The following is a 57,671-nucleotide window of genomic DNA, read 5'->3' as shown; positions in this document are numbered from 1 at the left end:
ATCCTTACTATAAGCGGAGGGCTTAAGAGATGTCTCATATTATTGATTCTGAATTTTATAAAAATGGTTGGGGAACAGAAGAAGCACGAGCTGTTTTTGATGATAGAAAAAGATACCAGAGATGGTTGGATATCGAATCTGCTTTAGCTAAAGTTCAAGGGAAACTTGGAGTTATTCCTGAAGAAGCAGCTGAGGAAATTCAGAAAAAAGCTCATATGGAGCTTCTTGATATAGACGCTATCAAAAAAGGTATAGCTGAAACTGGACATTCCTTTGTTCCTCTTATTAAAGCTGTTCAGAATATCTGCGAGGGTAATGCTGGAGAATACATCCATTATGGCCCCACAACGCAAGATATTGAAGACACTGGAATGGTTATGGAAATCCGCGATGCATATCACATCATTTTCAGAGATCTTTGCCGTATGGAAGAGATATTGATTCCACTTGCTGAAAAATATAAAGATTTCCCCATGGCAGGCCGTACTCACAACCAACAGGGACTTCCTATTACATTAGGCTTGAAATTTGCAGGGTGGATTGCTGAAGTTCGTAGAGATATTGAGCGAATGAAACATATGAAAGAGACTCTTTTCGTAGGAATGCTTCATGGCGGCACAGGTACTATGGCTGGCCTTGGTGAAAAGGCTCTTGAAACAATAGATGGTGTAATGAAAGAATTAGACTTGGGAGTTCCCGCAACAGGCTGGGGAAGCTCTCGTGATACATTCGCAGAATATCTTTCCGTACTGGGAATGATTGCAGGAACCATAGGAAGAATCGCAAACGAGATATTCCAGTTAAGCCGAACAGAAATTCTCGAACTTCAAGAGCCTCTGGGAGAACATTATGTTGGTAGCAGCACTATGCCTCATAAGAGAAATGCCGAAACATCTGAATTTGTTGTTGCAATGGCTCGAATCGTTATTTCTAATGCAAATCTTGGACTTCAGGGTATGATTTCTGAACACGAGCGAGATACAAGAAGCTGGCGTCTAGACTGGCATTCTATGCCGGAAAGCAGTATTATGACAGCGAAGATGCTTGAGGCGTGTAACGCTGTCTTAGCTGGTTTGGATATCAATGAAAAAAGAATTTCCCAAAATTTAGATATGCTCCATGGAATGCTTTTCTCTGAAGCTCTCATGTTCTATATAGGTAAAAAAGTAGGAAAACAAACAGCCCACCATCTCATTCGTGATGCCGTAATGCAAGCACAAAACAACAATATGAAGTTCCGAGACATTTTGATGAATGACCCTGAAATAAAGAAACATGTGTCATCAGCTGAGCTTGATGCTGTTATGGATTATTCAAAACACATAGGAAAATCTGTTGAATTAACAGAGCAAGTTATTGCTCGTTCAAAAGAGTTGTCTGCTTCAGATAAAGAATATTTAGCCTAGCACAATATAAAGGGGGAAGAAATATGTTTACAGTGAAAGAGTTTTTGCACTCTGAAGTAAAACCCGCACTTGGGTGTACTGAGCCCGGTGCGGTAGCGTTGGCTGTCGCCCGGGCGTGGGAAGAGGCCGGCCGTGAGAAAGTTAGAAATGTAGAAGCAACGGTTAGCAGCAGTATCTATAAGAATGGAATTGCAGTCGGCATCCCAGGCACAAATGGCTTAAAAGGAAATGTTATCGCTGCCGCTCTGGCGGTCATTTGTGGTCATGCTGATTACGGCCTTGAAGTATTGCGAGATTGTACTGATAACGCTGTAACGCAGGCAGAGAGCCTCATAGAACAGAATTGCGTTAAAGTTTTACCCGACATGAATAAACATGGTGTATATGTGCGGGCTATAGTGACGACAGAACATCACACCGCTGAATGTGTCATTGAAGGAAGCCACACTAATATTGTTAAAGTTACTCTTGATGGCAAATCAACATATGCCCTTCAAGGAATTTCTCAGAATGCAAATAAAAACGATGAAAAAAGTATTCCTGACCAGATCAAAGCAATGTCCTATCGTGACCTCGTAAGCATCATGGATAATATGGACGAAGAGGATATTGATTATGTTATGGAAGGCGTACGAATGAATATGGAAATTGCCGAACTTGGGCTTGATCCTAAGAGAAAATTAGGGCTCGGTGTAGGTAAATCCATGATGAAATATGTTGAAGATGGGGATACCCGAACCCTTGGTAATAAAATAAAAGCTATTTCTGCCGCTGCTTCAGATGCACGAATGGGCGGAGCTCCCCTTCCTGTTATGAGCAGTGCTGGAAGCGGAAATCACGGAATAACAGCGATTTTGCCCGTATATATTGTGGCAGAGCATTATCATAAAAATAAAGAAGAAATGGCAAAAGCTATTACACTCAGCCACCTTACCACGAGCTTTCTTAAAAGCAGAATGGGACGGTTAAGCCCTGTATGTGGGTGCAGCGTTGCCGCTGGAGCTGGTGCAGCAGCTGGTATAACATTCCTTCTTTCAAAAGATTTGCATAAAGTAGAAAAGGCTGTTGAGATTCTTGTCAGTAACCTCGTTGGTATGCTTTGTGATGGAGCAAAAGATACATGTGCTCTCAAGGTTGGAACGGGAGCATACGAGGCTTATTGTGCAGCTATGATTGTGCTTGATGGAAACGAACTCGATGGGCCTCAAGGCGTTGTTGATGAAACGATAGAAAAAACTGTTGCCAATGCTGCAGCAATTAATATCGAAGGTATGACAAACGTAGATAATATCATTATTGATTTCGTCTCTCGACGATATGCAGAGGAGGACCCATCTGAGCATGCAGTGTCATAAGTGTAAAGCCCACCCTTGTAGAGAGGGAAATCCATGTGTTACTAAAGACAGCTTGGCTCTCTATGAGGAAAATTCTCTCGATAGACGGCTTGTTACCGTTTCAGCAGAGATCGAAGCTCTCTTTTATGGAGAAGCCTGTCGAGTTGATGAAACACTGGAATTTGCGCGGCGAATGGGATTTAAAAAGTTGGGGCTCGCTTTTTGTGTTGGTTTTGCCGAAGAAGCTGCCATTTTGGGGGATATCATCTCCAAGGAGTTTGAACTCAATTCTGTCTGTTGCAAAGTTGGCGGCATGACAAAAGAAAGCCTTGGAATGGAAAGACGCCCCTGGCTGGGAAGTGCCTCATGCAATCCTGCCGAGCAGGCCAGAGTTTTAAACGAGGCGGGATGTGAGTTCAATATCCTTTTAGGCTTATGCGTAGGTCATGATTCTGTTTTCTACCGTCACTCGAAAGCACCAGTGACGACATTAGTTGTAAAAGATCGGAAACTTGGACATAATCCTGTAGCAGCTCTTTATTGTCCATACATTAGAAAAAACTTGGGCAAGCCCTTAAAAGAGAGAACGGAATAAAAGAGTAAAAAGGAGCGGAACCTTCATAAACAGAGGTTCCGCTCTTTTTATCTATCGTTATTTTTCAATACACGCAACAGCGCGTGCAATTCTTTCGAGCCCCTCTTTGATAACGGTTCGAGGTGCAGCAATATTAATACGCATAAAGCCCTCGCCGCCCTTACCGAACCAGGCTCCGTTGTTCATAGCTACACGAGCCTTATTGACGAACAGATCAAGAAGTTCGTCGCCAGAAAGGCCGAGTTCACGGCAGTCAATGAAAGGAACATATGTTCCTTCCGGTCGAATCAGCTTTATTGAGGAAATGTTCTCTTTCAGGAATTCCTCGATAAAATTTACGTTTCCTTCAAGGTATTCAATTAACTCTTCAAGCCAAGGTTCTCCCTTTCGATATGCAGCTTCCAATGCAAATGTTCCGAAGATGTTTCCACTGTCGATATGAAGAAATTTTAGGATTGAAGTGTACTGAGCTCGAAGATCTTCATCAGGAATAATAATGGCAGACGTTGAGAGCCCTGCAATATTGAAAGTTTTGCTTGGAGCAATACACGTAATAGTTCTCGCTGCTATTTCATCAGAAAGAGATGCAATTGGAATATGGCGGAATCCCTTATAGATAATATCTGAGTGAATCTCATCAGACACAATAATAAGGTTGTGACGAACACAAATTTCGCCAATCTTTCGCAATTCTTCTTCTGTCCAGACCCTACCAGTCGGATTATGAGGATTGCAAAGGAAGAGCATTTTTACCGACGGATCTATTTTCTTCTCAAGGTCATCAAAATCAATTTCAAAATGGCCATCACGAAGCACAAGAGGGTTCTCTACAATATGACGTCCCTGACCGCTTGCTGAACTATAAAAGGGAGGGTATACAGGTGTTTGTAAAATAATACCATCGCCAGGCTGAGTTAAAGCGAGAACAGCCATGGAGAGCGCAGGAACTACACCAGGGGAATGGCATATCCACTCAGGCTTAATTTTCCAGTCATGTCTCTTGTCAACCCACTGTACAATTGACTCGAAATAGCTTTCTGTTTTTCCTGTGTAGCCAAAAATCCCGTGGTCAACTCGTTCTTTAAGCACTTCAATAACTTCTGGAGGGGCTGTAAAATCCATATCAGCAACCCACATGGCAAGCAAGTCGTCACGCCCAAATTTTTGTTTTAGAAAATCCCATTTTTCACACGAAGTATGATGTCGATCAATAATAGTATCGAAATTATATGTACTCACTACTTTTCCTCCTCCGCAGAAGTTTATGCTTTTTTACATGCAGCATTATGATATCATGTTACACCCTGGGTAGTATTGTAATAAATGTCCCAAGAAAAAAAGAGTATTTACGACCATATAATGAGAAAAAATTTTGTGCTAAATTTATAATTAGCGTTTTTACTTTTCATAAGCCCCATATATAGGGCAATTTTATAAAGAGAGGTCGAGAGATATGATGAAACATTTTCAAGAACGCTTTAATAGACAGATCGACCTGAGCGTGCTTGAGCACCCTTCAACTCCTCGTTTGTCAGAAAATGCCATGTGGCTTCTTACCCAGCGTTATTTTATTGATCGTTACGATGAGGAAATAGGTGCGGTACGTCAGGAGCGTTCTTTTGAGGAATTTGCACGCCGTGTGGCGCGTATTATCGCCAGTGCCGAGACCCTCTATCTCGACAAAAATGATTCTCACGCTCTTTCTTGGCTTCAAACCCTAGAAAAGAACATCTTTAACGATATTCTAAACCGGAGGTTTTTGTTTAATTCCCCATGCCTTTTCGGGGCCGGAGCGGGAATGACCATCGAGCCAGAACTTGCGTCGATGATCTATAAATCACCTGACGACATGACCTTCGATGACTACGAAAAGCTACTTGCATCGAAAACAAAAAACCAGCAGCTTTTTGCGTGTTTTGTTATTGACATTCCCGACAGCATAGAAGGAATTTTCGATTCCGTCAAAGACGCCAGCATCATCAGTAAATTCGGCGGCGGCGTTGGTGGCAATTTTGGATGGCTAAGAGAAAAAGGGGCAGGAATTAACGGTGGAACAGGTGGACAGGCTAGTGGCCCAATCTCCTTTATGGAGACATGGAATACCATGGGCTCTGTTGTTGTTCAGGGAGGACGTCGTCGTGCTGCTCTCATGGGAATGCTTTTCGACAATCATCCCGATATTATGGATTTTATTGATGCCAAAGTCGAAGAAGGAAAACTTTCGTACTTCAATATATCTGTATGCGTTTCAGATGCCTTGATTGAAGCTGTGAATACCGGCGGCGATTTTTCGCTCATGTCCCGTATTAATGGCACAGAAGCACGTACAGTTAAAGCTGAAGAGCTTTGGAACAAACTGTGTGAAAGTGCGTGGAGACGGGGAGATCCCGGAGTTTTCTTTATTGACAGAGCGAATGCCGACAACCTTCTAAAACTTGATAAAGACTGGTGCATTGAATCGACGAATCCCTGTGGCGAACAGCCGTTGCCTAACTATACGAGTTGCAACCTTGGTTCGATCAACGTTGAAGCCTTTGTTACGACACAAGACGGTGTTTCTGCTTTTGATGCTGAGGGCTTTATCGATCAGGTCTATCGTTCAATATACTACCTTGACCTTGTTATTGATGCCTGCTCGTATCCTTTGCCTCGCATTGAGGAACGAACGAAGAAAATTCGTCCGGTGGGTCTTGGTGTTATGGGGCTTGCTGATGCTGCTATTATGCTTGGAATGCGTTATGGCTCTGACTCTTTCAATGAGTATTGTACGGCTCTCGGAGAAAGCATGTCAGCTGCCGCTCTCTCTGCAACTGAAGAGCTTGTTTCAGTTATGGGCAAAACTCCTTTCGATGAAAGCCACTTGGTTAAAAAGCTTTTTGATGCCTTCAAGGCAGAGATACAACAAGAAGAGCTCTTTACCTCTACGTGGTTTGAAGAGGCCGATCTTGATGACATGAATGCCGTTTTAGCCTTCATGAAGCAGACAGAGACGGTTCCTTATACATTGGTTAATGCTATTGAAAGCCTTATAAACAACGAGAGACTGGGAGACGACAAAGAACGTCTTTCAAAAGTAAAAGAAGTATTGAAAGCCCTCTCTACGGGGCAGATTCGAAATAGTCGGCGGCTAAGCATTGCTCCTACAGGTTCGATTTCCATGCTTATGGATACAAGCTCTGGAATTGAGCCTAACTTTGCATGGTCGTGGACACGTCGCATAATGAAAACTGACGGCTCAGGCCATGAAATGCGAGAATTTTGCCATAAGCTCATAGACCAAGAACAGTTGCAAGAACTGAAACAGACAGGGCAAATCGCTAACCCGAACTATGTAACGGCTTATGATATTTCTACTGATGAACACGTTGCGGTAACAGGCATTTTCTCCCAATACATTGACAGTGGCATTAGTAAAACAGTGAACTTGCCTCATTCGGCAACAGTAGACGACGTGAAGAGAGTATATGAAATGTGTTATGAAATGGGAGCTAAGGGAATCACCATCTATAGAGACGGCTCTCGTTCCGCTCAACCCATTGAAGTTAAAAAGAAAGAAGAAGTTCCTCACACAAGCAAAGTTAAAAAACGGCCAGGGCTTGTTGTTTTTGGAAAGACAATTAAGCAGAAGACTCCGTGGGGCAGCATGTATGTAACCCTTAATTTTGATGGAACCGACCCCTTTGAAGTCTTTGCAACAATAGGCAAAAGTGGCTCAGAATTGAACGCTATGACAGAAGCTCTTTCACGGGCTATTTCAATCGGCTTGCGAAGTGGTGGAAAACTTGAAGACTTTATAGCTACGTTGAAAGGCCTTTCTGGAAAGGAATATTGGGTGTTCGACTACGATGATACACATATTGCGCGCTCTATCCCCGATGCTATCGCCATGCTTCTTGAAAAATTGATAGAAAAAGAAGGGCAGGAAGAAGAACATAGGGATTTGAAATGTCCCGAATGTGGCAGCCCCATGGAAATGATTTCTGGATGTGCTTACTGTTTTAGCTGCGGTTATTCACCGTGTAAGTAAAAATAAAAGATTTAGCCGGTCTCAAACTTGAGGCCGGCTTTTTTTATTGATGATAACTAATCTTGACAAAATGTTTTACTGTACACTATACTACGGCATAACTTTGCAGAATAAGAGTTATATCTATGGAGGATGTCGTATGCGTGGCGTTTATTCTTCTGTAGTGGAGAACGGCATACTTGGGGCACTTAAGGGCAGTGGAGCTTCAAAATCTATAATGCTTCGTGCGGAAATGGATGCTCTTCCTTGTGTTGAATCCCCGTCGAATTTATTAGGCGCGAAAAAAGTTTGCTCTTTAACGGAAGATGCAGCACATCTTTGTGGTCATGATTTTCATCAAGCCATTCTTCTTGCCGTAGCCAAGGTCTTGTCTAGTGATAGTGTTGTTTTTCCAGGAAACATATACTTTTGTTTTGAGTCTGGAGAGGAGACAGGTGAAGGGGTAGACGCTATGGTTTCAGCTTTAGAATCTCTTGGATGGCCTACCGCCGGCTGGGGAATTCACCTTTGCTCTCACTTAGATTGTGGAAAGTTGGCTCTCCAATCTGGTGGCATTATGGCTGGATCGTCAAAATTTGACATAACAATTAGGGGTAAGGGGGGCCATGGTGGGAGGCCCGATCAAACAGCAGACCCAATTACATGTGCCGCTCAGATTATTTGTGGTATCAATGTAATATCTTCGCGGATAGTTAACCCTATAAAACCTTTAGTTCTTACTATAGGTAGTGTTCATGCCGGATCAGCTCGTAATCTCATTCCCGAGGAGTGTTCTTTTTCAGGAACGATTCGTTTTTTTGACCCAGAACAAGAAGAGAAAGCCAAAAACGCGTTAACGTCTATGGTAGAAGACATATCCAGAGCTTTTTCATGCCGAGGTGAGATGAATTATTTAGGGCCATATCCAGCAGTGGTGAATGATTCTTGCCTGGTATCTCTTGCAGATAATGCTCTTCAAAAAATTTTCCCGAAAGAAGATTTAGTAAAGATAGAGCCGTGGATGGCTTCCGATACTATGGGGCGCTATATGACCCATTTCCCATGTCTCTATGCTTTGTTGGGATGCGCCAATCAAAAGTTGGGGTACGGAGCACCCCATCATAATCCTAAATTTGATGCGGATCCCCGTTGTTTGGAGAGTGGAATCGAGGCTACTTTGGGTTTTATCAGGGCATTTTTTGATGACCCTGAAATATAACAAAATATAACGTCGAAGGAGAGTATTGAATGATCTGTAGAATTCGTAGTTCTTTATTTGCAGCAGTGATTATGGCCTTTATGTTAATGGGGGTTGGTTCCGCTTTAGCGGCTGAGGTTCCTTCTGAAACTTTATTGGTTCGTATTGGAGCTAAAGAGGACGGGCAGCCTTATATATTTAAAGAGAACGGAGAAGTTAAGGGGTTTGAAGCCGATCTTTGGAAAGAAATTGCTAAGAGAGCTAACTTGAAACTTGAATATAAATATAACAGCATATCCGGTCTTTTTGGCCTTTTGGACAATGGCGAAATTGATACTATAACTCATTTTCTTGGCATTACCCCTCAGCGCAAAAAGAAATATGATTTTTCCGATAGCTATGGTAGCGGAGCGTTGCAGTTTATGACAAAAAAGGGAACCCCAGAGGTTACTTCTATTGAAGGCTTGTACGGCAAGAAGGTTGGCGTTGCATTAGGATCTGCCGCAGCAGGAGTAATCAAAACCTTTGATCCCGATGAAAAAATCAAAGTGGTTCCATATGAAGAGTTCAGACATATTCCTCAAGACGTAGATATGGGGCGGATTTATGCTTACTTTGGCAACCCTATAACTATGATGGGAGATATTCGTAAAATGGGTATCGATTGCAAAATAGATCCCTTGGTATTGTTGGCGACCCCTGTTGGATATCCCTACGTTCGTGGAAACGAGAATAGTCAGAGAATAATGGATAGAGTGAATCCAGTATTAGAAGAACTTCGTAAAGATGGCACTATTTCCAAAATCTCTATGGAGTGGTTTGGATTAGATATTACTTCGTTCAGCGGAATGAAATAGAACATAGAATAGAAATGACATGCGATGAAGGTTTTTGATCTAAATTATTTTATTGATATTTTACCTCTCGTATTAAAAGGACTTAGTGCTGCCATGAAAATGACAGCACTAAGCTTTTTAGGCGGCCTGATTTTGGGAGTATTAATTGCTTTGATCTACAATTCTAAGATCAAGGTTCTTTACCCTCTTGCTCAACTCTATGTTTCTATTTTTAGAGGCACCCCCGTAATAGCTCAAATGTTTTTTATTTATTTCGGATTGCCTCATTTCATTACTCCACTTAGAGGAATGGGCGCTTTTGCCGCAGCCTCTATGACGATAGCCTTGAATATTTCTTCTTACATGTCTGAAACTATAAGGTCGTCTATTTCCGCTGTGGAGAAGGGCCAATTCGAGGCGGGATTATCGGTAGGCATGACTAATTTCCAGGTAGCGCGGAGAATCATATTGCCTCAAGCAGGACGAATTGCTCTGCCATCATTGAGCAATAATCTGATAATGACCCTTAAGGGGACGGCGGTGGCCTTTACCATTGGAGTTACCGAAGTGATGGGAAAAGCAAAAATAGAAGCATCTAACTCGTATAGATACTTTGAATGTTATGCGGCAGCCATGCTTGTTTATTGGCTTGTAGTAGTGGTCATTACCTTGTTTCAGGGCAAGTGGGAAAAGCATCTTAACCGGGCCTATCAGAATTAGGAAAATGGTTTGAACTCTGTAACGGGCTACAGCGATTTTGCTGCCTAACACGTTGTTGCGTAAGTAGAAAAATAGTTAAGCCGGCCTTGAATTTGAGGCCGGCTTTTTGTTCGGGGAAAGAAATGCGATTTTCTTTTGGAAGAGATACAAAGCGTAAAAAGGATGGGTCTTGCATACGGTGTAGAGTCTTATCACGGGTTTCCATCCCTCATAGGAAGCGTAAAAAGCTATGCCTTCTCTAGCTGCGTCAAAAGCTGAACCTCGTTTCCATCCCTCATAGGAAGCGTAAAAAGTTTGGGCAAACGGCGGCGTATAGTTCTGATACAGGAAGTTTCCATCCCTCATAGGAAGCGTAAAAAGTCCACGTCACCGGCGTGTATACAGCGTCAGTGTTTTGTTTCCATCCCTCATAGGAAGCGTAAAAAGCACTGATGACATCAATTATGTCTGCGACTTTTGTCCGTTTCCATCCCTCATAGGAAGCGTAAAAAGTTAACCATTCGCTCCAACATCCATCGCACTCTACGAGTTTCCATCCCTCATAGGAAGCGTAAAAAGTCTGCATTAATGGAAGAGATTCAATGTTTATTTCCAGTTTCCATCCCTCATAGGAAGCGTAAAAAGGCCATATAAATAGTTACCCTCCACATCACAAGCTACGTTTCCATCCCTCATAGGAAGCGTAAAAAGGGCCCTAGCCGGTGATGGTACATTGGTTGTGCTTTCGTTTCCATCCCTCATAGGAAGCGTAAAAAGTGTTGTGTTTCTGCTTTTTCCTTTTCATCCGGATGGGTTTCCATCCCTCATAGGAAGCGTAAAAAGTTCTTCTTGCTTAACGTTCTTGAGGCGAATGTAAAGTTTCCATCCCTCATAGGAAGCGTAAAAAGAGGAACTATGGCTACCATTTGGTTGCCCTTTTTGTTGTTTCCATCCCTCATAGGAAGCGTAAAAAGAAGGAGCGTCTGCTACTTGCCAAAAAAGTGTTTTATCGTTTCCATCCCTCATAGGAAGCGTAAAAAGGCGCTGCACCCCTGTATTTTACTACATTTCTCCATTTTGCCCTATTCGACATATTTTGCTGTCAAGGTTCGGCAAAATTATCTAAACAGCTGCAAACAATGACTTTTCAGGATTTTGACGCTTGTGTCAATCCCCCTGGTTTTTTACGCTATTGGAGGTTGACACAGAATCTCACTTCTCAAGTCTACTTCTCCTGGACACATGCGAATTCGGATCAGAAAATTGGAGTTGCCACGCTCTACCCCCATGATCTCGCGTCTGGTGTAGCGCTCGATGTGCCACGCTACGTATAGAATATCACGCTATCGTAATTCGGGTCTATTTTTTGCTCACATCCATCTTGAGCTGGGGGCGTGTCGCCGATGCAGGACGATTTAGACAAACGGATTATTCAGATCACTCCCGTTATACATGTTCGCTGGGACGAAGCCGGTGACTCTGTCATAGATAATGCCCATTGCGGCTCTGGCGATAAACCAGTATTCTTCCTCCCCGCACCTGCTGATCAGGGGGATGTTGTCATTGGTGGAGACGGTCGCCACTTTCTCTTGCCATCGCATCAGTTCCTTAAGTGGCACCTCAATGGCATACTGTTGTGCCTGACGCACGAGCCGCTTCTTTTCATCAAGTTCTTCCAAAGTCCATCTGGTGTTTCGCAGACATTCCAGGATGGGGCGAATGTGACGGTCCAGTTCCACGAATACCATCTCATTCCTACGCTCGTCCTCCTTCTTAATCAATTCTTCTTTCTGTCCCCACTTGCCTTCCTCTATGTTGCGCCAGACTGGCTTGTAAGAAAGGCCTTCCAATATCCGATCGTAGTACCGCTTCACCAGCGAAGGCACCTCTTTTTCGCCAAAATTCTTTTCCTCTGTGAGAATATCCCTCGAATTGGCGAGCAGGATATCGTCATATACCATGCCGCAGAAGGATCTGCCGTTAGCACTCATCAGCTCGGCGACGAGTACATTGCCCGGATCATCTCGATTCAGATGGCGGTTGCAGCGCCCGGCAACTTGGATAACGCTGTCCAGCGGCCCCATGTCACGAAAGACCCAGTCGAAATCTAGGTCAACCCCCGCCTCTACAACTTGAGTGGATATGAGGTAATGTCGTACGCACTTGCTTCGCGGAATGCCTTTCTTTCCCAGACATCCGAGATAGTGCCGAATGCTTTTCTTTTCTAGATATCGGAGATAGCGCATTATGCGCTGGCGATGTTGCGGAGCCATCCAGGCGGAGAGAAAGAGCACCGGGCCATCGAGTCGTTCCTTCATCAATTGATATATTTTGAGTGCTGACTTTTTGGTATTCAGCACGATCAGGCCGGAGCCGTCGTCGACGGGAAGATTATTGCAAAGCAGCTCGGGCAATTCCTTTAGATCATGTTTGCCGGGAAGTACGCTGTATATATGCCTATTGTAGGGAAAGTTTAGATCGGGAGGCGCTATCTCACGCCCCTTCCCTATGTGCGGTTGGGTGGCTGTCATGAGAATGAAGGTTGTACCCCACTTTTCGCTGAGGAAGGAGAGCATCTTGCCAAAGCCGTTCCACAGCCTGGGATCGATGCCCTGAGGCTCATCCAGCACCACTACAGCCCGACTGATACGGTGAAAGTCCATGGAGGCATTGGCTTTCGGATCGAATATGGCATCCCAGAGCTGGACCATTGTCGTCAGCACAACGGGAGTTCTCCAATAGCGGAAGAGGGCTGACATGCGAGCCCATGAATTTCCCTTTGACCTATTCTCATCGGTGAGCTTGCCGTAGGCTCGGCTGTGATCCTCCTGCACACTGTCCTTACCGAAAAGAACTTTTGCCACAGAGGCGTTCTGCTCAATGATGCTTATAAAGGGCAGTGCGTAGACGATAGTGCCGTATCCCCATTTCGTCGCCAGACGATGAGCTATTTCCAGCCCAATCGTCGTCTTTCCGGCACCGGTGGGAAGTGTTAGCGTGTACAGGCCCGGACTGTCAATCTTGCCTGCGTTTTTCATGCAATCGTCGTGTACGCTTTGCCTCCATCCATCGAGGGGGGTGGTTTCCTTTCTTCCAAAATCCATGGGACTGAATTTAGGAAGGGGATTGAAGTTGAGCGAAAATACTCCGATGGCGTCCATCCGGTCGGCGGTCACAAGAAGCGAGTAGAGACTTCGAAGCGCAAGCCAGTCTTCTTTACCTATCTTAACTTCCCAGAGATCGTCGATAAAATCCTCCCATTCCTCTTCCGTTGCCAGGCACTTCCACGACGGAACTATCTCTCTCATGTGAGACTGCAACTCCGCCAGCTCCCTATTGATCCAGAATTTGCATGACGTATCGGCATCGTCTAGATGGGTATGGTGATGCCTCACGGCCTCGGCGGCCCAGAGATTTTTAGTAGCATCCAGAGTGAAGCAGGATGAGGGAAAGGCGTGCTTGACGCCTTTCCCCCTTTTCTTAAGGAGATAATCCTGAAAGAGGGGATGGGCCTTCTCAAGATCATGAGTGACGGCGATCTTACGAAGCAGCCGTGTGTCAATGGGCAGGCCATGCTGCCGCGCCAGGTCCAACGCGAGCCGGGCAGTTCCCTCCAGGTGATCCCTAAGCAGTCTATCGGGATGGCTGTGGATATCACCAGGTAGGAAACCAGGCGACCACATCATCTCCGCATTGCGAGACATCCACATTCCCCCTTTCTCTTAATGCAATCTTCTTTTCCGGCGACGTTGCATATATCACCGAGACACTCTCAATCAATCTGCGCGTATCGTCCATCCTGTAGGGCATCAGTTCCTTGAAGGCTCCCCCCGATTTCAGCACATCCATCGAAATGTCGTCACTCCACGGAACCACACTATCGACAACGACAGGCCCCGCTTCCACAGGAAAAAGATCGAAGTTGCCGATATAGTCGATATCAGCTAGGGCGTAGGCAACTCCGAGACAGGGAGTGTAGATAAAGGCATTCCGTTCCAGATATGTCCTCAGCCTTTCCTCCAGTCCTCCGGAGACGTAGATACGATAGCGGGGATTGGCCACGAACTGATGTTTGACCTGAATATGCCGGCTCTTCTTGGGGTTCTTCGAGTTCCAGTAGTTTACGGTCTGACGTAACCAGGATATTGGATTGCGTATGGATACGGAAACTCTGGTGCCCTCCATCTTCCTCCAGTAGGCGGCAAGACAGGCGTCACGATCGCTCTCATGGGAGATGCCTGCAATACCAGCGATCAGTCCGGCCAGCGCCGTGGGAGTCGGAAAGGCGTAGGATATGGACGAAGTGGTCGTATAGGGTTTTCGGAACATGGCCATACGACCGGATATCTCAAATACTACGGCCATATTGTGCCTCACCTCGTTTCGACTTCGAGCTTCCCTCTGAACTCCTCTTCAAGTTCGTCCATGCCGTCTGTCTCCAGATCTCCGTCGATAAAGAGTCGAATTTTCTCGATTTTACCCTCACGGGCAGCAAGTTTATCGACGAGATGACTCATGTCTAGCCTGAAATCGTTAACGGAGCGCAGGGCAAGCTGCTCGTCGTCGGAGAGTTCCCCTCCATCTGGTGATCTGAGTGCGACCTTCTCATCCAGAGAGCCTACGGCACCGTCGTAGCCATCGATATAGGTCACCTCCATGAGCATACGGGGAGCATGCCCCACCTTGCTGCGGGTGATCAGGTTGGTTGTGCCCTTCCAGAGCGCCGACGTCAGGTCGTCCAGATCTTCATCGGTGGCGCCAGTTTCCTTCGATGCGTACTGGTTGGCGATGCCGTATGCGGCTATCAGCGAAAATGGAACGATATATTCATTTCTGAAGGAACGCTGTTCACTGCCAGCCTTGGTGGCGAAGGCGGCAGTCCCCTGGATCAGCTTCGCCTCCGCACGGTGAAGGGAACGTCCCCACTTGAACTGGACGGGGCCGGCCCAAGAAAAAGACTCCTTGCCCAGAGCAAAGGTCGCGCCGAAGAGACGCGTGTCGATACATCTGGAGAGAGCATCACACCCCTTATCCACGCTCAGCTTCGCCTTCAGCTCTTCAACCCGCTCTTTCAGCGTCTTGGGCTCGCTATCGACGAAGACGTCCTTCTTCTCCATCAGCCACTGATCGCGCACCGTACGCTTGATCCGTACGTCGGAGACGAGCATCTGTCCGGTCTCCTCATCGTGCCTCGGATGGTTTGCGTCAAGCGGATCGCCATTGGGGTTCGCATCCTTCACGCTGTAGACAAAAAGATATTCCCTTCGATTATTGAACGCCATATCACAATTCCTCCTTTGCATTCTCGGATTCCGTTTTATCCTCGACCTTCTTATCGCTTTTAAAGATGGTCCAGAAATACTTTTTCGCATTCAGAAAGGCCACGGAAAAGGCAAAGTTGCCGTCTACGCCCAACTCGCGCTCACTGCCCATCAAAAGCAACTCCCCGGCATGTGCGGCGAGAGACTCTATCATTCCGGCGTAATCCAGATGATAGGCCCGCGTAAGCTCGGGAATCCGTGCCAGATGGCGCGAGATATCCCTCTTCTTCATCCTGCCAAAGTTCATCTGTTTGAATATGGGAGCGCTGTCAATTTGGGCACTACTGCCTGCCTCTCCAAGTGCCACCATACCCAGAACTATACCGGCCTCAAAGATTCCTCTGCCGCTTTCCGTCTTCATGTAGGGATCCGCAAATTCCTCAAAAAACTCAAAATGCATGTAACACTTCACCTCCCGTTAGATCTCGTTAAAAAATCGATAACAGCCGCCATTCTTCTAAGCTCGACTCCGCCGAAACGAAGCCACTCGGAATTGGCGAAAAGCCCCGTAAAACGCGATATCATGAGCTCTTTCACACCCCGAATGTCCACACGTTCGCCACCCAGAAGCCTACCCAGCACTCCCAGCGTCCGCTCCTTCATTACTGCCTTATCCTGATCGCTTTTTCCGGCCAGTGAGGCCAGAACGTGGAATGTCATCCTGATCCCCTGATCCAGTGTCACGTTTTTTGGATCAAAGACAGGGTCCTCGTAGCTGTTCCAGAGGAAGGCTCTGTGACATTCCACCCACAAATCCTCAAGCCTCTTGAGCTGCGATGGGGGAACATCCTCAATCATCAGATGAAGCCTCTCCTGTGCCTGATTCTTCTCCCAGAACAGAAAGTGAAATACCAGGGAGTTGTTCTGACGGGCGAGCTTACGAAAGACCTTGCCCTCCAATCCTATACCGCTATGGATGAAATCCTGAGTTTGACGGGAAGCTATCTGTAATCCCCTGGGACCCAGGAGAAGCTCGGGTACTATGTAGATCTTCACGCCGGGTATGGTACGGCCGTCGAGGAATGCCCCGTCAAGTACCTCCCGCCCCCTGGACAGGGCCGAGAAACAATTATCACAGATGGGGAAGACCTTCTCCTTAACACCCTTGCCGTCGGATGCGCCAGGCAGAAAACTGACCTTGTCGAAGGTGGCGAACTTGAATACCTTGTCCATATTGACCATCAAATCCGCGGTGCAACCGCAAAGACCGCAGGTTCCCGAAATACCTCCGCCCAGATTCTTCTCCAGCTTTGCGCTGAAGTAGTTTCTGAATGCCTCGACATCTCCCGGATAGAGGAAGGTTCCATCGCTGTCGATGCCGAAGAGCAGCAAGTAGGAACGTTTTTTATCGCTCCATAGTTCCGCTATTCTGTCGGCCCTACCTTCGAGTTCCTCCATTATCCGCTCCGTGGCGCCATCCTCCAGAATGCCCGATTTCTCGTAATCGGAGAGAATCACCTTTTCGATCTTGTAGAATCGGCTCTTATTGTCGGAACGCCAGTTGTCCTCTCCTATCAACTGCTTCAGAGGATCGCTTTGTCCCTTCCCAAGTTTACAAATTGGGGAAAATTGCCATGATGCAGCTGGACTTACGGGCTTGCGATAGAGATAGCGTCGCTTGTTCTCCTCGGCGTCCCCCTCTCCCGCCATGTAATCGACAAGATCTATTTTGCCAATTCCACTGACATTCAGCGGATTGAGCCCCGGATCATCCACGTTCAGCCAGACACGAATAACCTTTCCGCGCCGTTCCTCGTCCTCCATTAGAGGCATGGGCAGCTGCAGAAAACTATCCAAATCGTTACAACCAGAGCCATCGGACTTTCGCGCTTTAAGCTCCCCCAGATCCTTGACCGCACTGATAAAACCCAAGATCTATTCCTCCTTTCTTTTCCTCTTCTCAGCTATCTCCACACAGCCGAAGCCTGCGGAGTTCTTGCTTCCCAGGCCACAATCGACGGCCGTTTGAAGCAGAGCCTTTGGCCCCCTCAGGCGGAAAACGCCATCCCAGCCCTTCAGGGGATAGCGGTCGTCCATGCGGAAAAAATCGATGCGCTGACGCACTTTTGAGACACGCTCCAGCGTCACGACCCCCTCTGGCACAACCTCGCCGGGATGGGAGAGGGCAAACTTCTTTCGCAGGTTGCCCTCTATCTGCTCGGTGAAATCGCTGCCCCAGGGAGAGTGGTAAACGGTGAAAGGGCTTCCGTCGGCCTTACTCATCGTCGAATAGCAGAGGATGGGCGAAAGCGTACGGACGAGAACCTCATTCCCTTCCACCACAGGATTCTGCATCGTCACTCCAGTGCATTCCAGCAGATTATTACCCAGCCTTATACATCTCTTCGTGAGCGATCCGTTGGCAAGATTCTCCAGAATCTCCCTCACCGGCGAGGCGATCATTAGCCTGAGAGGAAGCGGAATCAGTATGTGGTTCCGCTCGCGCCGGATTGCCCCTCCGCCGAAGATCCGGGAAAAGCAGAAGAGCTTAAAGTGGCGCTTGCCCTGAACGTAGCCCCTGTCATGTAGAAACGCCGCCAGCGCTGGGGCCTCCAGCAGGCCGTAAACCATTGCCTGAAGGAGATTGTGGTTGTTGCACGGAAGGCGAATGTGTAAATTGCTCTTTGCTGAAAAAACTAATGAAATATGCAATATTTTCACTCCTCTTGCAATTAGATAAAATTGTATTGTAATTACGCGTGTGATGTCTATTTAACTCCATGTACTATTAAGTATATCATAAACTTAACAAAACTCAAATTTGAAACGATCTTTTAAATAAACAGTTGTTTTTTAGAGGGGAATTTTTATTTAGTTGATAGGGCGTAACTAAACAGTCTTTAATTATAAAAGCATACAAACAAAATTACAATTTATTAAAGGCTGACGCTTATGAATTTAAAACCACTGTATAAATATTCCTTATCAGCCTTTAATAAATATACTTCCATCCCTTATAGGAATTTTAATAAGTTAAAAAATAATAGAACTCCATGAACTATATTTCCATCCCTTATAGGAAGTTAGAAAAATATTGTAGCATAAATGAGGAGATAAAGAGAGATCGTGGTTTCATCCCTTATAGGAAGTATCGAAATAGCGGTAGACGACGAAGTAGCTACCGAGAACGCTTTGTTTCCATCCCTTATAGGAAGTATCGAAATCAAAGTCGGGAGCACGTCATCCATCGTGCAGCTGAACTGTTTCCATCCCTTATAGGAAGTATCGAAATAGGATCTACGAATTTCTTTTTTTTGCACACCATCCCAGTTTCCATCCCTTATAGGAAGTATCGAAATAGGATCTACGAATTTCTTTTTTTTGCACACCATCCCAGTTTCCATCCCTTATAGGAAGTATCGAAATATTCTCATGCAAGGCATGTTTTTGCTCTCCTATCCTGTTTCCATCCCTTATAGGAAGTATCGAAATAGCGGTAGACGACGAAGTAGCTACCGAGAACGCTTTGTTTCCATCCCTTATAGGAAGTATCGAAATCAAAGTCGGGAGCACGTCATCCATCGTGCAGCTGAACTGTTTCCATCCCTTATAGGAAGTATCGAAATCGCTCCCTCTCTATAACAACTGGTCGATCGCGAACATGTTTCCATCCCTTATAGGAAGTATCGAAATGTTGAATGTAATCCTTATTGCTATGGCCATTCTCAGTTTCCATCCCTTATAGGAAGTATCGAAATAACGGGGAGTACACACCTTCAGGAATTCATTTTCCTGGTTTCCATCCCTTATAGGAAGTATCGAAATACCCAGAGGGAATAACGATAGGCTGCGTATCTCCAGGTTTCCATCCCTTATAGGAAGTATCGAAATGGGATCGTTAAAAAGAAGATAGCGAGCGTATCAGCTAGTTTCCATCCCTTATAGGAAGTATCGAAATCGGCCATCTGCCTATCCCTGTCATCGAGCCGCTGCGTTTCCATCCCTTATAGGAAGTATCGAAATCCCGGCACGGAATAGAAGTTGCATCTTGTGACAAGGGTTTCCATCCCTTATAGGAAGTATCGAAATCAGCGTATCAGAGTACAGATGATACGAAGTCTAGCTTGTTTCCATCCCTTATAGGAAGTATCGAAATAAGATTGCCCGCACCAAGGTTGGGGTCGTTGCTACTGTTTCCATCCCTTATAGGAAGTATCGAAATCTGATGGCACTCGTCCCATTACAGTTACCCAGTCGTAGTTTCCATCCCTTATAGGAAGTATCGAAATTTTGCTGGCCTGATGTCGTAAACAGGCTTCTCTGAAAGTTTCCATCCCTTATAGGAAGTATCGAAATTTAAGAGCCTTCGACTCTGTATGAGCAGAGCGAAACGGTTTCCATCCCTTATAGGAAGTATCGAAATAGACCCTATCTTCTCAAACGCGATGGCATACCTCTCGTTTCCATCCCTTATAGGAAGTATCGAAATCTACAAAAGTCATACCGCTATCATTCTCTTTTGTAAGTTTCCATCCCTTATAGGAAGTATCGAAATCTGTATACACTGGGACCTTATATTTTCTTGAATAATGTTTCCATCCCTTATAGGAAGTATCGAAATTACAGAGCGACGAGACCCTAGACGAAAAAGATAAAAGTTTCCATCCCTTATAGGAAGTATCGAAATAAAGTATTTAAGCGCTATTGTGGATGAATATAAATTGTTTCCATCCCTTATAGGAAGTATCGAAATGGTGCTTCCTCGTATCCGCTATTATTATCCGGTTGAGTTTCCATCCCTTATAGGAAGTATCGAAATCAGGCCCTATCTTTTTCATAGAATCACCTCTAAAAAGTTTCCATCCCTTATAGGAAGTATCGAAATGGCGTGCCAGACAAAACGTCCGGCAAAATGCTCTGTGTTTCCATCCCTTATAGGAAGTATCGAAATAGGTATTGTCAACGCCGCTTATGCCGTTCACAAGTGGTTTCCATCCCTTATAGGAAGTATCGAAATATGCCTTCCTTCAGAACCATTGTCTATGATACATGGGTTTCCATCCCTTATAGGAAGTATCGAAATAGAGGTCGAAACGCCAAGCAAGGGCGGTAAAATTGGTTTCCATCCCTTATAGGAAGTATCGAAATAAAACATCTTCCACAAGAGACCGCCAGAAAGCTTGTGTTTCCATCCCTTATAGGAAGTATCGAAATGATTTTCTGTTATGGGCCTCAGCCAGTGGTTAGAGTGTTTCCATCCCTTATAGGAAGTATCGAAATTTCAGCACTTGTACCCATAGCTATGAATGTAGTTGAGTTTCCATCCCTTATAGGAAGTATCGAAATTGCTGTACGGGTATGGCGTATTCACAGCGCAACGAGGTTTCCATCCCTTATAGGAAGTATCGAAATAGAAACAAGAGATATCTAAGCAACTAGATAAAGCAGGTTTCCATCCCTTATAGGAAGTATCGAAATTGGCAGCAATAGGCTTAACTCTGGCCCAGCATGACGTTTCCATCCCTTATAGGAAGTATCGAAATTTTACCAATGCAGGAAAAAATTAAAGTGGACCCACCGTTTCCATCCCTTATAGGAAGTATCGAAATGACCATATTCCCTACGATTCGGAGAAAGTTGCTTCTCGTTTCCATCCCTTATAGGAAGTATCGAAATGAATCAGCTACGAACAAAAACATGGGCAGAACTCAGGTTTCCATCCCTTATAGGAAGTATCGAAATCGTTTTTGATCTGCCCTATCAACCCCGCCTCCCTATGTTTCCATCCCTTATAGGAAGTATCGAAATTATTTGGCAGGACTTTTAAAAAAATACGATGGCGAGTTTCCATCCCTTATAGGAAGTATCGAAATAGAGCGTATATCTGGTTGGAAATGAAAAAATGGCTTGTTTCCATCCCTTATAGGAAGTATCGAAATGAGGCCCACTCACATCATCAGGGGTATCTAGAGGGGGTTTCCATCCCTTATAGGAAGTATCGAAATAGAGCGTATATCTGGTTGGAAATGAAAAAATGGCTTGTTTCCATCCCTTATAGGAAGTATCGAAATACTGACAGTAAAACAGCGGGCTTTCGTGGAAGCGTAGTTTCCATCCCTTATAGGAAGTATCGAAATTTTAATTTTCCTCCCTTTTCCATCCTAAATTTTCAAGTTTCCATCCCTTATAGGAAGTATCGAAATCCTGGATCACCAAAACCATTGCCACCTAGAAGAGTGTTTCCATCCCTTATAGGAAGTATCGAAATTTATCGGCAGTATCGGCAGTAGACTTAACAATACCAAGTTTCCATCCCTTATAGGAAGTATCGAAATTCCTTGCCAACGTCTTTATTCGTATCAACATCATCGGTTTCCATCCCTTATAGGAAGTATCGAAATCCGCTGCAATATTCCACTATCCTGATCTCTGTCATTTGTTTCCATCCCTTATAGGAAGTATCGAAATGGCTAGACACCGTCTCTTCCGGGAACGTTATTTTATGTTTCCATCCCTTATAGGAAGTATCGAAATGACGAAGGCAGACACATAGATTGCACGAATGGGAAGTTTCCATCCCTTATAGGAAGTATCGAAATTGATTTTACCAAGGCTTTCACAACTCTTGACTTTTTGTTTCCATCCCTTATAGGAAGTATCGAAATGCTTTGTGCCCATTGCATTATTATATATGCGATGTAGTTTCCATCCCTTATAGGAAGTATCGAAATTGCCAATTCCTTATCAAATAGCTCTATCTCTCTATCGGTTTCCATCCCTTATAGGAAGTATCGAAATAAATGAGTAAGTTGTGGAAAAAGATTGAAATTATGAGTTTCCATCCCTTATAGGAAGTATCGAAATTGCTCGACGACGAGAACGAGATCGGCGTTCTCACTAGTTTCCATCCCTTATAGGAAGTATCGAAATACAGATGGCAGCGGCACAGCAGGCCGCAGTAGCGGGTTTCCATCCCTTATAGGAAGTATCGAAATCATGAAAAAGGCCTGAAGGCCGAGTTCGGATTAGAAGTTTCCATCCCTTATAGGAAGTATCGAAATGTATTTCTGGATCAGTAGGCAAGGCAGGGCAAAATGGTTTCCATCCCTTATAGGAAGTATCGAAATGCTGGGTCAGCATTAGGGGCTGGCGCTTTAATATTAGTTTCCATCCCTTATAGGAAGTATCGAAATTGACGACTTCGTCGTCTACAGTTTTTTTCTGTTTATGTTTCCATCCCTTATAGGAAGTATCGAAATATGAACACGTACAAAAACAAAAAGTCCTCTTTCTGGAGTTTCCATCCCTTATAGGAAGTATCGAAATACTGGAGGTTTGCACATGTTCCATCCCTTGCTTTTCAGTTTCCATCCCTTATAGGAAGTATCGAAATGCGGGATGAATGGAGAGGAAGCGATGACATTTTCCTGTTTCCATCCCTTATAGGAAGTATCGAAATACCTCATATTCCATTGTTTATTCCTCCACATATTCGCGGTTTCCATCCCTTATAGGAAGTATCGAAATTAAAAAATGCTCCAGCCTCTCTAATAGCTAACACCCGTTTCCATCCCTTATAGGAAGTATCGAAATAACCAAAGAATTCAGCATCAGCACTACCACCTTCAAGTTTCCATCCCTTATAGGAAGTATCGAAATCTGGTTTCTACGGTGCCGGGATTTGTTCTCGGTTGAAGTTTCCATCCCTTATAGGAAGTATCGAAATTTGTCTGTGGTGATGTGGAACGAATAGACGGGGAAATGTTTCCATCCCTTATAGGAAGTATCGAAATGCGTCGCCTCGTAAGAGCTAGAGGCGTAATACGCCCGTTTCCATCCCTTATAGGAAGTATCGAAATTACCACCACCTTTACGGGCGAATGTTATAAAAAAGCAGTTTCCATCCCTTATAGGAAGTATCGAAATACCATAGCCCTGAGAAAAGAATGCGAGCGAGAGGGTGTTTCCATCCCTTATAGGAAGTATCGAAATGATATCGGAACGGGTGGGATTGCCCCGCCTGTGGATGGTTTCCATCCCTTATAGGAAGTATCGAAATATGAAAGGGGGAGTAGAAATGAAGCTCTTAGTGAGCGTTTCCATCCCTTATAGGAAGTATCGAAATCTCTCTTCCTTGTTGAATTTTGCCCCACAATAACGGGTTTCCATCCCTTATAGGAAGTATCGAAATGCCTTCGGAGCGGATATTTTCCTCTCAATCCATTGGTTTCCATCCCTTATAGGAAGTATCGAAATTGCTTGTCACAGATTCAACCTCGCCGCCTATGTCACGTTTCCATCCCTTATAGGAAGTATCGAAATTGCTGTTCCATCCTCAAAGCCCGAACGGATTTCATGTTTCCATCCCTTATAGGAAGTATCGAAATGCTTAAGGGCGAAATTTGCAGCTATAACAGATTTTGGTTTCCATCCCTTATAGGAAGTATCGAAATTAGCTCCGAACGTGTAATCAGTCCCAGAAAAACCAGGTTTCCATCCCTTATAGGAAGTATCGAAATCAAATGATACAGGCGTTATCGCAGATGCTGTACAGTGTTTCCATCCCTTATAGGAAGTATCGAAATCTTATTTTGTTGAAGAGGTATCGTATGCACCAACAAGTTTCCATCCCTTATAGGAAGTATCGAAATGATCCACACGTGGACAAAGAGGCAATGTACCTCATGAGTTTCCATCCCTTATAGGAAGTATCGAAATTATGGTATATTCGGTAAAATTCTAAATAGTATACGCGTTTCCATCCCTTATAGGAAGTATCGAAATCCGTTCAACCCCTTCATTCTACTATATTTGCGTATTTTGTCGAAGGAATCAATATTATGTTTTCAAGGTGCATGTATATAGTCTTTATATTGATGAGTACTGGATTTGCTGCTAGAAAAAAGATTGTGTCGATCTCCCGTGATTTTAGCGCTATTGGGGGTCGACACAATCATACAAAGATACTCGCGCCACCTTTTTCTTTGCCCATAATTTCTCTTGAAGTATATCGTTCTGTTCTCCATACATAAAAGATTACGCTATCGTAATCGTCTTTAATGATTTTGTTTACTTCAATTTTAAGAGCAGTAAAAGTTGCCGGAGTAAGCTCTCCCTCTAAGACAGAGTTTTGTACCCAGCTTAAATATTTTCGACCTATTTTTAAAACTTTATTGACTCGTTTTACACCTACATCATAAATCATTAAGACAAAAATGGCTTACCACCTCATGGCAAAAGGTTGATACTCCTCATCGTGGAGTATATGCTTTTCAATTTTGTACGCTTCCATTCTAATAAGGCTTCGATAACTTACATTTCTTTTAAGACGAGGATGTTCAATAGTAGAATTTAAACGTTCTTCCCATGCTTTTAAAACTATAGGCCGCCCTTTTTCTGAGAGGAATATTCCTCCCCCAGACTGAGCTCCGAAGTGCTTCGCTTGAATTTCTTTCTTGTTTAAAAGAGAAAAAATGAGTCTGTCTACAATTATTGGTTTAAATATTTCTGCTATATCTAAGTTTAAGCTGAAACGGCGGAAGTTAGTTTCGTGAAGAAAACCTATGCGGGGGTCAATATGTGTTTTGTAAATTTGTGCTAAAGTTGTGACATAGCACATAGAATTTAAGAAACTTATAAGAGCATTTATACGATTTTGAGGGGGTCTTCTACTTCTTTTTTTCATAGAGAAGGAACCTCCACCCGTTATTAGATCAAACGCTGTGTAATAACAATCTCGTGCATTGCCTTCTATCCCCATAAGTTCTGATATCCCAATTTGTTCTTTTGCATAATTACTAAAAACAGTAAGTTTTTCAATTATGGAGTCGAGCTCAATATTTCCACGTCGAGAATAATATTGTAATGCTTTCTTCATGTTTTCTATAGCACCTGTTACAAACTTTTTAGCTATAAGAAGCCTTCTACAGTCATCAAGACAATGTTTAGCTTGTGCAAGAATTACAGCTCCTGAATTCATGTGTTCACGAGGGTAAAATGTTCCTTGATAATATCCATAGTGATTAAAGAAGTGCAGCATTACTTTATTGGCAGTACAAAATTCTAAAAAACGCTTGTTTAAATCTACTTCTCCGAAAATAAGCATTTCGTCTGTTGTTTCTACAGGAATAAATTTTCTACCCTCTAAACCTTCTATAATAATGGTATTTTCTTTTCGTTTAAGTTCTCCTGACGAAAGTACATAGAGTGTTTTTCCCATTTTTATCAGCTCCAACACAATTCATTGTAAGCGCAGTTTCTACAGTACTTACATTTTTTCGCACAAGGAGGGGATTCAAGAGATGTTATTGCAATAATCTCTTGATAAACTTGGTCAAGATGCGTTTTTAGTTCTTCAGAGAGTAGCACCTCTTCGCGTTTTTTCTCTTTTGGGAATAATAATTCCCCTCTAGCTTCGACTCCATTTTTTTGGAGTTCATAAAGGTAGTGTGCTAGTTGTAATCGTGCGGCATCAATGGAACGACTACTTTTTTTAATTTCTCCTACTACTAATGTTCCTTTTTCTTCGCGCATGATGTCGAATTTGCTATTTCCGAAGTCAATGCAATGTCGATCTCGATTATAAGTTGTCTTATCTATAAGTCGCCCCAAAGCGAGAAATTCGTCATCTCTGTCTGGTTCTACTCCTCGAGCCATGAGCCACACCTCTCGTTTGCATATAGTAAAGTACCAGACAAGGGTTCCTCCTAAACGAGGGGATTCAGAGAATGAAGCCGTCATCATTGGAATCCACTGGGGTTGCTACCCCTGTTGGTTCTCTGATACATTCTGCGGTGCTGTCTGTTACATTAAGCCATATTCTAATTACTCTACCTGATCTTTCTTTGTCTTCGATTACGGGCATGGGGAGTTGTAAATAACTTTCGATATCTATAAATTCAGGGTCGTTTAATTTATTTGAAACTAATTTACCTAATTCATAGGTGGCGTTAATAAATCCCAATTATTTATACCTCCTTTCTCGTTCTACAAGTTCAACACATCCGAATCCAGAGCTATTTTTTGCACCGAGACCAGCGTCTAAAGCTGTTTGTAAGAGTTCTTGAGAACCTGTAAGTCGAAAGTTGCCGTTCCACCCCTTGATTGGTCTGTTGTCTTCAGGGCTAAAAAATCTTATCGATTCCCATATCCGTCCCAATTTTTCTATTTTTACTGTTTGATTTAGTTCACTTTTTTCTGATGTTATTAGAGTGAATTTTTTTATGAGATTTGCATGTATTTGTTCTCCGAATTCCTGGTCGTAAGGAGAGTGATAGTGAGTAAAATTGCTTCCGTCATATTTTTTAAGGGTAGAGTAGCAGACTATTGGAGAGAGGGTTTGTACTAGTATCTCTTCTGATTTTGCTTGGGGGTTTTCAACAGTTACTTCTCTACATTGAAGGAAATTATTTCCTAGTCTTATTTCTCCCAGGGAAAGAGCGTTATTAGCAAGTTGTTCAAGAATGGCGTTAACAGGAGAGGTTATTGAAAGTTTCACGGGGGAAGGAATATATAAAAAGTCTTTTTCTCGTTTTATAGGGCCGTTCCCAAAAAGTTTTGAGAAACAAAATAATTTAAAATGACGTTTCCCTTCATAAATAAACCCTTCATTGTGTAAAAAACGAGCATACTCTTTGTCGAGAAGGTTGTATACCATAGCTTGAATTTGATACTGATGTTTGCGTTTAAGCTGTAAAATTTTATCTCCAATAACACCAAAAATAAGATTAATTTTCATTAAAGCATTCACTCCTGATTTTTTGTTGTAGTTCAATAATTAATATCGGAATTCTCTGTTTGTTATAACGTGAATAGACTAAAAAGTCCAATCTATAAATCATAGAACAGCTTTACAAAAATATCTCCGTTATACAGAAAGACATCCCTTATAGGAAGTATCGAAATGAGACTATCAGAAATCGTTCGCGAGATCTGGCACGGAAGTTTCCATCCCTTATAGGAAGTATCGAAATGAAGTTCGTTTATGGTTTCAAGCCCCATCTCTTTTCGTTTCCATCCCTTATAGGAAGTATCGAAATATGGGACTTTTTTATATCGTCGGGAAAGTGACACTTCGTTTCCATCCCTTATAGGAAGTATCGAAATCATCTACAGAGGTCTGAAGTGCTCTTTCAATAGTAGCGTTTCCATCCCTTATAGGAAGTATCGAAATAAGTAATATTTTGAATCGCTGTTTCATCCTCACTTGGTTTCCATCCCTTATAGGAAGTATCGAAATGCTTTGGAGACTCTTACTAAAGTGATGAGAGACAATAGTTTCCATCCCTTATAGGAAGTATCGAAATGACACTGCGTCACACGAGTAATATCAGTTAGTTTCCGTTTCCATCCCTTATAGGAAGTATCGAAATGATGATTCAATTAGCCTTATCGCTGCGACAAGACGAAGTTTCCATCCCTTATAGGAAGTATCGAAATAACTTACGAGGAGCGGATGTAATCCGCTCCTTTTCTGTTTCCATCCCTTATAGGAAGTATCGAAATTTCCATAATTTCAGAGGCTTCTATCATGAGCTTCGGTTTCCATCCCTTATAGGAAGTATCGAAATTACCTCTAGAAAAGGAGATCCCCAAGTTTGATATTGAGTTTCCATCCCTTATAGGAAGTATCGAAATTTGCTACAAAAGAAGCACTTTTCCCTGGATTTATGTGTTTCCATCCCTTATAGGAAGTATCGAAATGTCAAAGAGTGCTACTGACCTCTATTTTGCGATACTGTTTCCATCCCTTATAGGAAGTATCGAAATTAGATACCCCCTACGTAGAAAGCGATCTTAACGATTGTTTCCATCCCTTATAGGAAGTATCGAAATGTCAAAGAGTGCTACTGACCTCTATTTTGCGATACTGTTTCCATCCCTTATAGGAAGTATCGAAATTAGATACCCCCTACGTAGAAAGCGATCTTAACGATTGTTTCCATCCCTTATAGGAAGTATCGAAATTAGCTACAGCATCTCCTACATCTGCTGCTTTTTTTAGTTTCCATCCCTTATAGGAAGTATCGAAATGTACACTTTTTTCGAGGATATTATGTTGGTCTGGGGAGTTTCCATCCCTTATAGGAAGTATCGAAATGCTATTAGCAAATATGAATTACCAGCTTTAAGATTGTTTCCATCCCTTATAGGAAGTATCGAAATAGTTGATGCAATGGATAGAAGATATAGCTGATGTAAGTTTCCATCCCTTATAGGAAGTATCGAAATCAATGTTGAACAAGTACCAGGTGAATCTTCATGTGGTTTCCATCCCTTATAGGAAGTATCGAAATAAGATAGCATTTATGAAGTCTATACAAGGAGAAACAGTTTCCATCCCTTATAGGAAGTATCGAAATTAGCTAAAGCACCAAATAATCAGCCTATATTTCCTAGTTTCCATCCCTTATAGGAAGTATCGAAATCGATTTTTTGAATGTTACAAACGAGCATAAACTCCCGTTTCCATCCCTTATAGGAAGTATCGAAATGTCATCGCTTCCTCTCAATTCATCCCGCCTCGAGAAGTTTCCATCCCTTATAGGAAGTATCGAAATGGGCTAGACACCGTCTCTTCCGGGAACGTTATTTTATGTTTCCATCCCTTATAGGAAGTATCGAAATCTGTTATTTCTATGTATAGATCTTCGCCTTGAGCGAAGTTTCCATCCCTTATAGGAAGTATCGAAATTTTATGCCCATTGCATTATTACACGTGTGATGTATAAGTTTCCATCCCTTATAGGAAGTATCGAAATTTCAGCTTTGCTACCAGGAATCCCTCCCATTTGGTTGTTTCCATCCCTTATAGGAAGTATCGAAATGGCAGATTCAGAGGGCTGTGCCATTCGATTACCCCCCGTTTCCATCCCTTATAGGAAGTATCGAAATGATTCGTTGTCATCCAGATTGACCGCGAAAAAGTATGTTTCCATCCCTTATAGGAAGTATCGAAATCCCTCCTTGGGATATCTCCGCTTACCGTGTTTTTTAGTTTCCATCCCTTATAGGAAGTATCGAAATTCATCTTGTCTCATGTTTGCACCCCCTAGAATCCTGGTTTCCATCCCTTATAGGAAGTATCGAAATGTGGAGCAGCAAGTAGGGGAAATCAACGGGATTCCCCGTTTCCATCCCTTATAGGAAGTATCGAAATATGAGACCAAATTAAGGAGGAATAAAAATGAGTAACAGTTTCCATCCCTTATAGGAAGTATCGAAATTCTCTATGTCTTCTTCGCCCCTCGCCCATTTGTAATGTTTCCATCCCTTATAGGAAGTATCGAAATTAAGCGATATGGCCATTCAAGCTCTGTTAGATTTCCGTTTCCATCCCTTATAGGAAGTATCGAAATTTTCTGGTCATTTCCCGCCCTACCTCCTACTTTCAAGTTTCCATCCCTTATAGGAAGTATCGAAATAGATCGGAACGGGTGGGATTGCCCAGCCTGTGGGTGGTTTCCATCCCTTATAGGAAGTATCGAAATTCTCTTATGCCCTTCTCCCCCTTTCAATTTTGTATAGTTTCCATCCCTTATAGGAAGTATCGAAATTTGTGCCACGCCTGCCACATGGCGTTGCACGGTGTGGGGTTTCCATCCCTTATAGGAAGTATCGAAATCCATCTCGTAGCCATAATCGACCTTATTAAAGCCGAGTTTCCATCCCTTATAGGAAGTATCGAAATCGCCCGCCGCCCCATCCGTGAGTAGCGTAAAGGTGGGTTTCCATCCCTTATAGGAAGTATCGAAATCACTTCATTCATTGTCGTTCCTCCTCCGTGTCTTGCGTTTCCATCCCTTATAGGAAGTATCGAAATCTGGGCTCTGGTAAGGCGTGGATACAGAACTTATCGTTTGTTTCCATCCCTTATAGGAAGTATCGAAATCAGCCACCCTTATGGGGGAGGGGGTTCACGAATTTAGTTTCCATCCCTTATAGGAAGTATCGAAATCGGTGCCGATATTTTCTGAAGCATTCGCGGAACCTTCGTTTCCATCCCTTATAGGAAGTATCGAAATGGCTCCAGAAGATGTTACGGCTTCTGTAGCCTGAACTAGTTTCCATCCCTTATAGGAAGTATCGAAATGTGCAATATGCTCAATGATAGTTTGAGTGCCTACATGTTTCCATCCCTTATAGGAAGTATCGAAATCAGACGAAGAAATCGTGTCAGCGGCTATGATTCTTTGTTTCCATCCCTTATAGGAAGTATCGAAATGCATCGTTTGGCGTTAGCCCTGCTTGTTCGATGCAGTGTTTCCATCCCTTATAGGAAGTATCGAAATCTGAAAGCTGTTCGCCTGCTTCATTTAAAATAGGTTGTTTCCATCCCTTATAGGAAGTATCGAAATTATCCTTCCATTTTTTATTCCTCCTCTATCTTTTTAGTTTCCATCCCTTATAGGAAGTATCGAAATGGACTGTCGCACTCGCTGCACGTTGGGCACGCTGTGCGTTTCCATCCCTTATAGGAAGTATCGAAATCGGATACGCGTCGACAATTTCGATTGGCTTCGAATTGTTTCCATCCCTTATAGGAAGTATCGAAATTTAAATCCGGTTGTGTACCGCCAGCATAAATAGATGGTTTCCATCCCTTATAGGAAGTATCGAAATTTTGAGGAATTTGGTCCTCGTGTAGGTGCGCTAGCATGTTTCCATCCCTTATAGGAAGTATCGAAATAACGGATAGTATCGTTATTAAGTTGATCAAAAGTGAGTTTCCATCCCTTATAGGAAGTATCGAAATTCAGTCCACCCTCCAGAATACGGAGCAGACAAAAGAGTTTCCATCCCTTATAGGAAGTATCGAAATCCGTTCAGTCTCTTCATTCTACTATATTTGCGTATTTTGTCGAAGGAACCAATATTATGTTTTCAAGGTACATTAAAATTGCATTTTCCTGATGAATACTTATTTTGTGCCATTTTATAGTGTTGTGTCGATCCCCCGGGATTTTAACGCTATTGGGGGTCGACACAACATTGTTCTTAGAGCGGAGTAACTATAAAACGTATATCGGGAGAAGTTTCTATCTTATCAATTTTTACTTTAATTTTCCCTCTAATAGGAACTGCTGATTCTTTTGGTCCTGTACCTTTTTTAAACAAGCATAAAGTTTTGTTATCTGCTTCAAATTCCATACGCTTCTTCTTTTTGTTGTCTTTAATTCTTGTGATTTCTATTATTGCTCATTTTGCGTAGGGATCACGTTTAGGAGGATTCCACTCATTGACTTTTTTCATTTGTCCATAACCACTTCTGGTTTTTCCACCAACGCCTAATTTAAGAAGAGCTTCCTCGAGTATTTCCAAAGCAAGATTAGTCCATTTTTTACCGTTTTCTGAAGAATCATAGCAGCTTACAATAACAAGAAATTTTGTGTTAGCGCTAACAGATAAAAATGGAACTGGAACTGGAGAGTCAAAGTCTGTTGGAGCAGCATCTTCCTTGCCTTTTTGGGTGTAGTAATCTCTATGATGGGGTGTCATAATATCTTTTTCGAGAAAATCACTGCCTGGTTTTAGCCATGCATCGTGAAAGATAATATGACCGGCACTTTCATTTGATCCAAATAGAATATTGAAATACTCCTTGTTTTCTTTAAAACAAGGATTTTCTTTACTCAAATAGTGATCACAATAATAAGAAGAAGCAATGCCTTTTAAGCTGCTGCCCGGAATAAAGGGGAAACCATACGTGTGATGAAGAGTTATTCCTGTCTCAATAGAGCTAGCTAAGCCAAGTCCGCAAATTAGTTTGCCGAGAGTGGAAAAAATAAGTCCAGATACGTTTATTGTTTCTGTAGCAAAAGATTTTTCCCATCGTTCATAGGCCATCTTATAGACGTCTTGTGCTTTTTTTTGGGCATAGATAATTCTGGTGAATAATTTATCTCTTTCGTTAGTTGACGAATCCGTGTCATCTTTTTGCTCTATAAGGTATCTTTGCAGTATTAGCCCAGGGTGAGCCCATTCTAATTTATCAATTTTATCAATTTTATCAATATTTTTAAAATCGTTATTAATTTCTTCTCTAACTGCAAGAGTCATTATGATCACCATCTTCTTTTAACAGAGCTTCAGCATAACGCTTTATCCATTCAGCGGCAGCAAGAGTATGGCGGCTTAGTTGAAGATATTTCGTAATGGTTGCTTTTCTACTTTCTTCTATAATCAGCTCGTATTTTTTCTCACCATTCATGACAAAACTGAGATCAGCAAGAAAAACAGTTTTGTTTTTTGATTGCGCAAAAGCGAGAGCTTGTATTAACCCACAAGAATGAATAAGGTTAGGAAATGATTTTGCGAAACTTAAATACTCACTCTTTTTGAAATCCCCAGAGTCGCTTTTATGGCTCACTTTATCAACAGCGCAGAAAGCTCTTTGCGCCCATTTTTGTTCTAAGGTTGTGGGAGTTTTATCTTCAACCACGGCTTAATCCTCCTTTTTATTTTTAGCTTCCATGAAGGATAACGTTATTCTTCCTTGTCCCGTTGTGTTTTTTCCGCCAATTTGTATCGTTTTTTTACCTGTGCAATATTTGTCTGTAAGCTCTTTGGCTTGGATGTTTTCCTCATAAACTTTGTCGCACCATACCATCCCAGTTAGAATGGTTTCAGCAGGAAGGGCTTCTTGGTACCATAGTCCACCTTGTTCTTTATCTACAACTTTTGTGTTAGGATCTATTCGAATTTTGGCTTCTACCTGAGTTCCCATTTCGGAAAAATAGTTAAATACATTTTCTGGGAGTATTGTGAATCTCTCTTTAAATTTCTTTCGCCATTCCTCATCATCAGGGAACACGAGATTTGCAATTTTTTCAGCTAATCTTTCAGTTTTTTCGCAAATTTGGGTATCCATATCTAGTTCCTGTAAATATATTTTTTTGTTGCTTTTTTCAATGAGACTTGAGCCTTCAATAACAAGAACTTTATTTTCTGGCGCGACAGGAATTTCTTCTTCTAAACAAAGTTTGCCCCATTCTAGATCTCTTGAAAGAGAGCGTAGAACGAGTTCTGAAGTACACCATGCGAAAGTGCCATAAAGGCTTTGAACGGGAAGACATACGATTCGAGCATCGGTAAATACAAGTGAACCAGCAGAACTATTATTATCTCCAGCGATACCGAATGCTGCTTTTTTCTTTTTATCCTTTTCGCGTCTATCCCCGCTGTCACTTGCATCATAGTAATCGGCAATAACTCCCTTAATTGTACTTCCTGGAATATAAGGCCAATTGGTTACTTTCTCTCGTGATATTGGAAGATCAATATATCCGGCACCTTTTCCCGTGCCTACATGAATTGCCGAGAGTGCATGAATCCAAAAATTAATGGTTTTATCGTTTTTTTCTGACATGAATTTCATCTCCTATTTTTTGTTTTGAGACTACCAAATTCCCCAAAGAGAAAGACCAAATCCGTCTTTTTTTAGTTGCGTATCATCGCATACAGATTGAAGCCACATGTTAGCGATATCTTCATCAGAAACAGAGTTTGTAATTTTAAAGAAATAAACACTTCCAGCGGGAACCATTCGAGATATTGGCTTGGGTTTATTACGTTCGTAAGACCAACCGGAAAGAGGCTGCCATCTTTCATTAACCACAGATACGAGTTGAACTTCTATTTCTGTTCCTGGAATGGTACCTATGCATTTTGTTTCATGTTCTTCTTTGATTGTAAGCCAACCAGGCAACCATCCATTTTCAAAAATAGCAGGTGTTGCCAGAACCATTCGAAGTTTCTTTTCTCTTTTAATGGCTTCTTGTATTTCTTTAGGGCATTCCCATATTTTTTCTAAGTTGTTACATATATTCCATTTGACAAGTCTTCTCTCTCCTCCGCAAGGATGGATATGATTAAGCTTAGAAATGATTTTAAATAATTCATTTTGGGGAATATCTGTATCTAATTTGGCTAACATTTCAAGAGGGAGAATGTCCCCATTATTGTCATGTATGTTCATATCAAGACCAATAGATGAAAAGAGCTTCCCTTCTTCTGCAGATCCAGATTCAGGACATATTTTAAGGTGAATCCGTTCTTCTTTTTTAGGAAAGTTGATAACGTTGTTATTATTAAAAAAAGAACCATCTTTTTTATTATATTGAAGTAATTTATTCAATTCAGATGTTTTGATGTCTTTGGTTAAAAGCCATTGAGTCATTTGATTTTTAGAGCAGAACGCAGGTCTTTTTAATGGCTTGAATTGTTCTTTTGGATAAAGCATTGCTGGTGATAAGTATCGTGGAAGAGTTGAGCCCTCCCCTTCATTATATTTGCCTGGTTTTAGTTGATGGATACTTGTATAAGTAGATTTTTCTCCTTCGGAGTTTTGAGTTCCTTCTTCCTTTAACACCATATCTAAAGGGGTGGGAAAATATAATTTATTATTCACATAAGGAAAAGGCCCAGTTATAGAAATATCTTTGAGTTCCTTTATTGTATTTTTATTAAATCCTTTTTGGTTTAACTTCCCAACAAGAGTACGTAACGAGCCAATTACTACTGATGGCCGAATCCAATCAAGCGATTTCATGCGTTTCCCTTCGGAAAAAGGCCGACCGTCCCTTGCAACTAAAGGGTCTCTGGGAGTTATTTTTATAGTTTTAGGGCTTTTTGTCATTGATCTCCACCATCCCTTGGGGTAGGAAAAGAGAGCGTGCGTTCTATATGCCTCGCAATAAGTATTTCATTCGTTAACTTTTTTAGACAGTCTACAGAATAGGTGTTTTCTAGTATTTTAGTGATTTTTTCCTTATCGTTGTTTGACATGGTATTTTCCCCTTTCTGCGTATTTGATTTAGTAGACCGCTTGAAAAGTCTTAATAGATCTGCAGGTAAGGCTTTATTGACAAGCGTTTCATTGCTCCAATTTAAATAGTATTCCTCTAAAATGTGCAGGCTATAAGGGAAATTGAACGGCAAAGAGTTATTTTTGAAGGCGTTTCTCCAAGACATAATTCTATTATCTAGAGACTCTGCATCTTTTTCATCTTTCCATTGCTCTCTAACTCCGATGGGGGCATTGCCTCGGGTTTGAACTGTTATAGCGAGCCCATTTCGTTCATCTTCTTTTTTTTCGCCCTCTTTGGCCATTTTTTCAGCCTGATTAGCGAAATGGATAAGAGAGTCCATTGGTTCTAAAAAGTGACCAATAGAGATGCCTACCGAGAGAGTTGAATCTTTTTTTATTTTACTCATTTTTTTCTTAAATTCTTCTCTGAGTTTTCGGGCGCAAGATAGGCACGTATCAAGAGGTAAGAAGGCAAAGACGTCGTCGCCTCCCGCATAAATACAAGCTCCTCCTTTTTCTGTAACAATTTGGGGTGCTACTAAAGCAAAGTCAGAGAGGGCAGAAGAGAAGTTTTTGAGTCCTTCTTTAGTTGTAATTTTCGATATAGTATTGCCCATTTTGTCTCCATCTGCTTTTATCATTGCAAAATAAGACGAAGGTCTGTATGTTACTTTATAGAGTTTTTCGAGTATTTTAGCTATCTCTTCTAGCTTTTTTTCTTCAATGGAGTCCTTTTTAAAGCTGAGTTCTTCTTTTATACTCTTATGACGGTTGAGATAGAGAATAGAGCCTTCAAAAGGAAAAGTTTTATAAGCTTGGCTTTTCACTTTAATCACTTGTGGAAGTTTTTCGCAAATTTTTTTGATTTCTTCTAGTTTCTTGGTGCTGTTCGAGTTTTTTGCAATATGGCGAATCCAGGGATCAATTGCGACTCTATCAACAGAAGGAAATTGTTTTATTTCTGACCCCCTTTTTATCATACCTATAGCATCTAGAAATTCATTTTTCTTTAAGCGAAGTTGACGTTGAATTTCTTCTGGGAGTTTTTCGGGGTCAAAAGATTTCCCACTATTTGTATCGAGAATTGTTTCATTTCGTCCGTCTAGTGGGGATTTTTCAAGGTAGCGTTCATTAGCATTTAAAGAAGGTTGATTGAAATCTCTGCTATTTTTGCGAGCGGCAAAAATTTCATTCAGTCTATCCCTTGCCGCTTTATAGTCGTTGTTATAAATGGGAACCCATGCTGCAAAAAATTCCAAAGCGTCGTTGATTTGGGAATCCCATATTTCCTGGTCAATTATTTCTTGATACTTTTCGAAGACTTTCTTTGCACATTCTTTCCACTTCTCTTTAACTGCATTTTCAGTTTTTTCTACCATTTGCTGTGGTGTTTTGCCTTCTTTTGGAATTTCAGCCAAAATGATATTTGCTACGTTGATCTCTGATTTATCCGCAAATTCAAGAACATTAGGGTGGGGGAAGATGAGTTCTCCTCCAGTTTCGCTAATAGTTTTAGCAGCAATAAAACTGAGTTCCGAAAGAAGTTGAGAACCAAACCATAGATCTCTCGTTCTTCTCGCAGCGGCAATAAATGGTTGGACGGGGCCTATTGAAAAGTTAAATAAATATTTGTCGAAGTTCATGCTTCCACCTCCGCAAACTCGTTTTCTTTCATATAAGATATAAAAGCCTCCAGAGCCTTTCCGCTATTGAAGCAGTCTGCCCCCATAGGAGAGTTATGATATTTGGTCGCCTGATGAGGAACGTTAGCGTCTGGGATTGGTACAGAATAGCTAATTTCTTTTTCTCCCTCTATCTTTAAAGTTTCTGGTAAGGGGGCACGAAGTTGAACTACAATAGGGATACCTTTATGATAAGAAATAGCAAGGGGCTTTAGAATAAGAGAGCTTGCCATGCGTTCTTTTTGCTCTTTTTTGTATATAGGGTATAGAGTTGTTTCTTCAGGATCTCCTTTGTCTTTAAACTTGGTTACGATAGGCAGGCCGAAAGCGGCGGAAACAACCAGTTTATCGATGTCAGTTGGGTTACTTTTGAGGGCCGTTGCTATCTTTCGAATTGAGTCAGGTTCTGGCCAGCGTGAGTGCTCTGGATTGTTTCTTTCTTGACCTTCATTACGTCTAAAGTGCTTTCCTTGGCGAAAACTCTTATATAAAGAAATAACATTTTCCCACGCTTGTATGTTCTCCATGGGATTTGATTTTTTAGCAATTATAGTGTGAGCCATAGTGGGCCAAGGGCGTGTTTTCTTAGAGTTCAAATATTCTCCGAAGTTTGTTTTTAGCCATGCTAAAATGTCTTCGTTTTCTGAGGGTGAAAGCTCGCGACAATAAAGAGCCCCGCATCCCCTTCGAGTTCTGGCGCCTATTCCCCCAAAATTTACCCAGGCTTTTAGTGCTTTTAAAATATCTTCTGAATTTTTTTTGTGTTGATCGGGGGCATCTTGGGGAGAGTCGATATTAATCCTTTTTTCCAAAGCGATTTCCAAATTAAAAGTAAAACCCTCTTTGGCAATATTGTTCTTATTTTGTTTTGCAGAAAAAAGAGCATATAATTTAGGGGAATTCTGATCGAAATTATAATTTTTATCATGATTTCTATAAGACAATTTATCCGTTTTTGTTACTTTTACCCTTACTTTGCTTGCTTTTTCCGTTGATCCCCATAGCTCACTCTCTGCTTCTGCTAGCTTTTCAGGTGTTTCATATCTTTGCCCTACGGTGGCTCTCCACCAGAAACGCAGTTGCCCTCGAATAGAGGTTTCACGAATAGGATGCTTCGTATCAACTTTACCAGCTTCAACTCCACCACCAAAGAGGGGGGTTACGACGGTAATGTCGTAGCTTTTTTTAATGTAATTATCGTTATTAGGGGCTAATTTAGGCAATTGAGGAGCTAAGGTTTTTATTGTTCGTGGCAATTTATTTCACGCCTCCTTTATGGCACTGTGTTTTTACAGTAAAAGAGAGTTCTTCTAATACGTCTTTTACTGCAGCGTACTCTTTATCAATCTCTTTTTTGGCTTTTTTTAAGAGTTCGTTATTGTTCCCCAAAATTTGGATATCTATTCCATTGTTTGTATCGTTAGATACAGGTAAAACAAAATCAATAGCGCGGTGTTTATAGAAATGGATAAATTGTTCCCATTTAAAAGCTATTCGATTTATAAGAGACAATATAAATACTATTTGTGACGTTTTAGGGTTTTCAAATAACTGGTTGAGAGATTGATTTTCTCTAGTATCTTTTAACACTTGAAAAATTAATGGATATAGCTCTTTAGTTGTCTCATCAATGTCTTTTTGTGTTTTGGGGTTTAATGTGCCGTTAATAGCATCTTGAGGAGAGAAACTTTCTCCAGCTTTTCTTATTGTTTTTATGTAGTTAATAAGCTTTTCTAAGTCCGTTCTTTCTTTGTCGTTTTCAGAGAGAATTTCGAGTAGATGTTCTAGTTGAGTCCATAGCGCTTTAGCCTCAGTTTGTGTACGCTTAAGTCGAGCATTAAGAAATGTTTTGCTCCCCGTTCTGTCTGATTGCATATCACAAGCATCAACTAGTCGAAGCAATGCTGTCACTTTAATGATTTGTTTTTTTTGTTTTTCTGAAAAATCTTTGTTCTCAATTTGTTCTGCTAGAGATTTTAAACTCATTTCAAATTTTTCTTCGTTTAAAAAACTTGCAATTTCGTAAATGGTTTTTTTCCCGCTTTTTTTAAATTCCTCTAAATTTAGATTTTTTCTTAGTGGAGTGTAACCTCTGTGGTATGCGCATACAAAGGGAACTGCTCTCTTTATGTCTTCTAGAATTGTGTTTGATTTATTATCAAAACTATCATGAGGCGGAAATAAGTCATTGCTTTTAAACTTTATTAATTCATATGAAAGAAGATGATGTATTTCTCTTACTGCTGAAGGAAACATTCCCAATGGAAAATGTCCTTGGACTTTTTCTTGAGGATCTACAGGAAATATGGCAGCTGTGTGTCCAATATCATGAAGATAGATAGCTGCTGTTAAAAGTGCTAGGGGAAAGTCTTCATCAAGTTGCATTGTATGGAAAAATGTTTCGGCACTACGGAAAAAATTTTCCGCTATTTCCATAAGCCGTTTAGAATGGCGACGAGAATGTTCTACTGTTTCTGGTATCTGATCTCCTATCCAGAGTTCACTCCATATGCCTGTTACGAGTTCTTTAAAATAAAAGCCAAGAGGAGCGTTCTTTTCGCTTAATCGGTTGATAAGTCCCGTTCCTACTCCTGTTAATTTATAATGCCCACTGTCGTATTGATTTATGAGTATGTCAATGAGGTTAGAGTTTGATTCTCCAAGAAAAAGACTTTCTATCCAGCGTGGAAGATTTCCCTTTTTCTTTAACTCACTTCGATAAGTTGGGTCTATTTTGTTTAATCCTCGTAGCATAGATATCTCTTCATCCATAGCACCTATAGCATATGAAATAGGAAGAGATGTGAGTTCTATGCTTCGTGTTTCCTTTTCAAATGTATAAATCAATGGGATGTTGTTAATTTGACCGTACAGCGAAGCATAAGCAGAGATGGATTTATATCCCCCGGTGCTATTAATAATTATTTCGATATTTTCATTTTTCCCTTCATATTCCTTTTTTATGTTTTCATATTCTTTATATAGCAAATCAACGCTTTTAAAAAAATTTTCAGTTGTTCTAACTTGTATGTCTAGTGGATGTATTTTACAATTCACATTTAAATTTGGAAAAACCAGTGACATTCCTTTACTTTCTAGGAATAAATGATTAAATCCTGCCGTAAATTTAGATTCAACCGATTCTTTTGAAGGAAAGAAATAAATGGTAAGATCCATCCTTTGATCGTTTTTATTTGCATTATCTAAGAGCCATCCCACAATACTTTGGCATTCAGCAGATGGATAATGCTCTTTACGTAGGTCTTTTTCTTTGAGATTGTCATTGCCGCATAAAAAATCTTCCGTTAGTGTAGATTGTTTTTCAGGATGAAGCTGCTTAATTACGTCATTGGCGAAATCTTGAAAGGGGAAAGATGTTTTATCTTGCATTTCCTTTTTGCGACATTCATAACAATTTGTTATTTTATCAACTATTTTTTTTTCCTTTTGAGGATCATCATTACGGGAGAAAAAATTATACATTGCAGAAATTCCCACATTACAAAGCATTAATACTTTTCGAGATTTTGAATGCATTTTTACGCTCCTTATCACGATGTATTTTTATATCATTCTCTATAGAGTGAGTAGAAGAATGCTGGATAGAAGAGAATTGCAGACTAGAATAAGTTGTTGAATTTAATAATTATGAAGGTTAACAGTTTTTAATAACTTTAAATATCGTACGTTTATATTAAATACTATCATAATTAATTAAAAAAGATTCTAGAAAATTACCAAGGCAACAATCTATTGATTGGAAGCTATAGAAAAGCCCTGCTGAAGAGATTTTTTTCTGTAAAAATTTTTTGGGTTTCTTTGTAACCTATTTCAATTAAGGCATCGGTTTGCTCAACGGAGAACGTATTGAAAGGGGAGAGGTCGGGCCTGATAAGAATATTGGCTTCTTCCGTTTGCAATTTTGTAGCTGTTTGCAGAGAGATATGAAAAGATTTCAATAGCACTTCTATAATGTTTTCTGGTCTCTTTTGTTTGAATTTGGCAAAGAGGTCAACACCGATAATGAAATTAGCCCCCATCTCTTTTAAGGGTGTCACCGGAACATTTTCAACAAGTTCGCCATCAACGAGAAGGCGGTTATCTATTTCGACAGGTGCAAAAATACCGGGAATGCACGTGCTTGCCATTACGGCAGTCGCTACATTCCCTTTTTTTAACACTACTTTTTCTCCATTCGTAATATCAGTGGCTATCATTGCTAGGGGGATATGTGCCTCATCAAAGGACACATCTCCAAGATTATCTACTATAAATTTGCCGAGTTTTTTATTAGAAAGCAGGCCTAGGCCAAATTGCGATGGAGAGATAGCAGATATATCGAGCCAATTGAGCCCTTTCGCTATCTTCTCGATCTCTTGCCATCCTTTATCGAAAGCAAAAAAAGCAGAGATAACGGCTCCGATACTTGTTCCTGCAATATAGCTGACCGGTATATTATATTCGTCAAAGACTTTGAGTACCCCTATATGGGCTGCCCCAAGAACTGCGCCACCTCCGAGTGCCAAACCGATTTTTTTCTTTCTTCTAAAAATTTTCATTCTAATCGTCTCTCCGTCTCTCTTTTATACTTACTCTAAGTATATCGTAATGAAAGTTAGTTTGCCTGTTGACACTTTCAGAATATGCTCTATAATTCTTAAGCTGATGTTTCGATACTTTACAAATGTATCTCTTATCCTGAGAGGTGGAGGGACTGGCCCGATGAAGCCCGGCAACCTGCCAGCAACAAGGTATGGTGCCAATACCTGCAGCTGCATAGCTGGATGATAAGAGAGGAAAGTGTTACTTTTTGTATATGAAAAGAGCTCTTCCTCTTGGGGAATGGGCTCTTTTTTTATTATATCTGTAGTATTGGAGGTTGCTAAATGGCAGACAGAAAGTTTCTGATTACGTCTGAATCCGTAACAGAAGGACACCCTGACAAAGTTGCAGATCAGATTTCCGATGGAATTCTTGATGCAATTTTAGCAGACGACCCTATGGGGCGAGTTGCGTGTGAGACTCTTGTAACAACTGGAATGGTTATGGTTGCAGGAGAAATTAGTACATCCACGTATGTGGATATTCCAAAGTTAGCACGGGATATCGTGAAAGAGATAGGATATACCAGAGCCAAATATGGTTTTGATGGTGATACGTGCGCCGTTCTTACCGCTATAGATGAACAGTCTTCTGACATAGCACAGGGAGTAGATTCAGCTCTCGAGGTTCGTGCTCAGGCAGCACTTGGAGAGGCGGAAGTATCAAAGATCGGAGCAGGTGACCAGGGTATGATGATTGGATATGCCTGTAACGAGACAGAAGAATATCTGCCCATGCCCATCGCTTTGGCCCATCGCCTTGCACGTCGTTTATCTCTGGTTCGTAAAAATGGAACAATACCCTATCTTCGCCCCGATGGAAAAACGCAGGTTACCCTTGAATATGTAGACGGTCAGGCTATTATGGCAGAAACTATTGTTGTATCTGCCCAGCATCATCCTGGTGCAACAGAGACTCAGATTCGAAACGATATTATTGAACACGTTATTGCACCTGTTATACCTGAATATTTAATGAAACCTGAAACACGAATTCTTATCAACCCGACGGGGCGCTTTGTTAAAGGTGGCCCTATGGCGGATACTGGTTTGACTGGCCGAAAAATCATTGTAGATACATACGGCGGCTGGGTTTCTCACGGAGGCGGTGCTTTTTCCGGCAAGGACCCCACAAAAGTGGACCGTTCAGGAGCTTATATGACCAGATATGCGGCGAAGAATGTTGTCGCAGCAGGTTTGGCAGAAAAATGCCTTATTCAGATTGCCTATGCTATTGGCGTAGCTGAGCCTGTCTCGGTTATGGTTGATACATTTGGCACAGGTAAGATTTCTGATGACGCTCTTACCGATCTTGTAGAGAAACATTTTGATTTCAGACCGGCAGCTATTATTCGAGATCTTGACTTGAGGAAACCTCAATATCGTCGTCTTGCCGCTTACGGGCATATGGGACGTATTGATCTTGATCCGATTCCTGCTTGGGAAAAGACAGATCGTGCAGAGGCTTTGGCGAGAGACGCAAAAAATCTGTAATAAAAAATTAGTAATATAGTCTGTAATAGAAACGAGAGGCCAAAATGAATAGGCCTCTCGTTTTTTTATCTACTTTCGTTATTTAGCTTTGAAGGCGTATACTTTCCCGTCCATACTTCCTACAAAGACCATGCCGCCACCTATAGCGGGGGAAGCCAGTATTTCACGTTCAGTTTGATACGACCATAGCTCTTCCCCTTCTGTCGCAGAGAGAGCAACCACTTTTCCTGTTGCTGTTCCTATATAGACGGTTTTGTCGAAAATAGTTGGCGTGGCTTGCATTGCCCCTTCACTACCGTATGTCCAGAGTTTTCGACCTGTTATGGCGTCAATGCAGTAAAGCGTTCCTTTTTGCGTTCCAAAGAAAAGGCGTCCATCTTCTGGTATGGCTGATGTAGTAATGGCAGAATCAGCTGTAAATTTCCACTGAGGGATAATGCCTTTTATTTTGACAGACGAGAGCTTGCCATCCCAGCTTCCAAAATAGATAAACCCTTTCCATGTTGTTGAGGCCGTATCAATAGGGCCTCCCGAACCGCCGCCCCACTGCTTTTTTCCTGTCTTAGGATCTAAAGCATGGAAAAGGCCAGAGTGGTCTCCTATAAAGAGAAGACCTTCGTGGTAAAGGGGAGTGGAACGCAGTTCTCGGCCAGTATCAAACGTCCAGAGAACGGCTCCCGTCTCAGGATTGAAAGCATAGACTCGTCCGTCTGCACTAGCGGCAAAAAGAGAGTCTGCTCCGTAGACAGGTGATCCCCATATGGCGCCAGGTGCTAAATCCGTACCCAGAAGGGTCTGCCACAAAAGGGTTCCAGAGCTCATTTCAATAGCAAAAATTCGGCCATCTGTTCCGCCAACGAAGAGGGCTTTTTCATTCATAGCGGGGGCTCCATTAATTGATGTGCCGGCATCATATTGCCATTTTACTTGTCCGTCTTGGGCGTTGAGAGCGTATACTGTGCCTCCCTTATCCCCTATATAGACAACCCCATCTTTGTAGGCGGGGGTGCCAGTGAGGGGCATTCCCGCTTCAAATTGCCATAGAGGTTCTACATACTCGGCAAAACCTGGCTGAATGCTGGCAAACAGAAAAAGTACGGCGAAAAAAAACATGAATATTTTTCTCATTACTCAGCACTCCTTTCAAAAGTATTGGCTATTCTTATTTTAGCGCAGTTCCTCATAAAAGAAGCGAAACCATTTATTTAGGCTTTACTGTATAATATTCGTTTACAGATGTTGAGTAAAGAAGGTCGATATGCCTATGAAAGTTGAGCACCTTATCCTCGCAAGAAAGTGGTTTGAGAATTTTGCTGACAGCTTTGTTTCTTCAGATGGAACTCTCTCGCCGTTGCTTCGTCTCAAAAAAGAGCACAGCTATCGGGTAGAAGCAAATAGCAGTTCTATTGCAACAATGCTTGAGTGGAAAACAGATGATATCCGCATCGCAGATGCCCTTGGACTTTTGCATGATGTAGGGCGCTTTCCCCAGTATTCCAATTATGGAACTTTTTTTGATGCGACATCTATAGATCATGGAGAAGAAGGAGCTGGTCTTTTAGCGCAATCTTTCCCGTGGGATGGAATTCGTCAAGATGTAAAAAACATGATTGTGGAAGGGGTACGCTTCCATAACAAAAAGAACCTGAAAGATGTGCAGGAATCCTCTGTACTGCCTATGGCTCGAATTGTTCGTGATGCAGATAAGCTCGATATCTTCGATCTGATTCGCAGATATGTAAAAGAAGAAAAAATTACTGATATTATTCCTGGGTTACAGATGGAAGAGAGAATTTCTGCGGGATTATTGAAAGAACTTAAAGTAGGATACGACTCTTCATACAAGAATGTAAGAACACTCTCAGATTTTTTGGTTTTGCAACTAAGTTGGGTTTTTGATATCAACTATCCCGTAACTTTTGAAATACTTAAAGAAAGAAAGAGTGTTTCTTGGCTTCTTGATAGATTAAACAACATAGAAGAGATTCATTTCTTTTTAGAAAAAGCTGATGCTCATGTTTCTGCACAACTAATGAAGCTGCCTTAAAAAGGCAGCTTCATTTTTTTATTCTTTATTGGGCTAGTCGTCGTTCACCTTTTCAAGTTCCGCCTGCTCTTCAAAAGAAAAGACGCGGTTAAGATCAAGGATAATAATGAGGCGTTTATCTACTTTTGCCACTCCTGTAATAAATTCTCTATCCATACCGCCAGCAACCATGAGAGGAGGGGCTTCTACAGATTCTTCTGTTATTCTCAAAATTTCACTTACTCCATCCACAAGAATTCCGACAAGCTGCGATTCCATATTGACTACGATAATACGTCGCTGAGCTTCGTCATTCTCTTCGTCAGAACCAATACCAAAACGTTTGCACAGGTCAACGATAGGTACAATCTGACCACGGAGGTTAACAATTCCTTCGATAAAATTTGACGCCTGGGGAATTTTCGTAATTTCCTGAGTGCGTACAATTTCTCGAACCTTTGAAATTTCAATGCCAAATTCTTCTTTGCCAAGAGCAAAGACAACAAGTTGTTGTTCAGCCATGAGCTAACATTCACCTTCTTCCCCCAATAATAGTACGACTACTTTATTAATGATATCAAATAATAACAAAAATGCACAATCACTTCTTAGTTGCACAAAATGTCCATTAGTGGTAATAATTAATATAAAAATATGTAATATGGTGTATTTATATTTTTTAAGAGAGGTGTTCAGGTTGAAAGGTCTTAATTCTCTTCTTATGTCTCGGCTTGGCCCCATAATCACGGGAGGAGTTGTTGGTTTATTGGCAGCGCTTCTTGTCCATTGGGGTAACCCCGGGAACATGGGAATTTGCGTCGCGTGCTTCACCAGAGATATTGCAGGAGCTCTAGGGCTTCACCGTGCAGCAGTTGTGCAGTATCTTCGTCCCGAAATAGCTGGTTTCATCCTCGGTTCTTTTATTTCTGCCCTTTTGTATCGTGAATATGTTCCCAGAAGTGGTTCTGCTCCTGTTATCCGCTTCTTTTTAGGTATGTTTGCCATGATCGGCGCCCTTGTTTTTCTCGGATGCCCTTGGCGTGCCTATCTTCGTTTAGCAGGCGGAGATTGGAATTCTATTGCTGGTATTATTGGTCTTATTGCCGGTATTGGCATTGGCATTGCTTTTCTTTGGAAGGGGTTCAGTTTGGGGCGTTCCTACGAAGCTCCTAAGGGAACGGGACTCTTCATGCCACTTGCTGCTGTGGCGTTGCTTGTTCTTGTTATTATGGCCCCTACATTTGGTAAAGACGGTGCTGCCCCGATCTTTTTCTCTGAGAAAGGTCCAGGTGCAGCCCACGCCCCAATAATGATAGCTCTTATCGTTGGCCTTGTTGTCGGGTGGATGGCTCAGCGAAGCCGTTTTTGCACTGTGGGAGCTATTCGTGATTTTGTTATGTTGCGAGACTCTCACCTTTTGAACGGTGTTTTAGCCTTTATTGCTGTAGCTCTTATTGCCAATGTGGCTTTGGGACAATTCCATCCCGGATTTGAAGGACAGCCTGTTGCTCATACCAATACATTATGGAACTTTATGGGAATGGTACTTGCCGGACTTGCCTTTACTCTGGCTGGAGGTTGCCCTGGTCGTCAGCTGATAATGAGTGGAGAAGGCGACGGCGATGCCGCAGTGTTTGTCTTTGGCATGCTTGTGGGTGCTGCCTTTAGCCATAACTTCAATTTAGCAAGTTCTCCGGCTGGCCCCGGTGCTTTTGGTCCAGCTGCGACAATAGTTGGTTTGATTTTCTGTTTGGCTGTTGGTCTGATTATGCGGCAGCGCCTTGATTAGGAGGAATACATGATGAGTGAATCTGTATGTGTAGATGCAAGAGGCCTTTCTTGCCCTCAACCTGTTTTGGAAACAAGAAAAGCTATTAAAGACCATCCTTCTGGAAAAATAGAGATTCTTGTAGATACAGTTACATCACGTGAAAATGTTTCGAGATTTGCCAGAAGTCAAAAATGGAATGTTACTGCAGAAGAGTTTGAAGGTGGATATAAGGTTATTTTAACGAAATAAAGTCGCTAAAATATTAAAATATCATTACTTTAGAAGGCAGCCAGGAGAAAATTGTTCTCTTGGCAGTTTTTTTGAATTATTTTCTTGATGGTTCTCTCCTTTTTAGGATAGAATAAGCAAGCTTGTTTTAAAATTAGAACAAGATCAATGTATAAAGAGGAGAGATGTTGTTGAGCCGTTCCATTCCTGTTTTAAAATTAGGAAAATACCAACCGCGTTATCCCCTAATCCAAGGGGGGATGGGCGTCGCTATTTCTGGCCCAAATTTGGCTGGTCATGTGGCGCTACATGGAGGGGTCGGCACCATAGCCAGTGTAGGACTGGCTTGTAATCAGCCGTATTACACAGGTCGTAACTATTTTGAGGCGAATCAGAGAGCAGTGCGAGAGGGGCTAGTAAAAGCCCGAGAGATAGCCGGAGAAGATGGAGTACTCGCCGTAAACTGTATGGTAGCTTTGACCGATTATGAGCTTCACGTGCGTTCTGCATGTGAAGGTGGCGTAAACGTTATCATTTCTGGAGCAGGATTGCCTATAAAGCTTCCTGACTATACGAAAGATTATCCAGATGTGGCCCTTGTTCCGATTGTGAGTTCTGTTAAAGCAGCGAGTCTTATCGCTCGTCGTTGGGAGAGACTTTATCATCGTCTTCCTGACGGATTTGTTGTAGAGACTCCTCTCTACGCAGGAGGCCATCTTGGCGTTACGAAAATGGAGCAGGTTGAGAGTGAAGAGTTTTCCCTTGAACGGGTTATTCCTGAACTTGTAGAGTACATAGAGAAAGAGTTGAAGAGCCCCATTCCCGTAATTGCCGCTGGTGGAATTTGGACGCGAGAAGACATTGAACATGCTTTCGATCTTGGCGCAAATGGAGTGCAGATGGGAACTCGTTTTGCCTGTACCTATGAAGGCGATGCTTCTGAACGATTCAAACAGGCTTATATTGACGCTACTGAAGATGATGTAGTCATTATTCAGAGCCCTGCTGGACTTCCTGGTCGAGCTCTTCGTTCACCTTTCATCGAGAAATATTTGAATGGATTTGTGGAAAGTAAGCCATGTATTGCCAATTGTCTTACCCATTGTCGTTATCGTACAGAACGTAAAACGTTTTGTATTGCTCAAGCGCTTATCGATGCTTTTATGGGAAATTGGGAAGAAGGGCTTTTCTTCTGCGGATCTAATGTAGCGAGGATCACTAAGAAAGAGTACGTGGCAGATATTATCGCTGAATTATTTGGTGCTGAAGAAAAAGAGTAAAATCACTTTTTTTCTACTAAAAGACTGTGAGATAATAAAGAGCGGGCGAAATGCCCGCTCTTTATTATTCGGGAGTGATGAAGTAATGAAAAGATCATTGGTGATTAAGCCTCTTTTCTTATGCCTTTTTTTATATCTTTGCCTTTTGCCTCTTGCACACACCAGTTCAGCTGCACTTGTTCCAATTCAGGGGATTCCTTCTTTAACTACAAACACTCAAGAAGATGAGGGGCAATCTGTTTTTACACCGGAAATAATTCAACAACGGATAGAGGAGTTGCAGAAGGATATTGATACCTTGCGCTCTTCTCAATCATTGTTGCTTTCTGAACAGGTTGGATTGACACAAATTCAGATTGACGAACGTCAGAATCTAATCGAATCCCTCATTGCTCTTTATCGACGGTACGTTTCTTTTGTTGAGCGTCTTGAGAAGGTGCAAGGTGACTACGAAAGACAACAAGCAGACGTCCAAAAAGATATTGCGGCTTTTGTACCCGATTCACCTCCTTATTCTCTTGGCTTTTATGAAAATTACCGCGGTCGTCTCGATACTCTTTCTCAAGAGATGGAGACGATTACGTATGCCCGCCGTTTGTCTGAGAGTGCTATTTCGTCGTCGAATGATAAAATTCGCCAGGCAGAGCAACGAATTCAGATGTTGAAGGAAGAACAAAGTGATACGCCAATCTTCGAGTGGGAGATGCAGAAATCTCAGTTACAACTCGAAAAGGAACGTATTACTCTTGCACTTCGAGAAAAAAGTGTAGAGGAAAACAGCGTTCGGCTCAGTATGCTTGAGACTGAGCGAAAGAACGTTCTTGAAGGATTAAAGTGGATATCCCAAAATTTAAAATATGACGAGGCGGATCTCAAGCGTCAGGTAAGTCAGATAAAAGAAAGAGAGGAAGAGCTTCAGAAGCAGGCTTCATCTTTGCGTAAAGAGGTAGATCGGGCACGAGAAGAGCTTGTAAACGCCCAGACGAAAGTAGAGTCTGAGACTGATTCGGAAAATGCTCCTGTATATAGAGCGCAACAAAAAGAAAAAGAGGCGTGGTATGCCTACTATCAATCGGCGTTGGATCAGGCAGAGCAGGCTCAGATTTGGGCTGAGGAAACCCGGGAAATTTGGGAAACTCGATATTCATTGCTTCAAAAGGAACTTCCTACAGCTGAGCTTATAAAGTTGAGTACAGAGGCAGAAGGGAGAAAAAAAGACCTTGATAATGTTTTGCTGGGTTTGCAGAAGCAGCAAGTATCTCTTCAATCAAGACTTTTAACCCTTGATGGCGCAATTTCGGCAGAACAGGAAGGTTCTTCTATTTTCAGGGCCTTGCGTAGAGAAAGTGAAGCGTTAAAGAAACAAATAGAACTTAATACACAGTATATGACGAGTTTGCTGAGTGTTTCCATGCTCAACAGCAGATTACTTGAAGAACTTGAAGGATGGCTCTCATCTGTAACATTAACAGAAAAGGTTTCTTTGGCTGGGTTGGAACGATTGAAGACCATATTGAATTTTCAGTTGTGGTCTGGCGATGGCTATTCCATCTCAGTAAAGAAATTGATATTGGCAATAGTTATCGTTCTTTTTGGTTTTTTGATAAGTCGTAAACTTACGAGAGGGGTAAAGCAACGCCTTCTTGACCGTTTTGATATGGACCCTACGGCGGCCATGGCTCTACAAAAGCTAATCTTTTTTGCGCTGATCGTTGCCTTTATTCTCATTGCCTTAGATATGGTCAATATCCCGTTGACGGCTTTCGCCTTTCTCGGTGGTGCCCTTGCTCTTGGTATTGGTATTGGCGCTCAGAATATATTCAGCAATCTGATTAGCGGATTCATTCTATTTATAAGCAAACCTTTCAGGATTCACGATACCGTTCAGATAGATGATATTCTCGGAACGGTAGAAGAGATAGAATCGAGGTCGACTCGAATTCGAACCTTTGATAATGTCGACGTACTTGTTCCAAACAGATATTTTTTAGAGAACCGCATTATAAATTGGAATAGAACCGATCAGATTATTCGAGGGAAGGTCAGTGTTGGCGTGGCTTACGGTTCCCCAGTGCGGGATGTTGAACGTCTGCTGCTTGTGGCTGCGTCTTCTCATAATAATATCTTGACCATGCCAGAGCCATATGCCATCTTTAAAGATTTTGGAGCGAGTACTCTTGATTTTGATCTTTACTTTTGGGTGGATATGCGGAGGGCTGCGCGTTTTGTAGTTCAGAGTGATCTTCGTTACAAAATAATGGAACTTTTTGCTGAAAATAATATAGAGATCGCTTTCCCTCAGTTGGATCTCCATTTTGATACAGATATTCCACTTCGCGTTTCCGTTGCTGATAATGAAAAAAAGGATGGTCATAACGAAGGAGATGCTTTACGTTGATGCCTTTTGTTCCTTCGCCAGAGAAACTTTTCTCATTATGCACAGAACTGGTATCTATCCCGAGCATTACGGGGAAGGTTGGTAGTGAAAATGAGGCGGCTCTCTTTATTGAGCGCTGGTTGCGCCATGTACCTTATTTTGAGAAAAACTCCGGGAATATTTTTATAGTACCAATTAAAAATGATAGCTTGAATCGATTCTGTGTTGCTGCTTTTCTTGAGGCGGATCCTCCGTGTAAAGAGACGATAATCATTACGGGACATTTTGATGTTGTCGATACGAAAGGATTTGGCCCTCTCGAATCATTAGCTTTTCGTCCGCAGGCCTATACGGAACGTTTGAAAAAAGAGCTTTTGCCTACGAAGGCTCGCCTTGACTACGAAAAAGGATACTATCTCTTTGGTCGTGGTGTTGCTGATATGAAATATGGACTTGCCCTTGAAATGGCTCTCATAGAAGAGTATTCAAAATTCCCCGAAAAACTCCATGCTAATCTTCTCTTTGTTGCCGTCTGTGATGAGGAAAATATGTCTGCTGGAATGCGAAGTGTTGTTCCCTGGCTTAGAGATTTTCAGAAGCGAAGAAAACTTGATTATTTAGCATGTATCAATACTGAACCTTCTGTAGGAGAGGTAGAAGAGCGAGGGTCCCTTTATTTGGGGACGATCGGTAAAATTATGCCTTTTTTCCTATGTGTGGGGAGAGAAGCCCATGTAGGAGAATACTTTAAGGGAATAAGTGCTCCTCTCATTGCTTCATGTCTTACTACCCTTGTCGAGGGAGATGCGGAGAGCTCCGATTCGTGGAAGGGGCGTTCTTTTCCTCCCATGGCGTGTCTGAAACTTGCTGATCTCAGAAGAAACTACGCTGTGACTGTTCCAGATATGGCAATTGCTTTTTTTAATAGCATGGTGGTGCAGAAAACGCCCAGTGATATTCTTGCCTATATGAAGAAAAAAGCGAAGCAGGCATTAGCACAAGCGCTAGCTCTTCGAGCTTTTTCAGAGAAGAAATTGTTTCCTGACTCATATTTGAAATCAGAAGGCGAGCCTCTCGTAATTACTTTTGAAGAGCTTGTTGAGGATGTTGCCAAAGAGAAAAAATGTACCTCTCTTCAGGTAATTACAGAGATGAACGCTTCTTTTTCTCCGAGAGCATCAGAGCATGAAAGAGGTATTGAAATTGTGCATGCCCTTCTCAGAGCGTCGGGGAAACGTGGCCCCCTTATTGTCTTGGGTTTTCTTCCGCCGTGGTATCCTCCTCGTTGCAACAGAGATGAGGAGAGGGGGGAAAAAGTTTTACGAAAGGTTGCGCAGGAACTTGTTGATTACAGCTCATCTTTATCGAAAGAGCCTATCGAAATAAAAGAGATTTTTGAAGGTATTATGGATCTTAGCTATATGGGATTCCAAGGCGAGAGTAGCGATATAGAAGCTGTAGCTGCCAATACGCCACTTTGGAATGTTGACTACACATTCCCAACTGATGATCTGAAAAACCTCAACGTGTCCGTGATGAATTTGGGCCCCATCGGGAAGGACGCCCATCAATTTACAGAACGTCTTGACCTTTCTTATGCGCTTCATATTCTGCCAAGTCTTTTCGTGAAGGCCATAGAGAGGATTCCTAAATTATATAGGGCCTTCTACGATTAAGAAGGCCCTTCTTTGTCAGTTTTTTAGCAAGCGTATTATGTACATAATTCCCAACACAACGGCCAGGAAAAAGTAGAGAAAAAGTCAGGGTGGGCAACTTGCGAGAAATTTTCTCCACTTCATAGATCAATCTCCCCTTATTTAAGGAACAAGATTATTGCGTAAATGAACCAAGAAATCCTGAACATTCGTTACTATGGGCGTAACAGACAGACTTCCTCTGTCTCGAAGCTTATTCACGGCAAACTCAGAAACGTCAATAGAGTAAATGAATACAGGGCGTATGGCGCCTTCTTTTCTAGTATAGGCCGGAGTCATGTTTCCAGTGGCGATAGTATGAAGCTGAGTGGCCAAGGCGATAACTGTTGTGGCCTTTCGTGTATGAAATCTCATTGCGTCTTGAGCCTCGTATACATTCCCCATCACTGGTGGAAGCGGGCCATCGTCGCGAATGGAGCCTGCAAGAACAACGGGAATCTGTTTTTTAATGGCAGAATAGATAACGCCGTTTTGGATATTCTCACCTTTTATGAATGCTTCTATAGATCCGTATCGGCGCACGGTATTGATGAGATCAAGGTGGTTATAATGGCCGAGAGGGCGCTGCTCTTGGGTGTATATATCCTGCCCTAGCGCTGTTTGCATCATACTGCCTTCCAGATCATGGGTGGCCAGTGCGTTTCCAGCGAGAAGTGCATGGGCATAACCATGTTCTATAAGTTCTGATAAAGCCTTCTTGGAATCGTGGTCAAAAACGACAGCAGGGCCGAGAACCCAGACAATATATCCATGTTCCCGTTCGTAGCGCAATACTTCATAAAGGGTGTCGTAATCTCTCGAATAGGCTGTTTCACGAGACCGCCCTGTTCTGAAAGAAAAAACATCACATTTTTTTTGTGTGGTTTTGAATGAGTTTGCGTGGAGGTATATCCCATCGCTACCATTCTCAGTACGTCCAACAACAACACGGTCTCCGACTTTCAGATTTCTAAATTCTACGGCTTCCACAGTATTTTCGTCTCGTATTACAGGAACACAATCCATTCGACTCTCGCTTATGAGAACCCATTGGCCATCGATTTTGAAATATTCGGGGTAGATAGATAGGGCGTGATAGTTGGCAGGCGCAACGCCTTCTATAACAACCTCGTTCACTTCGGCATTTGGTGCAGAAAGAAAGGGTTCTTTGTCGAAGTCCGGTTCCATATATGTTGGCAATTGAAAAGCCATATGACTCTCCCCCTATGAATTTATATAAAATAAATAAAATTGCTACAATTTTTAATTGCATTACTTGCGGCTTTCTCTGTACAATGATCACAATGATTATACATCATGATAAAAACCCTTTTTAGGAGGTGGTAGGTAGTGAAGAGAGGAAAGAGGTGGCGTGGGGCGATATGTTTTTTAATAGTGTCCCTTCTTATCGGAGTTCTTGGTGTTACCTCAGCATTGGCACAGGAAAAGCCTGTTAAGATCGGATATTTGGCAGCACTTACAGGAGACTGGGCTGCCTATGGGCAGACAGAAGAGAAATCTGCTCGTTTGGCTGTCGATGAGCTGAATGCAAAGGGTGGCGTTCTGGGAAGACAGATTGAGCTTATAGTTTATGATTTCAGAACACGGGCCGAAGATGCAGTGAATGCTGTCAGGCGAATGATCGAAGAAGACAAGGTTGTTGCTATTGTTGGCGCGAATGGAAGTGGAATCAATATTGCAACAGCACCCTTGGTTAATCGATACGGGGTATCCCAAATAGGAACTGTTTCTACAAACCCATTGGTTACAGTAGATGAAAAAGGTAAAGTACGTCCCTTCTCTTTCAGAATTTGTTTTACAGATCCCTACCAGGGCAAGCTTATAGCCTATTTTGCAGCGAAAGAACTTCAGAGAATGAATGCAGCCATACTTTATGATGTGGGTAACGATTACTCTCATGGCCTTAGAGAGTTTTTTATGAAGAGTTACGGGGAATATGGCGGAAAGGTCGTAGCTGATCTTGGTTTCAGAGGCGGGCAAGACGTAGACTTCAGAGCTCAGCTTACAGAGATTCGGGATAAAAAAGCCGATGTATTAATCCTTCCCAATATGGGTAAAGAGATGGCTCTTATTATGAAACAGGCTCGGGAACTCGGTATGGACGACATTATCTTTGTCGGTGGCGATGGGTACGGCGAATTTATGTGGGAGATTGCCGGAGATGCTATGGAGAATTCTTATTGGATCAATCACGTTGCTCCGGAAGACCCTGCGATGCAACCCTTTTTCCAGGCCTATAAAGAGAAATGGAACGATGAATGCAAAGAGTTCGTAAATGGAGTTTTAGGGTACGATTCCATTTATTGGCTTGTCGATGCTATCGGTCGTGCCGGAAGCGACGATCCTAAAGCCATTCGAGATGCACTTGCTTCAACTACAAATCTTAAACTTCACCATGCCACAATTACAGTTGATCCTGAAAATAATACTCCCAAAGATAAAGATGGCGTCGTGTTAGTCGCTAAAGACGGCAAAGGACAGTTTTACAAGAAAATCAAGCCGTAGGTTTGTTGATCGGTCAAATTTGAGGGGGCAGAAATCGACAATCTGCCCCCATCCTCAGGAAAGAGGTGAGATCATCTGTGGCCACTTTTTTGCAACAGGTTATTAACGGACTTTCTCTTGGATCAGTATATGCCCTCATTGCTGTTGGCTATTCATTAGTTTATTCTATTTTGCTTTTTTCTAATTTTGCCCACGGTGGTTTTCTTGTTATTGGAGGATATATTTGTTATGTCGCATTGAAGACAATGGGGTTGAATATTTGGATGGCATCCCTCCTCTCCCTTGTGGGGGCAGGCATTGCGGCTGTTTTAACAGAACGAATAGCTTATAAGCCTATTCGAGAACGAACGAATGTAACCTTATATCTTCTTATTGCATCGATGGGAATGAGTATCGTCATAGAAAATATTTTTGTTATTGTTGCTGGTGGGCGTTTCAGAGCCTTGCCACCGGTTATTCCCACTCATCCTGTTCAGATCTTCAATATTGCCACAACAAGTGCTTTTGACCTTCTTTCTTTTGTTGTAGCCCTTGTTGCTCTCGGATGCCTTCAGCTTTTCCTCTCGCGAACAAAGTGGGGACTTGCCATTCGAGCGGCTGCGTGTGATTTGCGAACAGCCGGTCTTATGGGGGTTAATGTAAATTTGCTTATCGCCATTGTCTTTTTCACAGCAGGAGCTTTAGCTGCTATTGGTGGAATTTTTCTTTCAGTTCGCTATACCCTCTATCCTCAGCTGGGGGTTATTACCATCAAGGCGTTTGTGGCGGCCGTCATTGGGGGATTGGGTTCTCTGCCTGGGGCGGTTGTCGGCAGTTTGATTCTTGGGCTGGCAGAAATGCTGGCGGCTGGTTTTATTTCGAGCCAAATGCGGGATTTAGTGGTCTTTTCATTGTTGGTAATTACTTTGCTCATCAAGCCGACGGGCCTTTTTGGCAAGCAGATGAGCGAAAAGATATAGGTGCTTCCCATGTCTGGCTATACAGAGGGAATTATTACACTTCTTTGTATTAATGCTATTGCGGCAATGGGGGTATCTCTCCTTACTGGATTTACCGGTATCTTTACGTTGGGACATGCGGCATATATGGCTTTAGGAGCCTATACGTCTGCTATTCTCACAGTACAGTATGGAATTCATTGGCTCCCTGCTGTTTTATTAGGTGGTGGGGTTGCTGTTATTGTTGCATATGGCATCGGTGTTCCCACTCTTCGTCTGATGGGAGATTATTTTGCCATAGCATCTATTGGCTTGGGAGAGGCTATTCGTCTCATTCTCGAAAATTGGCAGTCTCTAACCCGAGGTGCGAGAGGATACCCGGGAATCGAACCTTATACAACATTACCGGTGGCTCTCTCTTTTTTCGTAATAATGGGGCTTTGCATGTTCAATCTTATTAATAGTCATTACGGCAGGTCGTTCAAAGCATGTCGTGATGACTATATGGCTGCGTCACTGCTTGGTTTTCATACGGCGAGACTCAGAGTGTTGAGTCTGGTTATTTCAGCATTTTATTGTGGTGTGGCAGGGGCATTGCTCGCAGGATTCCTTTCTTTTATCCAGCCGATTATGTTTGATATGCTTAAATCCACGGAATTAACGGCAGTGGTCGTTTTTGGCGGTCTTGGGTCTATGGTGGGAACGTTGGTGGGAACTCTCATTATAACTCTGGTTACAGAGCTTTTCAGACCTATTTCCCAATATCGAATGCTTATCTACGGAGCCGTTCTTGTCATTATCATGGTTCTTCGCCCTGAGGGAATTATGGGCGGTTTAGATGGCAGATGGCTGGCGAAGAAGGTTTTTAGGAGGAAAGACCATGGCGGCACTGCTTGAACTTAAAGACGTCGATAAGTTTTTTGGTGGTGTTCATGCTGTTCAGAATATGAGCTTTGCTTTGAGCGAAAAAGAGGTTGTTGGTTTAATTGGTCCCAATGGTGCTGGAAAAACGACAGTTTTCAACGTTATTACCGGTGTGTATTCGCCTGATAGAGGACGAATCTTTTTCGACGGAGAAGATATATCAGTTCTGAAAACATATCAAGTTATCAGAAGGGGAATCGCGCGAACCTTTCAAAATTTACGGCTTTTCCCGAGGTCGTCTGTTCTTGAAAATGTGATGACAGCAACGCAGCAGCACGAGGCTTATTCCTTTTTGGAAGCTGTTTCTCACTTTGGACGTTGGCGAACGAAAGAAACATTTATACGAGATCAAAGTATGGAGTTGCTCAGCCGTGTCGGCCTTGCTGACCGAGCTCTTCAACCTGCCGGAACGTTGCCTTATGGATATCAGCGCCGTCTGGAGATAGCACGAGCCCTGGCCTTGGAACCGCGCTTGTTACTTCTTGACGAGCCAGCTGCAGGAATGAATCCAGAAGAAGTTTTGGGATTGAACGAATTGATTCAGACAATTCACAGAGAGTTTCAGCTCGCTATTTTAGTTATTGAACATCATATGGATCTCGTTATGGAAATTTGTCCTCGTATAATCTGTATGAATTTCGGGGCGAAGATAGCAGAGGGAACTCCTGAAGAAATACAAAATAACCCAGAAGTGTTGAAAGCCTACCTTGGAGAGGAGGACGAGGAATGAGCGACGAAAAACAAGCCTTGCTGAATGTACAGAATTTGCATGTCAGTTACGGTGCAATACGAGCTCTTCGTGGCGTTTCTCTTCAAGTGTACGAAGGTGAAATTGTATGTGTCATTGGTGCTAATGGAGCAGGTAAATCCACATTAATGAACGCTCTTATGGCAGAGGTTCATAGAGAGAAGGGAAATGTCTTTTTTAATGGCATTCCTTTAGCTCAGCGAAGTTACGATGTGGTGAAACAGGGCATTTCCCTTGTTC

At 42.2% G+C, this 57,671-nt stretch carries 44 protein-coding genes, 3 CRISPR repeat arrays and 1 riboswitch (2 of these 48 running past the window's edge); of the genes, 20 read left to right on the top strand and 24 right to left on the bottom strand.

Going from position 1 to position 57,671, the window contains the following annotated elements:
- The 4 genes in view from RBH88_RS10265 to RBH88_RS10250 are tightly spaced (at most 23 nt apart) and all read left to right on the top strand, a layout consistent with a single transcriptional unit that may run on beyond the window.
- Positions 1 to 13 carry the 3' portion of an MmgE/PrpD family protein gene (locus tag RBH88_RS10265; protein ID WP_213699776.1) on the top strand. Its footprint begins 1,337 nt before the window's first position, so the window shows 13 of its 1,350 coding nt (coding positions 1,338-1,350); its start codon lies beyond the left edge, outside the window; the stop codon is at positions 11 to 13.
- A gap of 16 nt (positions 14 to 29) precedes the next feature.
- A complete protein-coding gene (gene purB, locus RBH88_RS10260; RefSeq protein WP_213692221.1) occupies positions 30 to 1,406 on the top strand; it encodes an adenylosuccinate lyase in 1,377 nt (458 codons plus the stop codon).
- Between the two features lie 23 nt (positions 1,407 to 1,429).
- A complete protein-coding gene (locus RBH88_RS10255; RefSeq protein ID WP_213692220.1) occupies positions 1,430 to 2,761 on the top strand; it encodes a serine dehydratase subunit alpha family protein in 1,332 nt (443 codons plus the stop codon).
- Complete coding sequence (locus RBH88_RS10250; RefSeq protein WP_213692219.1) at positions 2,748 to 3,335, top strand: DUF1847 domain-containing protein; 588 nt, start codon at positions 2,748 to 2,750, stop codon at positions 3,333 to 3,335. Before RBH88_RS10255 ends, RBH88_RS10250 begins: the two co-directional genes overlap by 14 nt.
- Positions 3,336 to 3,392: 57 nt before the next feature.
- Here RBH88_RS10250 and RBH88_RS10245 read toward each other — a convergent pair whose 3' ends face one another.
- The gene (locus RBH88_RS10245) at positions 3,393 to 4,574 is read right to left on the bottom strand and encodes a MalY/PatB family protein (RefSeq protein WP_213695688.1); all 1,182 of its coding nucleotides are present in this window, start codon (positions 4,572 to 4,574) and stop codon (positions 3,393 to 3,395) included.
- Between the two features lie 214 nt (positions 4,575 to 4,788).
- Between RBH88_RS10245 and RBH88_RS10240 the strand changes: the two genes are divergently transcribed.
- The 4 genes from RBH88_RS10240 to RBH88_RS10225 all read left to right on the top strand — a co-directional run bounded on the left by RBH88_RS10240 (position 4,789) and on the right by RBH88_RS10225 (position 10,095).
- Entirely contained in the window at positions 4,789 to 7,362 is a 2,574-nt protein-coding gene (locus RBH88_RS10240; RefSeq protein ID WP_213699778.1) for an adenosylcobalamin-dependent ribonucleoside-diphosphate reductase, read from the top strand.
- A 139-nt stretch (positions 7,363 to 7,501) separates the two neighbouring features.
- On the top strand, positions 7,502 to 8,560 hold the full coding sequence (locus RBH88_RS10235) for a M20 family metallopeptidase (protein WP_307879611.1): 1,059 nt from the start codon (positions 7,502 to 7,504) through the stop codon (positions 8,558 to 8,560).
- Between the two features lie 29 nt (positions 8,561 to 8,589).
- A complete protein-coding gene (locus RBH88_RS10230) occupies positions 8,590 to 9,396 on the top strand; it encodes a transporter substrate-binding domain-containing protein (RefSeq protein WP_213695685.1) in 807 nt (268 codons plus the stop codon).
- 24 nt (positions 9,397 to 9,420) lie between these two features.
- Positions 9,421 to 10,095, top strand: a complete 675-nt coding sequence (locus RBH88_RS10225) for an amino acid ABC transporter permease (RefSeq protein ID WP_213699781.1) — start codon at positions 9,421 to 9,423, stop codon at positions 10,093 to 10,095.
- A 131-nt stretch (positions 10,096 to 10,226) separates the two neighbouring features.
- Positions 10,227 to 11,115: a CRISPR direct-repeat array (repeat unit 30 nt; unit sequence GTTTCCATCCCTCATAGGAAGCGTAAAAAG).
- Positions 11,116 to 11,489: 374 nt separating this feature from the next.
- Here RBH88_RS10225 and cas3 read toward each other — a convergent pair.
- From cas3 to RBH88_RS10125, 20 genes are all read right to left on the bottom strand, one after another.
- Entirely contained in the window at positions 11,490 to 13,778 is a 2,289-nt protein-coding gene (gene cas3 / locus RBH88_RS10220; RefSeq protein ID WP_213701885.1) for a CRISPR-associated helicase Cas3', read from the bottom strand.
- Positions 13,729 to 14,439 carry a type I-B CRISPR-associated protein Cas5b gene (gene cas5b, locus RBH88_RS10215; protein WP_213701884.1) on the bottom strand — a complete coding sequence of 237 codons (711 nt, stop codon included), beginning with the start codon at positions 14,437 to 14,439 and terminating at the stop codon, positions 13,729 to 13,731. Before cas5b ends, cas3 begins: the two co-directional genes overlap by 50 nt.
- A gap of 8 nt (positions 14,440 to 14,447) precedes the next feature.
- A complete protein-coding gene (gene cas7b, locus RBH88_RS10210; RefSeq protein WP_213701883.1) occupies positions 14,448 to 15,356 on the bottom strand; it encodes a type I-B CRISPR-associated protein Cas7/Csh2 in 909 nt (302 codons plus the stop codon).
- Between the two features lies 1 nt (position 15,357).
- On the bottom strand, positions 15,358 to 15,795 hold the full coding sequence (locus RBH88_RS10205; RefSeq protein WP_213701882.1) for a TM1802 family CRISPR-associated protein: 438 nt from the start codon (positions 15,793 to 15,795) through the stop codon (positions 15,358 to 15,360).
- Between the two features lie 8 nt (positions 15,796 to 15,803).
- Positions 15,804 to 17,267, bottom strand: coding sequence for a TM1802 family CRISPR-associated protein (locus RBH88_RS10200; RefSeq protein ID WP_213701881.1), 1,464 nt, complete (start codon positions 17,265 to 17,267; stop codon positions 15,804 to 15,806).
- A 3-nt stretch (positions 17,268 to 17,270) separates the two neighbouring features.
- Complete coding sequence (gene cas6 / locus RBH88_RS10195; RefSeq protein WP_213701880.1) at positions 17,271 to 18,047, bottom strand: CRISPR-associated endoribonuclease Cas6; 777 nt, start codon at positions 18,045 to 18,047, stop codon at positions 17,271 to 17,273.
- 291 nt (positions 18,048 to 18,338) lie between these two features.
- Positions 18,339 to 24,119: a CRISPR direct-repeat array (repeat unit 30 nt; unit sequence GTTTCCATCCCTTATAGGAAGTATCGAAAT).
- A gap of 169 nt (positions 24,120 to 24,288) precedes the next feature.
- Positions 24,289 to 24,540, bottom strand: coding sequence for a CRISPR-associated endonuclease Cas2 (gene cas2, locus RBH88_RS10190; protein WP_211235539.1), 252 nt, complete (start codon positions 24,538 to 24,540; stop codon positions 24,289 to 24,291).
- Positions 24,541 to 24,555: 15 nt separating this feature from the next.
- Positions 24,556 to 25,554: a type I-B CRISPR-associated endonuclease Cas1b gene (gene cas1b, locus RBH88_RS10185; protein WP_213701879.1), complete on the bottom strand. Its 999-nt coding sequence runs from the start codon at positions 25,552 to 25,554 to the stop codon at positions 24,556 to 24,558.
- A gap of 5 nt (positions 25,555 to 25,559) precedes the next feature.
- Positions 25,560 to 26,075 (bottom strand): CRISPR-associated protein Cas4, encoded by a 516-nt coding sequence (cas4, locus tag RBH88_RS10180; RefSeq protein ID WP_307880085.1) that lies wholly within the window; start codon positions 26,073 to 26,075, stop codon positions 25,560 to 25,562.
- A complete protein-coding gene (locus tag RBH88_RS10175; protein ID WP_213701877.1) occupies positions 26,056 to 26,298 on the bottom strand; it encodes a hypothetical protein in 243 nt (80 codons plus the stop codon). Before RBH88_RS10175 ends, cas4 begins: the two co-directional genes overlap by 20 nt.
- Positions 26,299 to 27,072 (bottom strand): CRISPR-associated endoribonuclease Cas6, encoded by a 774-nt coding sequence (cas6, locus tag RBH88_RS10170; protein WP_213701876.1) that lies wholly within the window; start codon positions 27,070 to 27,072, stop codon positions 26,299 to 26,301.
- 137 nt (positions 27,073 to 27,209) lie between these two features.
- Positions 27,210 to 31,155: a CRISPR direct-repeat array (repeat unit 30 nt; unit sequence GTTTCCATCCCTTATAGGAAGTATCGAAAT).
- Between the two features lie 176 nt (positions 31,156 to 31,331).
- Positions 31,332 to 31,484: a hypothetical protein gene (locus RBH88_RS10165; RefSeq protein ID WP_213701875.1), complete on the bottom strand. Its 153-nt coding sequence runs from the start codon at positions 31,482 to 31,484 to the stop codon at positions 31,332 to 31,334.
- A gap of 48 nt (positions 31,485 to 31,532) precedes the next feature.
- Entirely contained in the window at positions 31,533 to 32,393 is an 861-nt protein-coding gene (cmr6, locus tag RBH88_RS10160; protein ID WP_307879610.1) for a type III-B CRISPR module RAMP protein Cmr6, read from the bottom strand.
- Positions 32,377 to 32,775, bottom strand: coding sequence for a type III-B CRISPR module-associated protein Cmr5 (gene cmr5, locus RBH88_RS10155; protein ID WP_213701873.1), 399 nt, complete (start codon positions 32,773 to 32,775; stop codon positions 32,377 to 32,379). The genes cmr6 and cmr5 overlap by 17 nt, the downstream gene beginning before the upstream one ends.
- Positions 32,776 to 32,778: 3 nt before the next feature.
- The gene (cmr4, locus tag RBH88_RS10150; RefSeq protein ID WP_307879609.1) at positions 32,779 to 33,702 is read right to left on the bottom strand and encodes a type III-B CRISPR module RAMP protein Cmr4; all 924 of its coding nucleotides are present in this window, start codon (positions 33,700 to 33,702) and stop codon (positions 32,779 to 32,781) included.
- Between the two features lie 30 nt (positions 33,703 to 33,732).
- Positions 33,733 to 34,971, bottom strand: a complete 1,239-nt coding sequence (cmr3, locus tag RBH88_RS10145; RefSeq protein ID WP_213701871.1) for a type III-B CRISPR module-associated protein Cmr3 — start codon at positions 34,969 to 34,971, stop codon at positions 33,733 to 33,735.
- Positions 34,968 to 36,785, bottom strand: a complete 1,818-nt coding sequence (gene cas10, locus RBH88_RS10140; protein ID WP_307879608.1) for a type III-B CRISPR-associated protein Cas10/Cmr2 — start codon at positions 36,783 to 36,785, stop codon at positions 34,968 to 34,970. Before cas10 ends, cmr3 begins: the two co-directional genes overlap by 4 nt.
- Positions 36,782 to 38,080, bottom strand: coding sequence for a type III-B CRISPR module RAMP protein Cmr1 (cmr1, locus tag RBH88_RS10135; protein WP_307879607.1), 1,299 nt, complete (start codon positions 38,078 to 38,080; stop codon positions 36,782 to 36,784). The genes cas10 and cmr1 overlap by 4 nt, the downstream gene beginning before the upstream one ends.
- Position 38,081: 1 nt before the next feature.
- Positions 38,082 to 40,361 carry a hypothetical protein gene (locus tag RBH88_RS10130; RefSeq protein WP_307879606.1) on the bottom strand — a complete coding sequence of 760 codons (2,280 nt, stop codon included), beginning with the start codon at positions 40,359 to 40,361 and terminating at the stop codon, positions 38,082 to 38,084.
- A 227-nt stretch (positions 40,362 to 40,588) separates the two neighbouring features.
- Positions 40,589 to 41,383, bottom strand: a complete 795-nt coding sequence (locus RBH88_RS10125) for a patatin-like phospholipase family protein (protein WP_213695237.1) — start codon at positions 41,381 to 41,383, stop codon at positions 40,589 to 40,591.
- Positions 41,384 to 41,514: 131 nt separating this feature from the next.
- A riboswitch (SAM riboswitch) is annotated at positions 41,515 to 41,618 on the top strand.
- Positions 41,619 to 41,710: 92 nt separating this feature from the next.
- Here RBH88_RS10125 and metK point away from each other — a divergent pair.
- Complete coding sequence (gene metK, locus RBH88_RS10120) at positions 41,711 to 42,919, top strand: methionine adenosyltransferase (RefSeq protein WP_213690562.1); 1,209 nt, start codon at positions 41,711 to 41,713, stop codon at positions 42,917 to 42,919.
- Between the two features lie 78 nt (positions 42,920 to 42,997).
- On the opposite strand, the gene RBH88_RS10115 is transcribed toward metK, so the two are convergent.
- Entirely contained in the window at positions 42,998 to 44,047 is a 1,050-nt protein-coding gene (locus RBH88_RS10115; RefSeq protein WP_213695238.1) for a PQQ-binding-like beta-propeller repeat protein, read from the bottom strand.
- 136 nt (positions 44,048 to 44,183) lie between these two features.
- Between RBH88_RS10115 and RBH88_RS10110 the strand changes: the two genes are divergently transcribed.
- Positions 44,184 to 44,966: an HD domain-containing protein gene (locus RBH88_RS10110; protein ID WP_213695239.1), complete on the top strand. Its 783-nt coding sequence runs from the start codon at positions 44,184 to 44,186 to the stop codon at positions 44,964 to 44,966.
- Between the two features lie 33 nt (positions 44,967 to 44,999).
- On the opposite strand, the gene RBH88_RS10105 is transcribed toward RBH88_RS10110, so the two are convergent.
- Entirely contained in the window at positions 45,000 to 45,467 is a 468-nt protein-coding gene (locus RBH88_RS10105; protein WP_213690565.1) for a chemotaxis protein CheW, read from the bottom strand.
- 199 nt (positions 45,468 to 45,666) lie between these two features.
- On the opposite strand from RBH88_RS10105, the gene yedE reads away from it, so the two are divergent.
- The 5 genes from yedE to RBH88_RS10080 all read left to right on the top strand — a co-directional run bounded on the left by yedE (position 45,667) and on the right by RBH88_RS10080 (position 52,277).
- Positions 45,667 to 46,734 (top strand): YedE family putative selenium transporter, encoded by a 1,068-nt coding sequence (gene yedE, locus RBH88_RS10100; RefSeq protein ID WP_307880084.1) that lies wholly within the window; start codon positions 45,667 to 45,669, stop codon positions 46,732 to 46,734.
- Between the two features lie 12 nt (positions 46,735 to 46,746).
- Complete coding sequence (locus tag RBH88_RS10095) at positions 46,747 to 46,965, top strand: sulfurtransferase TusA family protein (RefSeq protein WP_213690566.1); 219 nt, start codon at positions 46,747 to 46,749, stop codon at positions 46,963 to 46,965.
- A 164-nt stretch (positions 46,966 to 47,129) separates the two neighbouring features.
- Positions 47,130 to 48,224 carry an NAD(P)H-dependent flavin oxidoreductase gene (locus RBH88_RS10090; protein ID WP_374047587.1) on the top strand — a complete coding sequence of 365 codons (1,095 nt, stop codon included), beginning with the start codon at positions 47,130 to 47,132 and terminating at the stop codon, positions 48,222 to 48,224.
- Positions 48,225 to 48,309: 85 nt separating this feature from the next.
- Entirely contained in the window at positions 48,310 to 50,622 is a 2,313-nt protein-coding gene (locus RBH88_RS10085; RefSeq protein ID WP_213690568.1) for a mechanosensitive ion channel domain-containing protein, read from the top strand.
- On the top strand, positions 50,622 to 52,277 hold the full coding sequence (locus tag RBH88_RS10080; RefSeq protein WP_307880083.1) for a M20/M25/M40 family metallo-hydrolase: 1,656 nt from the start codon (positions 50,622 to 50,624) through the stop codon (positions 52,275 to 52,277). Before RBH88_RS10085 ends, RBH88_RS10080 begins: the two co-directional genes overlap by 1 nt.
- 141 nt (positions 52,278 to 52,418) lie before the next feature.
- Here RBH88_RS10080 and RBH88_RS10075 read toward each other — a convergent pair whose 3' ends face one another.
- Positions 52,419 to 53,507: a hypothetical protein gene (locus tag RBH88_RS10075; protein WP_213690570.1), complete on the bottom strand. Its 1,089-nt coding sequence runs from the start codon at positions 53,505 to 53,507 to the stop codon at positions 52,419 to 52,421.
- 138 nt (positions 53,508 to 53,645) lie between these two features.
- On the opposite strand from RBH88_RS10075, the gene RBH88_RS10070 reads away from it, so the two are divergent.
- The 5 genes from RBH88_RS10070 to RBH88_RS10050 form a co-directional block, all read left to right on the top strand.
- Complete coding sequence (locus RBH88_RS10070; protein WP_307879605.1) at positions 53,646 to 54,821, top strand: ABC transporter substrate-binding protein; 1,176 nt, start codon at positions 53,646 to 53,648, stop codon at positions 54,819 to 54,821.
- A 77-nt stretch (positions 54,822 to 54,898) separates the two neighbouring features.
- A complete protein-coding gene (locus RBH88_RS10065) occupies positions 54,899 to 55,780 on the top strand; it encodes a branched-chain amino acid ABC transporter permease (RefSeq protein ID WP_213690571.1) in 882 nt (293 codons plus the stop codon).
- Positions 55,781 to 55,789: 9 nt separating this feature from the next.
- Positions 55,790 to 56,656, top strand: a complete 867-nt coding sequence (locus RBH88_RS10060) for a branched-chain amino acid ABC transporter permease (protein WP_213690572.1) — start codon at positions 55,790 to 55,792, stop codon at positions 56,654 to 56,656.
- Positions 56,640 to 57,413 carry an ABC transporter ATP-binding protein gene (locus RBH88_RS10055; RefSeq protein ID WP_213690573.1) on the top strand — a complete coding sequence of 258 codons (774 nt, stop codon included), beginning with the start codon at positions 56,640 to 56,642 and terminating at the stop codon, positions 57,411 to 57,413. Before RBH88_RS10060 ends, RBH88_RS10055 begins: the two co-directional genes overlap by 17 nt.
- Positions 57,410 to 57,671, top strand: partial view of an ABC transporter ATP-binding protein gene (locus RBH88_RS10050; protein WP_307879604.1) — the 5' portion only. It continues 482 nt past the right edge of the window; only the first 262 of its 744 coding nucleotides appear in the window; the start codon lies at positions 57,410 to 57,412; its stop codon lies beyond the right edge, outside the window. Before RBH88_RS10055 ends, RBH88_RS10050 begins: the two co-directional genes overlap by 4 nt.

Origin of the sequence: Aminobacterium sp. MB27-C1 (assembly GCF_030908405.1) — a bacterium.
Classification (GTDB): domain Bacteria; phylum Synergistota; class Synergistia; order Synergistales; family Aminobacteriaceae; genus Aminobacterium.
Note: the sequence above shows the minus strand (reverse complement) of the source record. Positions and strands in the feature narration are given on the sequence as shown.

Excerpts from the sequence above, each read along its gene's own strand:
- purB (WP_213692221.1), top strand. The coding sequence starts at position 30 with ATGTCTCATATTATTGATTCTGAATTTTATAAAAATGGTTGGGGAACA.
- RBH88_RS10255 (WP_213692220.1), top strand. The coding sequence starts at position 1,430 with ATGTTTACAGTGAAAGAGTTTTTGCACTCTGAAGTAAAACCCGCACTT.
- RBH88_RS10250 (WP_213692219.1), top strand. The coding sequence starts at position 2,748 with ATGCAGTGTCATAAGTGTAAAGCCCACCCTTGTAGAGAGGGAAATCCA.
- RBH88_RS10240 (WP_213699778.1), top strand. The coding sequence starts at position 4,789 with ATGATGAAACATTTTCAAGAACGCTTTAATAGACAGATCGACCTGAGC.
- RBH88_RS10235 (WP_307879611.1), top strand. The coding sequence starts at position 7,502 with ATGCGTGGCGTTTATTCTTCTGTAGTGGAGAACGGCATACTTGGGGCA.
- RBH88_RS10230 (WP_213695685.1), top strand. The coding sequence starts at position 8,590 with ATGATCTGTAGAATTCGTAGTTCTTTATTTGCAGCAGTGATTATGGCC.
- RBH88_RS10225 (WP_213699781.1), top strand. The coding sequence starts at position 9,421 with ATGAAGGTTTTTGATCTAAATTATTTTATTGATATTTTACCTCTCGTA.
- cas3 (WP_213701885.1), bottom strand. The coding sequence starts at position 13,778 with ATGTCTCGCAATGCGGAGATGATGTGGTCGCCTGGTTTCCTACCTGGT.
- cas5b (WP_213701884.1), bottom strand. The coding sequence starts at position 14,439 with ATGGCCGTAGTATTTGAGATATCCGGTCGTATGGCCATGTTCCGAAAA.
- cas7b (WP_213701883.1), bottom strand. The coding sequence starts at position 15,356 with ATGGCGTTCAATAATCGAAGGGAATATCTTTTTGTCTACAGCGTGAAG.
- RBH88_RS10205 (WP_213701882.1), bottom strand. The coding sequence starts at position 15,795 with ATGCATTTTGAGTTTTTTGAGGAATTTGCGGATCCCTACATGAAGACG.
- cas2 (WP_211235539.1), bottom strand. The coding sequence starts at position 24,540 with ATGATTTATGATGTAGGTGTAAAACGAGTCAATAAAGTTTTAAAAATA.
- cas1b (WP_213701879.1), bottom strand. The coding sequence starts at position 25,554 with ATGGGAAAAACACTCTATGTACTTTCGTCAGGAGAACTTAAACGAAAA.
- cas4 (WP_307880085.1), bottom strand. The coding sequence starts at position 26,075 with ATGACGGCTTCATTCTCTGAATCCCCTCGTTTAGGAGGAACCCTTGTC.
- cas6 (WP_213701876.1), bottom strand. The coding sequence starts at position 27,072 with ATGAAAATTAATCTTATTTTTGGTGTTATTGGAGATAAAATTTTACAG.
- RBH88_RS10165 (WP_213701875.1), bottom strand. The coding sequence starts at position 31,484 with ATGGAATTTGAAGCAGATAACAAAACTTTATGCTTGTTTAAAAAAGGT.
- cmr6 (WP_307879610.1), bottom strand. The coding sequence starts at position 32,393 with ATGACTCTTGCAGTTAGAGAAGAAATTAATAACGATTTTAAAAATATT.
- cmr4 (WP_307879609.1), bottom strand. The coding sequence starts at position 33,702 with ATGTCAGAAAAAAACGATAAAACCATTAATTTTTGGATTCATGCACTC.
- cmr3 (WP_213701871.1), bottom strand. The coding sequence starts at position 34,971 with ATGACAAAAAGCCCTAAAACTATAAAAATAACTCCCAGAGACCCTTTA.
- cas10 (WP_307879608.1), bottom strand. The coding sequence starts at position 36,785 with ATGAACTTCGACAAATATTTATTTAACTTTTCAATAGGCCCCGTCCAA.
- RBH88_RS10130 (WP_307879606.1), bottom strand. The coding sequence starts at position 40,361 with ATGCATTCAAAATCTCGAAAAGTATTAATGCTTTGTAATGTGGGAATT.
- RBH88_RS10125 (WP_213695237.1), bottom strand. The coding sequence starts at position 41,383 with ATGAAAATTTTTAGAAGAAAGAAAAAAATCGGTTTGGCACTCGGAGGT.
- metK (WP_213690562.1), top strand. The coding sequence starts at position 41,711 with ATGGCAGACAGAAAGTTTCTGATTACGTCTGAATCCGTAACAGAAGGA.
- RBH88_RS10115 (WP_213695238.1), bottom strand. The coding sequence starts at position 44,047 with ATGAGAAAAATATTCATGTTTTTTTTCGCCGTACTTTTTCTGTTTGCC.
- RBH88_RS10110 (WP_213695239.1), top strand. The coding sequence starts at position 44,184 with ATGAAAGTTGAGCACCTTATCCTCGCAAGAAAGTGGTTTGAGAATTTT.
- RBH88_RS10105 (WP_213690565.1), bottom strand. The coding sequence starts at position 45,467 with ATGGCTGAACAACAACTTGTTGTCTTTGCTCTTGGCAAAGAAGAATTT.
- yedE (WP_307880084.1), top strand. The coding sequence starts at position 45,667 with ATGTCTCGGCTTGGCCCCATAATCACGGGAGGAGTTGTTGGTTTATTG.
- RBH88_RS10095 (WP_213690566.1), top strand. The coding sequence starts at position 46,747 with ATGAGTGAATCTGTATGTGTAGATGCAAGAGGCCTTTCTTGCCCTCAA.
- RBH88_RS10090 (WP_374047587.1), top strand. The coding sequence starts at position 47,130 with ATGTTGTTGAGCCGTTCCATTCCTGTTTTAAAATTAGGAAAATACCAA.
- RBH88_RS10085 (WP_213690568.1), top strand. The coding sequence starts at position 48,310 with ATGAAAAGATCATTGGTGATTAAGCCTCTTTTCTTATGCCTTTTTTTA.
- RBH88_RS10080 (WP_307880083.1), top strand. The coding sequence starts at position 50,622 with ATGCCTTTTGTTCCTTCGCCAGAGAAACTTTTCTCATTATGCACAGAA.
- RBH88_RS10075 (WP_213690570.1), bottom strand. The coding sequence starts at position 53,507 with ATGGCTTTTCAATTGCCAACATATATGGAACCGGACTTCGACAAAGAA.
- RBH88_RS10060 (WP_213690572.1), top strand. The coding sequence starts at position 55,790 with ATGTCTGGCTATACAGAGGGAATTATTACACTTCTTTGTATTAATGCT.
- RBH88_RS10055 (WP_213690573.1), top strand. The coding sequence starts at position 56,640 with ATGGCGGCACTGCTTGAACTTAAAGACGTCGATAAGTTTTTTGGTGGT.